Genomic DNA, 57,671 nt, shown 5'->3' with positions numbered 1-57,671 from the left:
ACTCTGGTGGCCCATCCCGACGGCCGCCTGGGCGACTATCTCGACTCGCTGCGCCGGCTCCGGTCCCTCACGGTCGACGACGGTGTCCACACGGTGCTGCCCGGGCACGGGCCCGTCCTGGAGGACGCGCAGGGAGCGGTCGAGTTCTATCTCGCCCACCGCGCCCACCGGCTCGCCCAGGTGGAGACGGCGGTCGAGGACGGCCACCGCTCCCCGGAGGCGGTCGTCGCGCACGTCTACGCGGACGTCGACCGCTCCCTGTGGCCCGCCGCCGAGCTCTCCGTCCGGGCACAGATGGAGTACCTGCGCGAGCACGGGCTCATCTAGAGCCGCGCCGACGCCGACGGGGCCCTGTCTCCGGAAGAGACAGGGCCCCGTCGACGTACGGGCGAAGGTGTCAGCGCGAGCGCTTGGCGAGCCGCTCCACGTCGAGCAGGATCACCGCGCGGGCCTCAAGGCGGAGCCAGCCACGGCCCGCGAAGTCGGCGAGCGCCTTGTTGACGGTCTCTCGGGAGGCGCCGACCAGCTGGGCCAACTCCTCCTGCGTGAGGTCGTGCACCACGTGGATGCCCTCTTCCGACTGCACGCCGAAGCGGCGCGAGAGGTCGAGCAGGGCGCGCGCGACACGGCCGGGCACGTCGGAGAAGACCAGGTCGGACATCTGGTCGTTGGTCTTGCGCAGGCGCCGGGCGACGGCGCGCAGCAGGGCGGCGGCCACCTCGGGGCGTGCGTTGAGCCACGGCTGGAGGTCGCCGTGGCCGAGGCCGAGCAGCTTGACCTCGGTGAGGGCGCTGGCGGTCGCCGTACGCGGGCCCGGGTCGAACAGCGACAGCTCGCCGATCAGCTCACCGGGGCCGAGAACGGCCAGCATGTTCTCGCGTCCGTCGGGGGAGGTGCGGTGCAGCTTCACCTTGCCCTCGGTGACCACGTAGAGGCGGTCTCCGGGGTCCCCTTCATGGAAGAGAGCATCGCCGCGTGCGAGCGTCACCTCACTCATGGAGGCGCGGAGCTCCGCGGCCTGCTCGTCATCGAGCGCCGCGAAGAGCGGGGCGCGCCGCAGAACGTCGTCCACGAGTTCTCTCCTTGTCGACCTGCTCAGGGGATCTTGTTCCCCCTTGGTACCAGGGGACCGTGTTCCCCATCTTGCCGGACGGTCCAAACAGTGTGATCAGTCACAAGTCTGCCGCACTGGCGTCCCAACGAGTGCGGCAGGGGGCCAATTGGGGGCCGATCTTCAGGGTCCGGGGCGGATGTCGGTGCCGGGCTCTAGGCTGGCCGGGTGTCCAAATCGCCGGTGAGAGCACAGGCCAAGGGGGCTGGGCGGATGGTTGTACGTCGCGATTCCGCTGTGGGCGAACAGGTTCCCGACGGAACCAAAGAGCCGACAAAAAAGGCAAAGCAGACACCGGTGAAAGGGGCCGTCAAGAAGGTGACGGGCACTAAGACGGCCTCCAAGGAGACGGCCTCCAAGAAGGGTGCTCCTGTGGAGGATGTCTCCGGGAAGGCCGCTCCCGCGGGGAGTGCTGCCACGAAGAAGGCCGCCTCTTCGGGGACCGCGGCCAAGAAGTCCGCCTCCAAGAAGACGGCGCCCGTCAAGGCCGCAGCCAAGAAGGCTCCACCGGCGAAACCGGCGCCCAGGAAGACGCCCGCGAGCGCCGTCGGGAAGAAGGCCGCGGCTACGAAGGCGGCGGCCGAGAAGACCGCTGCCAAGAAGGCCCCGCCCGGGCAGACCGCCGTCGCCAAGCCGCCGCGCGACGAGTCGCACACCGCTCTCGTCCGCCGGGCCCGCCGGATCAACCGCGAGCTCGGCGAGGTGTATCCGTACGCCCACCCGGAGCTGGACTTCCAGAACCCCTTCCAGCTGATCGTGGCCACGGTGCTGTCCGCGCAGACCACCGACCTCCGGGTGAACCAGACGACGCCGGCGCTCTTCGCCAAGTACCCGACGCCCGAGGACCTCGCCGAGGCCAACCCGGAGGAGGTCGAGGAGATCCTGCGCCCGACCGGGTTCTTCCGGGCCAAGACCAAGTCGGTCATAGGGCTCTCCAAGGCCCTGCGGGACGACTTCGGGGGAGAGGTGCCCGGACGCCTCGAAGACCTCGTCAAGCTGCCCGGAGTGGGCCGCAAGACCGCCTTCGTCGTGCTCGGCAACGCGTTCGGGCGGCCCGGCATCACCGTGGACACCCACTTCCAGCGGCTGGTGCGGCGCTGGCAGTGGACCGACAAGACCGAGCCGGACAAGATCGAGGCGGCCGTCGGCGAGCTCTTCCCGAAGAGCGAGTGGACGATGCTGTCGCACCACGTGATCTTCCACGGCCGCCGCATCTGCCACGCCCGCAAGCCGGCCTGCGGAGCCTGCCCCATCGCCCCGCTCTGCCCGGCGTACGGGGAGGGCGAGACCGATCCGGAGAAGGCCAGGAAGCTCCTGAAGTACGAGAAGGGCGGCTTCCCCGGCCAGCGGCTCAACCCCCCGCAGTCCTATCTGGACGCGGGAGGCATCCCCGCACCTCCACTGGGCGCCGGATGACGGAACGAACACGGCCCCGGCGGGCGTTGGGAACAGCAGAACGGGGGTGGCGATGACGCGCACGGGCAACACACGGGACGCGAGCAACACGCAGGGCGGACAGGTGCAGGTCTCCAAGGACGGGCTGCCCGACTGGCTGGATCCGGTCGCGCACGCCGCGGAGACGGTCGAACCGCTCCAGCTGAGCCGTTTCCTGCCGCCGACGAACGGCACGGGGCGCCAGTCCGCCGTGCTCGTCCTGTTCGGCGAGGGCGCGCGCGGTCCCGAGCTGCTGCTCATGGAGCGCGCCGGGACCCTCCGATCGCACGCCGGGCAGCCGTCGTTCCCCGGCGGCGCCCTCGACCCCGAGGACGGCGACCCGGCGGGCGAGGGACCGCTGCGCGCCGCCCTGCGCGAGGCCGAGGAGGAGACCGGTCTCGACCCGAGCGGCGTCCAGCTCTTCGGCGTCCTGCCCAAGCTCTACATCCCGGTGAGCCACTTCGTGGTGACCCCGGTCCTCGGGTGGTGGCGCCGGCCGACGCCGGTCGGAGTCGTCGACCCGGGTGAGACGGCCCGCGTCTTCACGGTCCCCGTGGCGGATCTCACGGACCCGGCCAACCGTGCGACCACCGTGCACCCCAGCGGACACCGAGGCCCCGCATTTCTGGTCGAATCGGCCCTGGTCTGGGGCTTCACGGCCGGGGTGATCGACAAGATCCTGCATTACGCGGGCTGGGAGCGCCCGTGGGACCGCGAGAAGCAGGTCCCGCTCGACTGGCGCGCATGACAAGGTGACCTCCGTGAATGTGCTGGACATCCTGTTGCTGGTCGCCGCCGTGTGGTTCGCGATCGTGGGCTATCGCCAGGGCTTCGTCGTCGGCATCCTGTCGGTGATCGGCTTCCTGGGCGGCGGCCTCGTCGCCGTCTATCTCCTCCCGGTGATCTGGGGCTGGGCGACCGAGGACAGCAAGGTGAGCACGGGCGCGGCCGTCGTCGCGGTGGTGGTCGTCATCGTCTGCGCCTCCGTCGGCCAGGCGCTCACCACCCACCTCGGCAACAAGCTCCGCCGGTACATCACCTGGTCCCCGGCCCGCGCCCTGGACGCGACGGGCGGCGCCCTCGTGAACGTCCTGGCGATGCTCCTGGTGGCCTGGCTGATCGGTTCGGCCCTCGCGGGCACGACGCTGCCGACGCTCGGCAAGGAGGTCCGCAGCTCCAAGGTGCTCCTCGGCGTGTCCCGGGCGCTGCCCTCGCAGGCCAACACCTGGTTCGCCGACTTCTCCTCGGTCCTCGCGCAGAACGGCTTCCCGCAGGTCTTCAGCCCCTTCGCCAACGAACCCATCACGGAGGTCCGGCCGCCGGACCCGGCGCTCGCCGCCAGCCCCGTCGCCGCCCGTGCGCAGCGCTCCATCGTCAAGGTCATGGGGACCGCCCAGAGCTGCGGCAAGGTCCTCGAAGGCACCGGATTCGTCTTCGGCGACCGCCGGGTGATGACCAACGCCCACGTGGTCGGCGGGGTCGACGAGCCGACGGTCCAGATAGGCGGCGAGGGCCGGAAGTACGACGCCAAGGTCGTCCTGTACGACTGGGAGCGCGACATCGCCGTCCTCGACGTACCGGATCTGAAGGCGCCCGCACTGCGGTTCAGCACCGAGGACGCGAGCAGCGGAGACAGCGCGATCGTGGCGGGCTTCCCGCAGAACGGCTCGTACAACGTGCAGCCGGCGCGCGTGCGGGGCCGGATCACGGCCAACGGGCCGGACATCTACCACCGCAAGACGGTGCGCCGTGACGTGTACTCGCTGTATGCGACGGTCCGTCAGGGCAACTCCGGCGGACCGCTGCTGACACCCGAGGGCAAGGTGTACGGAGTGGTCTTCGCGAAGTCGCTCGACGACGCCGACACCGGCTACGCGCTCACCGCGGACGAGATCCAGAAGGACATCGCCAAGGGGCGGACGGCCAATCAGCAGGTGGACAGCGACAGCTGCGCGCTCTGACCGACGGTCGGGGCGTCAGCCGCGGGGATGGCGGAGCCGTACCGAGACCCAGCGGGCCCGGCGGCGCAGAATGTGCGGAATCCCCACGCGAGGATCGGCACCCGTCAGCTGCGGGGTGCCCCTCTGATGGGAGCTCAGACCCGAGGCCGAGCGGCGATTGCGTGCTGCGTCACTGTAGTCGTGCGTCCAGCCCATACCCCGACGTCTGCCCGGGCCCCAAGGTCCATAACCTCGCGTAGAGCCCCCAATTGGCCTATGCGGCAGGCAATTGGCTGTTCGAAGGACAGGTGTTCACCGTCCGCCGCGGCGGGTGGGACACGGCCCGTGTTCGGGCGGTTTCGCAGGGGTGAATCCGGGGTCACCGATCGGGTTCCGGATCCTTCAGCCAGTTGATCAGTTCGGTGGAGAAGGCGACCGGATCCTCCTCGTGCGGGAAGTGCCCGAGCCCGTCGAACAGCCGCCAGCGGTACGGCGCTTCGACGTACTGCCCCGAGCCGGCCGCGCTGCGCGTCCGCATCACGGGATCGAGCGAGCCGTGCAGATGCAGGGTCGGCACGCGCACCGGCCGCTTCATGCGCCGGTTGAACTGGATGCCGTCCGGGCGGGCCATGGAGCGCACCATCCAGCGGTACGGCTCGACGGAGCAGTGCGCGGTGGACGGGATGCACATGGCCCGGCGGTACGTGTCCACGGCGTCGTCGTCCGGCTGCCGCGGCCCCGACCACTCGCGGACCAGACGGCCCACCAGGGCGCCCTCGTCGGCGACGAGTTGGCGCTCGGGGATCCAGGGACGCTGGAACCCCCAGATGTAGGAGCCCGCCGTGGTCTGCCGGACGTCGGAGAGCATCGCGGACCGCCAGCGCCGCGGATGCGGCATGGACGACACGGCGAGCCGGCGGACCAGCTTGGGCCGCATGACGGCCGCGGTCCACGCCAGGTAGCCACCCAGATCGTGCCCGACCAGCGCCGCGTCCGGCTCGCCCAGGGACCGGATGACCCCGGTGATGTCGAGGGCGAGGTTGGCGGGGTCGTAGCCGCGCGGGGTGCGGTCGCTGCCGCCGACACCCCGCAGGTCCATGGCCACCGCCCGGAACCCGGCGTCGGCGAGCTCTCCCAGCTGGTGCCGCCAGGTCCACCAGAACTGCGGGAAGCCGTGCAGCAGCAGGACGAGCGGTCCGTCGCCGACCTCGGCGATGTGGAAGCGCGCGCCGTTGGCGGCCACGTCCCGATGGGTCACCGCGCGTCCGCCGGGAAGGTCGATCCGAACGGCGGAAGCGGGTTGGGCCGAAGGTGTGGCGGGGTCCGTCATGAGGACGAGCGTGCCACAGCCTTGACGGCGTCCTCGACCGGCGCGGGCCGGGGGTGCGGCTTGGCGTTCGGCAGGACACCCGCCGTCTCCTTCACGGAGGCGGCCACCTTCTGCGGGCCCTGGCTCTTCTTGACCTTCTTCGCGAAGAACAGGCCGATCAGTGCCAGGACGGCCGCGACCAGCACGTTCGCCGCGAACGACAGCAGGAAGCAGATCGCGAGGTTCCAGTCGCTCCAGGTCCGGATGCCGTAGGCGAGGGCGAAGCTGAGCATCGGCAGGGAGAAGATCAGCACGCCGATGGCCGCCGAGAACGCGCCGCCGCTGACCGCGCCCCGCTTGACGTCCTGCTTGAGCTGCGCCTTCGCCAGTGCGATCTCGTCGTGCACCAGTGCGGACATCTCGGTCGTCGCCGAGGCGAACAACTGGCCGATGCTGCGTTCGGCGCCGACCGGGCTGCCGTCGGGTGCACTCATCGCGATCTCCCTCGTCTGCATGTGTTTGTGCCGTCCTGTCAGATCATGCCGGACGGTCGTTCCCCTCGCTTGCCCCACCCGCCACTTCGGCAAGCCTGCGGTGTTCCGCGGCCTTCCGCTCGTAGATCTCGGCCATGCGCAGGTGGTACTCCGGCTTGTCCTGTTCGTAGATGTCGGGGATGCCGTCGAGGTCCTCGTCGCGTTCCTCCGCCTCGCACAGCGCACGGTACTTGGCGTTCCTTATCTTCAGCAGCGCCGTCGCGAGCACGGCCGCGATGAGCGAGCCGATCAGTACGGCGGCCTTCGTCTCGTCGGTGAGGGCCGTGTTGCCGGCGAAGGCGAGTTCGCCGATGAGCAGTGAGACGGTGAAGCCGATGCCGGCGAGGGTGGAGACGGCGGCGACGTCGGCCCATTCGAGTTCGTCGCTGAGCGAGGCCCGGGTGAACCGGGCTGTCAGCCACGTACCGCCGAAGATGCCGATGCTCTTGCCGACGACGAGTCCGAGCACGACGCCGAGGGTCTCCGGTCGGGTGAACACGTCGCCGATTGCCCCGCCGGAGATCGAGACACCCGCGCTGAACAGGGCGAACAGGGGCACGGCCAGACCTGCCGACACCGGGCGCACCAGATGTTCGATGTGCTCGCCGGGGGAGTGCTCCTCGCCTTCGAGCGGGTGGCAGCGCAGCATCAGGCCCATCGCGACACCGGCGATGGTGGCGTGGATGCCGCTGTTGTACATCAGCCCCCAGATGACGAGGGCGAGCGGGACGTAGATGTACCAGCCGCGGACGCCCTTGCGCAGCAGCAGCCAGAAGACGCCGAGGCCGACGACCGCCCCGCCGAGTGCCGCGAGGTTGATGGAGTCGGTGAAGAACACCGCGATGATCAGGATCGCGAAGAGGTCGTCGACGACGGCGAGGGTGAGCAGGAAGGCGCGCAGCGCGGACGGCAACGACGTCCCGATGACGGCGAGTACGGCGAGCGCGAACGCGATGTCGGTGGCGGTGGGGACGGCCCAGCCGTCGAGGGAGCCGCCGCCGACCACGTTGGTCAGGGCGTAGACGACCGCGGGGACGACCATGCCGCAGACCGCGGCCGCCACGGGCAGCAGCGCGGCCTTGGGGTCGCGCAGGTCCCCGGCGACCAGTTCGCGCTTCAGCTCGATTCCGGCGACGAAGAAGAACACGGCGAGCAGGCCGTCGGCCGCCCAGTGCGCCACGGACAGGTCGAGTCCGAGCGCGGCGGGTCCGAAGTGAAAGTGCGAGACGCTCGCATAGCTGTCCTGCAGGGTGTTGGCCCAGATCAGCGCGACGATCGCCGCGATCAGCAGGAGGATGCCGCCGACGGTCTCGGTGCGCAACGCGTCCGCGACGAAGTTGCGTTCGGGCAGGGACATCAGTCCGAAGAACTTGCGGGGGGTGGGGCGGGGCGCGGTCACGGTGAGGACCTCCGGTCGGGCAGGCAGGACTGAGCACTCGCCGACCAGACTTCCCGGCACACCATGATGGATCTTGTCGCGTCTTTGACGTTTTGCTTACGGTACCCAACGTGCGGCCCGGGTCGGCACCGGGTTCCCTCACATTATGGTGAAATCGGACACGGGGTGGCGTCGCGCCGCGCTGGTCGCTCTGATCGCGCTCGGGTGCCCGGGGTCCGGCGCTCCGGGTCGAGTCGGAGGTCTTCGGGGCGGCGTCAGAGGGTGCCGAAAACCGCCGAAGGGGTGGCGGAGCTCCGGAAACCGGATGCTCCGCCACCCCTTCGGGCGGCCGTACGGGAAACGGTCCCGTGTCAGTCCTCGCTGGGCGCTGCCGGCAGCTTGGCCTGGATGAGGTCCATCACCGTGGAGTCGGCGAGGGTGGTGACATCGCCTACGGCCCGGTTTTCGGCGACGTCGCGGAGCAGGCGGCGCATGATCTTGCCGGAGCGGGTCTTGGGGAGTTCGGCGACGGGGAGGACTCGCTTGGGTTTGGCGATGGGGCCGAGGGTGGTGCCGACGTGGTTGCGCAGGTCGGCGACGAGTCCTTCGTCGTCGGCGGAGGCGGTGCCGCGCAGGATGACGAAGGCGACGATGGCCTGTCCGGTGGTCTCGTCGGCGGCGCCGACGACGGCGGCCTCGGCGACGGAGGGGTGGGAGACGAGGGCGGACTCGACTTCGGTGGTGGAGATGTTGTGGCCGGAGACGAGCATGACGTCGTCGACCCGCCCGAGGAGCCAGATGTCGCCGTCGTCGTCCTTCTTGGCGCCGTCGCCGGCGAAGTACTTGCCTTCGAAGCGGGACCAGTAGGTGTCGAGGAAGCGCTGGTCGTCGCCCCAGATGGTGCGCAGCATGGACGGCCAGGGTTCGGTGAGGACGAGGTAGCCGCCGCCGCCGTTGGGTACTTCGTTTGCTTCGTCGTCGACGACGGTGGCCGCGATGCCGGGCAGTGCGCGCTGGGCGGAGCCGGGCTTGGTGTCGGTGACGCCGGGCAGCGGGGAGATCATCATGGCGCCGGTCTCGGTCTGCCACCAGGTGTCGACGATGGGGGTCTTGTCGGCACCGATGTGTTTGCGGTACCACATCCAGGCTTCGGGGTTGATGGGTTCACCGACCGAGCCGAGGACGCGCAGCGAGGACAGGTCGAACTTCGCGGGGATGTCGTCGCCCCACTTCATGAAGGTACGGATCGCGGTGGGCGCGGTGTAGAGGATGGTGACGCCGTACTTCTGGACGATCTCCCAGAACCGGCCCTGGTGCGGGGTGTCCGGGGTGCCTTCGTAGATGACCTGGGTCGCGCCGTTGGAGAGCGGTCCGTAGGTGATGTAGGAGTGTCCGGTGACCCAGCCGATGTCGGCCGTGCACCAGTACACGTCGCTCTCCGGCTTCAGGTCGAACACCGCGTGGTGCGTGTACGACGCCTGGGTGAGGTAGCCGCCGGAGGTGTGCAGGATGCCCTTGGGCTTCCCCGTCGTCCCCGAGGTGTAGAGGATGAACAGGGGGTGCTCGGCGTCGAAGGCTTCCGGCGTGTGCTCGGGTGACTGCTTGGCGACGATGTCGTGCCACCACACGTCGCGGCCCTCGGTCCAGGCGACGTCCTCGCCCGTGCGGCGCACGACCAGCACCTTGTCGACGCCTTCGGCCCGGCTGACGGCGTCGTCGACGGCGGGCTTGAGCGCGGAGGGCTTGCCGCGGCGGTAACCGCCGTCGGAGGTGATGACCAGCTTCGCGTCGGCGTCCTTGATGCGGGTGGCGATCGCGTCGGCGGAGAAGCCGCCGAAGACGACGGAGTGCGCGGCGCCGATCCGGGCGCAGGCGAGCATCGCGACGACGGCCTCGGGGATCATCGGCAGGTAGACGGCGACCCGGTCGCCCTTGCCGACACCGAGTTCGGTCAGCGCGTTCGCGGCGCGGCTGACCTCGTCCTTCAGCTCGGCGTAGGTGATGGCGCGGCTGTCACCGGGCTCGCCCTCGAAGTGGATGGCGACACGGTCGCCGTTGCCGGCCTCGACGTGCCGGTCCACGCAGTTGTACGCGACGTTCAGCTTGCCGTCGGCGAACCACTTCGCGAACGGCGGATTCGACCAGTCCAGCGTCTCGGTCGGCTCGGTGGCCCAGGTCAGCCGGCGGGCCTGCTCGGCCCAGAAGCCGAGCCTGTCAGCCTTGGCCTGCTCATACGCCTCCGCGGTGACATTGGCGTTCGCCGCCAGGTCGGCGGGCGGCGCGAACCTGCGCTCTTCCTTCAGCAGGTTGGCCAGGCTTTCGTTGCTCACGACATCTCCCTTTCCCAGGGTGTCCGTTGTGTCCCAGGCCACAGCTCATCAGACCGGGGGGCTCGGTGACAAGGGTCGACCCCAAATTGGTTTAGACCTATCGTCCGTCGCCGCTCCGGCCCGTCGGCCCTGTGGCGCGTCCTCGCCACGGGTGCGACCCGGCCGGCCCCCACAAGATCACACGAGGACTGACGCCCTGGCGGGCGGGGCCACACTCTGAGGCACGTGCGCCGCGGACACCGGGTTCACGGAACACCTCGCCCGGCACGGTCGTCTCTCTCGGACCGGCCGGGCGTGTCGTCGCGGGACCCCAGGCGAAAAAAAGGGGGAGATCGAGCAAGGGTGGCGGAGAGCGCAGGGGAAGGGGAGCGGCAGGCGTCAGGCACCGGGTGTGGTGTGCGGCCCCGCGGACCGGGGCCGCACACCATCGCCCCTCACGCCGGATGGCGCAGATCGTCCGCAGCGCCCACGTGACCGAAGAGCTCGGCCTCGTCGCCGTCGGCCAGCAGGTAGGCCTGTGCCTCACCGACGTGGAAGTACATCCCGTGCAGTTCGAGAGCGCCGTCGCGCAGCGCCCGCGCGACGGAGTCGTGCGCCCGCAGGTGCTCCAACTGCTGCACCACGTTGGTCAGGCAGAGCTGCTCCACCGTGTCGGCGGGCGCCCGCCCGGTGAGGCGCGGCTTCGGCCGGTGCTCGTCGGCCATCCGCTCCACGCTCGGCCGCCCGTGCCGCAGCCACCGCTTCAACGGCGTGAGGGCCCCTCCGGGCTCCGACGCCAGCAGCGCCTGCATGGCCCCGCATCCGGAGTGCCCGCACACGGTGATGGACCGCACCTTGAGCACGTCCACGGCGTACTCGATGGCGGCGGCCACCGAGTCGTCCCCGCTCTCCTCTCCCGGCAGCGGCACGAGGTTGCCCACGTTCCGCACGACGAAGAGGTCACCCGGACCACTGGAGGTGATCATCGATGTGACGAGCCGGGAGTCGGCACACGTCAGGAACAGCTGTGACGGCCGCTGTCCCTCCCGCGCGAGCCTGGCCAGCTCCTCGCGCACCAGGGGAGCGGTGTTCCGCTGGAACGCGCTGATACCGCGGGCCAGTTGGTGCCCGCTCGGCCGGGGCTCACCGGTCTCCTCGTCGCGCTCGCCGGAACGGGTGTCGGGCGAGGCGGACCCCATGGCGCTGGGATCCTCGCAGTGATGGTTCCGCCACGGCGTCCAGGGGCGGCAGCGGCAGTGCGCGGAGTCGGCCGGCTCGGCGATCCGGGTCCCGGCGCGCCCGGTGATCTCCACCGTGGCGCCTTGGGCGCTGTGCGCGCTCTGCCAGTCCTGCAGCGACTCGTACGCGGCGTGGTCCATGAACGAGCCGTCCAACTCCACGACGGTGTCGGCGCCGCGGGGGATGAGATGGAGGGCGCGGCTGAGTCGCGGCACCGCCAGGAACGTCAACTGGCCTCGTACGCGGACGTGATGGACTCCCCCCTTCTCTTCGTGCGTGATGCGGGTGCGGGTGAGGCGGTGCAGGGCGACACCGACGGCGACGGCGACCCCCAGCGCCACGCCCTCGAGGACCCCGAGGAACACGACGCCGAGCGTGGTGACGGCGTAGACCAGCACTTCGCGGTGGCGGGTGACCGTGCGGATGTGGTGCAGGGACACCATCTGGATGCCGACGGCCATCACCAGGGCGGCGAGCGATGCGAGGGGGATCAGCTCCAGGATCGGGACCATCAGCAGCGCGGCGACTACTACGAAAACGCCGTGCAGCATCGTGGAGTTCCGGCTCACGGCGCCTGCTTGGACATTCGCGGAACTGCGGACGGCCACACCGGCGACCGGCAGTCCACCGAGCGCGCCGGAGACGACGTTGGCGGCGCCCTGGCCGAGCAGTTCCCTGTCGAGGGCGGATCGGCCCACGCGGACCTGGAGTTCCGGGCGTGCGCTCACCAGCTTGTCCACCGCGACGGCACCGAGCAGCGATTGCACGCTGCACACCAGCGTCACGGTGAGGACGGCCGCGGCGACGCCGAGCACCGGGCCCTCGGGGAGTCCGGCCAGCGCGTGGCTGCTCCACGAGGGCAGGTCGACCCTGGGCAGGGTCAGTCCGGCGAGCGAGGCGGTCGCGGTGGCGCCGGCGACGGCGACCAGGGCGGCGGGCACCTTGCGCAGCAGTCGGCCGGTGCGCCCGGGCAGGCGCGGCCAGGCGAACAGGAGCACCAGCGTCAGAACGCTCATGGACACCGCCGCGGGCTGCATGCGCGCCACCTGGTCCGGCAGTCCGACGAGGTTGGCGAGGACGGAACTCTGGGGCACACCCCCGAGCACGATGTGCAGTTGGGCGACGGCGATGGTGACGCCGATGCCGGCGAGCATGCCGTGCACGATCGCGGGGCTGACCGCCAGTGCCGTCCGCGCGACGCGCAGGCAGCCGAGGCCGAGTTGGGTGAGGCCCGCGAGCACGGTGATGCCGCAGGTCGCGCGCCAGCCGTAGTGCTGGATCAGCTCGGCGGTGACGACCGTCAGGCCGGCGGCGGGGCCGCTCACCTGGAGCGCCGAGCCGCCGAGGCGCCCGGCCACGAGTCCGCCGACGGCGGCGGCGACGAGGCCCGCCTGAAGCGGTGCGCCGGTGGCGAGGGCGATGCCGAGGGACAACGGGAGGGCGATCAGGAAGACCGCGATCGAGGCCGACAGGTCCGCGCTCTCGATGCGGAATCGGCGGGGTGGGGTCGGTGGCGGGCTGTGGGGCTGGTGGGTGCGCGCGGGCCGAGTGGGGTCGGCGGCGCGAGTGGGGACGCAGGCAGACATGTTCCCGTCTCCTCCGGGGCAGCGCGGTCGCGGAACAGGTGGTCCCCCGTCCGATTGCGGCGGGGGGCGGGTCGCGGCCGTGGGTCACGGCGTGCAGCGGCGGGACTTTCAACGCTCGGTAAACGGATCGTAATGCAGGGTAAAGGGCTCATGCGGTAAATCGGAGCAAATGGGGCAGTAAATCACTCTCCGGGGTGAAGCAGTCTTTTGATCGGCTTGTCGTACTTATTCCTTCCCGGTCCCGTGAAACCTTGGCGGCGCCGTCGGCACTCAGCTGCACACCACCCCTGACGCCCTGACCAGGGTTGACCGACCGAGGAAAAGGAGGGCGGAGATGGCCGCCACCCAGAGGATCGCCGCGGGTGTAGCACTCGCCGCGGCCTGCGCCACGGCGCTCGCCGGTTGCGCGGGCGGTACCCCCCCTTCCCACGCCACGCACACCGTGAAGAAGGCGGAAGGCGCGCCCGCCCCCAAGACCGCGGTGCGCCTGATCGGTGACGGCTCCACCTCCTACACCGGGGCGCAGCCGCACCTGCCCCGCCCCGAGCGGCTGAAGCCCGGCCAGAAGCCGCCGCAGTTCGTGGTCTTCTCCTGGGACGGCGCAGGCGAGGACAGCCAGAAGCTCTTCTCCCACTTCCGGAAGATCTCCAAGGCCAACAACGCGACGATGACGTACTTCCTGAGCGGCGTGTACATGCTGCCGGAGGACAAGCGCGACCTGTACCGCCCGCCGCAGCACTCGGCCGGCAGCTCGGAGATCGGCTTCAACGACCAGCAGGGCATCGAGGACACCGTGAAGCAGCTGCGCGGCGCGTGGCTGGAGGGCAACGAGATCGGCACGCACTTCAACGGCCACTTCTGCGGCACCGAGGGCGGGGTCGGCCAGTGGTCGGTCGCGGACTGGAAGAGCGAGATCGCCCAGGCGAAGTCGTTCGTGAAGTCCTGGAAGACCAACACGGGCCTGAAGAAGGAATCGGCGCTGCCCTTCGACTACGACAAGGAACTCGTCGGCGCCCGCACCCCGTGTCTGGAGGGCCAGCAGAACTTCATGAAGGCCGCCCATCAACTGGGCTTCCGCTACGACACCAGCGGGGTCAACGACCAGCTCTGGCCGAAGAAGAAGGAGGGCCTGTGGGATCTGTCGATGCAGCTCGTGCCCTTCCCCGGCCACTCCTACGAGCAGCTCACCATGGACTACAATTTCATGGTCAACCAGTCGGGCACCCAGACCCAGGGTGACCCCGACAAGCAGCAGCTCTGGGGCGACCAGATGCGTGACGGCCTGCTCAAGGGCTTCGAGCGCGCCTACGACGGGAACCGCGCACCGTTGGTGATCGGCAACCACTTCGAGTCCTGGAACGGCGGCAACTACATGCGTGCCGTCGACGAGGTCGTCGAGCGCGTCTGCACCAAGGCCGAGGTCCGCTGCGTCTCCTTCCGGCAGCTCGCCGACTGGCTCGACGCCCAGGACCCGGCCACCGTCGCCAAGCTCCGCGGCCTCACGGTCGGTGAGGCTCCGAAGCAGGGCTGGGCGTCCTTCCTCTCCGGAAACCCCGCACCGGCCCCGAAGGGCGTCCCCGGCGCGCCGGCCCTCAAGCAGTAGCGGCGCGCCGGCCCGGACCGGCCCCCTCGCTCGTCCCCGAAGGAGCTGGGGCCGCCCGGCCGCTCAGGCCGTGGCCAGCGGACTCTCTCCGAGCACGAAGCCGGGGTCGATCTGCTCCGTCAGGTCCTCCCCGGTCCTGGTGTTGCCCCAACTCGCCGCGTTCTTCCGGTGGAAGTGCACCATCTGGCGCGTGTACCGGTCCCAGTCACGCAACTCGTACGTGGCGTCGGCGGCCGTCCTCAGGCAGGACAGTGAGTTCCTGTTGTCCTCCTCCAGGAGCTCGAACCGGGGCGGCCGGCCCTTCTCCATGGCGCGCACCCAGTCGGAGTGCCCGACCGTCACCAAGAGGTCGCCGCCGACTTCCGCGCGCAGGAAGTCGACGTCGTCCTGGCCCTGCACCTTGTTGCCGACGACCTTGAGGGTGACGCCGAAGTCCTGGGCGTACTCCTTGTACTGGCGATAGACGGAGACCCCCTTCCGGGTCGGCTCGGCGACGAGGAACGTGATGTCGAAACGGGTGAAGAGGCCGGACGCGAAGGAGTCGGAACCGGCCGTCATGTCCACCACGACGTACTCGCCGGGGCCGTCGACGAGGTGATTCAGGCAGAGCTCCACCGCGCCGGTCTTGGAGTGGTAGCAGGCGACTCCCAGATCGGCCTCGGTGAACGGGCCGGTGACCATCAAACGGATGGTGCCGCCGTCGAGTTCCACCGGCCGCGCGCAGGCGTCGTAGACCGGGTTGGTCTCGTCGACGCGCAGCAGCCGGGAACCCTGGCCGGGCGGAGTCGTCTTGATCATCGTCTCGGCCGAGGCGATGCGAGGATTGGAGCCGCGCAGGTAGTCCTTGATGAGGGGCAGCCGCTCGCCCATCGCGGGGAGGGCCGCGGCCTCCGTCTCCTCGAGGCCGAGTGCGGGTCCCAGGTGCTGGTTGATGTCGGCGTCCACGGCGACGACCGGAGCCCCCGAGGCGGCGAGGTGGCGGACGAAGAGCGACGACAGAGTGGTCTTGCCACTGCCGCCCTTCCCGACGAAAGCAATTTTCATGTTCACCAAGGGTAGTGCGTTGATCGCACTCCGTGTTTGCGCTGCGTGAAGAAGACCACTCCTTCGTGGGGTGTGGCCGCTCAGTGCGTAGGGTCGTACTCATGAGTACGACAGGTGCGACCGCCGATCCGCTCGCGGCTCTGGCCTCGCTTCCCGGGGTGGCCGAATCCGTGGAGTCCGTCCGCAAGGCCGTGGACCGGGTCTACGGGCACCGCATCATGCGGCGCCGCAGCAACGAGATCACGTCGGAGGCGGCGCTGCGCGGCGCGCGCGGTTCGGCGGCGGTGTCCGGCGCCGACTGGGCCCTCGAAGAGGTGCGTCGGCGGACCGACTTCAGTTCCGACGACGAGGCACGCACGGTCGGCGCGGCTCTGCGGCTGACCGCCGAGGCGGGACAACTCCTCTCCATCTGGCGGCAGTCGCCCCTCCGGGTGCTGGCCCGTCTGCATCTGGTGGCAGCGGCGGACCAGGGCGACGACACCGGCCGGCCGCGACAGCGCGGCGAGCGGGTCGATGAGCCCTTGGTGGAACTGCCGCTACCGGACGCGGACGAGGTCGCCGGCCGGCTCGAAGGCCTCTCGCAGCTGATCATTGCCGGTGGTTCGGCGCCCGCGCTGGTCACGGCGGCCGTCGTGCACGGTGAGCTGATCGCCCTGCGCCCCTTCACGTCCCGCAACGGGCTGGTCGCGCGCGCGGCCGAGCGCATCGTGCTGATCGGCAGTGGTCTCGACCCCAAGTCGATCTGTCCGGTGGAGGTCGGCCACGCGGAGCTGGGCCGCGCGGCCTATCTGACGGCGCTGGACGGCTATGTCTCGGGCACGCCGGAGGGCATGGCCGCCTGGATCGCCCACTGCGGCAAGGCTGTCGAGCTGGGCGCGCGGGAGTCCGCGGCGGTCTGTGAGGCGCTTCAGAGGGGCGCGGCCTAGCGAGGAGGCCGGCGCGGCCCGCGGGCCGGGAGACGGAAACACCCTGAACAGGGTTGCGGCGGTACGAGGTCTCGTACCGCCGCTGGCATGTTCACCGGGTTACCAAGCGTCCTCGGATGTTGCCCATCAGGTCGGGAACTTCGGCCCGTCACCTGGTGCGGCTGGCCCGTAATCGACGGGTCGACGTCGCGTGGGTGCTCGATGTTCATGCTCGGTCCGTGGGGCCTTGCTGCGTTCAAAGGTGATCCTCGCGGATGTCCTTGGTCTCGCGGGCCGTTAACCCCTTTGTACTCCTGGTCCCGAGGAAGCGGAACCCCTGGCCGCACTTCTTTACTTTTGGGTTCAAAGGCTGAGAAAAGGGGCGCTCGCGGGCTGCATGCGCACGCGTGGCGCTCACGGAGGGGCTGTCGCGAGACGCTTCAGGCCGCCGCTGGGCCGGGCGTTCACACCACCGAGGCGCGCCGCCGGCTCGCGTACCAGACGAGACCGGCCGTGGCCGCCGCCGCTCCTATCGCCGCCGCCGCGACCAGTGCCGGTCGGGGTGGTACGGACAGGTTGGGCAGCCGCTGCTTGAGGCGGACGGGGCGGTGGAAGTCGAGGATCGGCCAGGAGCGCGCGACCGCCTCGCGGCGCAGGGTGCGGTCGGGGTTCACGGCGTGCGGATGGCCGACCGACTCCAGCATCGGCACGTCGGTCGCCGAGTCGCTGTAGGCGTAGCAGCGGGAGAGGTCGTAGCCCTCGGACGCGGCCAGGTCCTTGATCGCGTCGGCCTTCGTCGGTCCGTACGCGTAGTACTCCACCTCACCCGTGAAACAGCCGTCCTCGCCCACGACCATCCGGGTCGCCACCACGCGGTCCGCGCCGAGCAGTTCACCGATCGGCTCGACCACCTCGGCCCCGGACGTGGACACGATCACGACGTCCCGCCCGGCGGTGTGGTGCTCCTCGATGAGGGAGGCGGCCTCGTCGTAGATGATCGGGTCGATGAGGTCGTGGAGCGTCTCGGCGACGATCTCCTTGACCTGCTGGACGTTCCAGCCGCGGCACATCGACGACAGGTACTTGCGCATCCGCTCCATCTGGTCGTGGTCGGCGCCGCCGGCCAGGAACACGAACTGGATGTACGCGGTGCGCAAGGCCGCCCTGCGGCTGATCAGTCCGCCTTGGTAGAACGACTTGCTGAACGTGAGCGTGCTCGACTTCGCAATGACCGTCTTGTCCAGGTCAAAGAAGGCGGCTGTACGAGGCAAGGAGTGGTTTTCCACAAGGTTGAGCATAGGGCCCACCATTCGGCGTAAGGTGAGGCGCGTGGGTTTGCCTGAGAAGGCTCTCGGGTACACCATGGAAGTCACGGATCGTTCGCGACCGTGCTAACCCGGTCCGGCTCCTCCCCCCCCGAGTCGGCCCGTGGGGACGACCCCCGCTCTCCCCCCCGGCGGGGGTCGTCGCATGTCCGGACGCGTTTTCTTCCCCTTCTGCGCGGCCTCGGAGCCTCTTCGGCACCGTTCAGGCCGCGCTTTTTTCATGACCATGATCCGTCACTGTGTGTAGTCGGCAGACTGCGCTGTGGAAGTCGTTGTGAGCTCATCGGTATGGGTGAAGGTGATATTCACAGCCACTGAGTTGTCCACAGTTTTCGACCAAGATCCACATGATTTCCGGGATCGCTGCACCGTGATTCCCACGCGCTCCGCTCGCCGCCAGTTCATGGCGGGTTCCGTTTGTCGGACGCGTTTGGCCGGTTCGTATCGGCCGTTCATATGGAGGCCGCTCGCCGGTTCTCCATACGGGCGGGAATCACGGGGTCCTGGAGGGCCCCGCGCAAGAAGCAGCGAAGGGGGCTGGAGATCGTGGCGGGAGCCATCACACATGACCGGCCGCCCACCGCCGAGGGGCGGCAGGGCGGACCGTTGATCGTCACCGAGGACGCCGAACTGCTCGACGACCTGTTGCGCCTGTGCGCGGCGGCGGGAGCGCGGCCCGAGGTCCATCACGGGATTCCGGAACGCAGGGACAGCTGGGAGGCGGCACCCCTCGTCCTGGTCGGCGACGACGCGGCTCTGCGGGTGCGCGGGGCCTCCCGGCGAAGGGGAGTGGTGCTGGTCGGCCGGGACCAGGACGATTCCGGAGTCTGGCGACGAGCCGTCGAGATCGGGGCCGACCACGTCCTGATGCTGCCGGACGGCGAGCAATGGCTGGTCGACCGCATCGCCGACGTGGCGGAAGGGATCGGCAGGCCCGCCCTCACCGTCGGCGTCCTCGGCGGGCGCGGGGGTGCCGGCGCGTCCACGCTGGCCTGCGCACTCGCCCTCACGTCGGCGCGCCAGGGCAGGCGCACCCTGCTCGTGGACGCGGATCCCCTGGGCGGCGGACTCGACGTACTCCTGGGGGGTGAGGCGGCCGAGGGACTGCGCTGGCCGGCGTTCGCCGCCTCCCGCGGCAGGGTCGGCGGCGGCGCCCTGGAGGAGTCGCTGCCCGAACTGCACGCACTCCGTGTCCTCAGCTGGGACAGGGGTGACGCGGTCACCATCCCGCCGCGAGCGGTACGAGCGGTCCTGGCCGCCGCCAGGCGACGTGGCGGCGCGGTCGTCGTCGACCTGCCCCGCCGCATCGACGAGGGCGTCGCCGAGGTCCTCTCCCAGCTCGATGTGGGGGTTCTGGTGGTCCCGGGCGATCTGCGCGCCATCGCGGCGGCCGGGCGGATGGCGTCCGCGGCAGGCATGGTCCTGCGCGATCTGCGGGTGGCGGTGCGGGGCCCGTTCGCTCCGGGACTGGACGACCGCGAGGTCGCTCGACTGCTCGACCTGCCCCTGGTGGGCGAAGTACCCGAAGAGCCCTCCCCGTTGGACGGCGGGCCACCGCCCGGGAGCGTGGCCCGGGGGCCGCTGGCCCGGTTCTGCACGGCCTTCTGGGAGCGGATTCCGGTCGAAGGAGGGGGCGTATGAGCTGGGACGCGACCACAGGTATGGGCTGTGGAGTGGGCCTGGATGGGCGAACGGGCGGTGAGCTGCAGGACCCGCGCCAGGGCTTGCCGTACGGGCGTAGGGACGCGCGGGACGGGCCTGAGCACGCTGTGCGACCGGGGACATCGGGCGCGCGGGACGGAGGCGGGAGAGAAACGTACGGGCGTCGAAAGACCGGGGCGACGGATGCGAGGGGCGTACCCGGAGGCTTCCTGACCGGCCGGGCGGAGGCGTGGTCCGGGGCTGCCGGGACGTTCGGCGCACCGGGGGAGACATGGCCGGGGGCCGACGAGCCCGCGGAGTTGCTGGACGGGGTGCGGCAGTGGCTCGCCGAGAGTGGTGCCGAACCCACCCCGGCGAGGGTGGCGCAGGCGCTGCGTGCGCAGGGCCGGGTGCTCGGGGACGCCGAAGTCCTCGGCGCTGCAGAGCGGTTGCGGTCGGAGCTGGTGGGCAGCGGCCCACTCGAACCGCTGCTCGCCGACCCGTCGGTGACCGATGTCCTGGTGTCGGCACCCGACCGGGTGTGGGTGGACCGGGGTGGTGGCCTGGAGCTCACGTCCGTGTCCTTCCCGGACGCGGCGGCCGTACGGCGGCTCGCCCAACGCTTGGCGGCCGTGGCGGGCCGAAGGCTGGACGACGCCCGGCCGTGGGTGGACGCCCGACTGCCCGACGGGACCCGACTGCACGCGGTGCTGCCACCGGTGGCCGTCGGCTCCACCTGTCTCTCCCTGCGCGTCGTGCGGCCGCGTGCGTTCACGCTCGACGAACTGGTCGCGGCGGGGACGGTGCCACCCGGCGGGGACCGAGTGCTCAGAGCGCTGCTGGACGCCCGGTTGTCCTTCCTCATCAGCGGAGGCACCGGGTCGGGGAAGACGACCTTGCTCAGCGCGCTGCTGGGTCTCGTGGGTCCCGGGGAGCGGATCGTGCTTGCCGAGGACTCGGCGGAACTGCGGCCCGAACATCCGCACGTGGTGCGCCTGGAGGGGAGGCCGGCCAATCAGGAGGGCGTCGGGCTCGTCGCGCTCCAGGACCTGGTCCGGCAGGCCCTGCGGATGCGCCCGGACCGGCTGGTCGTCGGTGAGGTGCGTGGTCCGGAGGTCGTCTCACTGCTGGCGGCCCTGAACACGGGCCACGAAGGAGGCTGCGGCACCGTCCACGCGAACGCGGCGGCGCAGGTCCCGGCCCGCCTGGAGGCGCTGGGTACCGCGGCCGGGCTCGACCGGGCGGCTCTGCACAGCCAGTTGGCGGCGGCCCTGTCCGTGGTGCTGCACCTCGTCCGGGACCGGGCGGGCCGGCGCCGGATCGCCGAGGTGCACGTCCTCGAACGCGACCCGTCGGGGCTGGTGGTCACCGTGCCGGCCCTCAGGTGGGGCGAGGACGCCTTCGTGTACGAGCGCGGCTGGGAGCGGCTGCGGGGGCTGCTTCGGGATGGCGGGCAAGGCCGGCATGGACCGATTCGCATCGACGCGCGGGGAGTTGACGGGGTCGAAGGAGCTGCGAGAACAGCGAGGACCCCTGTGGCAGCAGGACGAGAAGCGGGCGCGACCGCGCCCGGAGGCCGGGACACGAACGGGGAGTGGGATGGCGATCGGTGAGACGGCCGATGTGTACGTGAGTGCCGTCATGGTGTGTGCGGGGGTCGCGGCCTGGCTGATGAGCGAGCGGGGCGCGGGAGCACGCAGGGCGCGGCTCTTGCTCGCGGGCGGTGGGGTCGATGGGGCCGGTCCGCCTCATCAGGAGCGGGTCGGCGCCGTGTTGAGGCGACTGCGAGCACGGATGCGGCCGGAAGCCTGGTCGCTGGTGGCCGGGTTGGTGATCGCGATGATCGGCTCCTCGGTGGTGCCTCTCCTCCTGGGGGCGGCCGGAGTCCCCCTGCTGGGACGGGTGAGGCGGGCGTCGGAGGCCCGGCGGGAGCGGGAGCGGCGCGGCGACGCGGTGATCGCCCTGTGCGGTGCTCTCGCCGGTGAGGTGCGGGCCGGCCGGCAGCCGGGCGAGGCGTTGCTGGGAGCGGCGCGCGACTCGGAAGGGCTCGGTGGCGGGCAGCCGGTGGTGTTGGCGGCGGCCCGGTTCGGCGGGGATGTGCCGGGTGCGCTCACCGAGGCGGCGCGTCAGCCTGGCGCCGACGGTCTGGTGGGACTCGCCGCGTGCTGGCGCGTCGCCGTGGACCGGGGTGCGGGACTCGCCGCGGGGCTGGACCGGCTGGAGGGCGCGTTGCGCGCGGACCGCGATCAAAGAGCGGACATGCGAGCGCAGTTGGCGGGTTCGCGTTCGACGGCCTCGATGCTCGCCGGCCTGCCGGTTCTCGGCCTCCTGCTCGGCACGGCGCTCGGCGCCGATCCGCTGCACGTGTTGCTGCACACGGGGCCCGGGCTGGGGTGCCTGCTGGTCGGAGGGGTGCTGGAGGGCGTGGGCCTGTGGTGGGCGCTACGGATCGTTCGAGGAGCGGAGACGGCATGAGCGAGGAAGTTGTCCACAGGTTGGGGGCGGTGGTGTGCGGGGTGCTCCTGCTCGGATCGTTCGCCCGGTGGATCGGGGCGGCGCGGCGCGAGCGAGGGATGCGCGGACGGCTGGCCGTCCTGCTCGCCCTGGAGGCGCCTCCACCACGCCGGCGTTTCGACATCGGCGCATTCGGTCGCAAGTGGTTGCCCGTGCCGGCGGCGGTGTGTGCCGGCTGGATCCTGATCGGCGGTCTCGGCGGGGCTCTGGTGGGCCTGGCGGGCGGCTTCGGGATCCGGTGGTGGCGGGAGCGGAAGTCGCGGAGGGCGGCCACGGATCTCGTCGAGTACGACGAAGCTCTGGCCGCCCGGCAACTCCCGCTTGCCGCCGACCTGGTGGCTGCCTGTATCGCGGCAGGCGCGAGTCCGGTGACGGCGGCGCAGGCGGTGGGTGAGGCCTTGGGTGGACCGGTGGGTGAGCGGCTGGCACGGGGTGCGGCGGAGGTGCGGCTCGGGGGTGAACCGGCCGAGGCGTGGAAGAGGTTGGCGTCGATACCGGGTGCCCAGGGGCTGGCGCGGCTGCTGGAGCGGGCGGGTGACTCGGGTGTGCCCGCGGCCGTACCGGTCGGGAGGCTCGCGGCGGAGGCCCGCGCCGAGTGGGGTCGCACGGCGACGGCACGGGCACGCCGGGCGGCCGTCATGGTCACCGCGCCCGTGGGGTTGTGCTTTCTCCCCGCGTTCCTCGCGATCGGTGTGCTGCCTGTGGTGATCGGGCTGGCCGGCGGGCTGCTGAAAGGGGGCGCCGGCTGACGGGACGGCGGTGACTTACGAAGACAGGTGGGCCGCATCACGGGGGCCACACGGCAGGCAGGGTTCGACCTTACGGGGGTTGGAATGCGCAGGACGGTACGGGTTCTGAGGCGAGGACGTGCGCGGACGCGGGCGTGGATGCTCGCACGGCTGGTGCGCAGGGACGCGGGGATGGTCACGTCCGAGTACGCGGTCGGAGTCATCGCGGCGGTGGCCTTCGCGGCCGTGCTCTACAAGGTGGTGACGAGCGGGCAGGTCAGCGAGGAACTGCAGGGCATCGTGGGGCGGGCACTCAATGGCCAGACGTGAATGGGGCCGGCGCGCCGTCCTGTTGAGGTCGAGCGGTGCCGGTGGGGACGGCGGTTTCGTGACCGCCGAGGCGGCGGTGGTACTGCCCTCGCTGGTACTGGTCGGGATCGCGCTGGTCTGGGCCCTGCTCGCCGCGTCCGCGCAGATCCAGTGCGTGGACGCGGCGAGGGCGGGTGCCCGGGCGGCGGCCCGCCAGGACTCACCGGAAGCGGTCGTGGCGACGGCTCGGCGGGCGGCCCCCGCCGGCGCGAAGGTCACGGTGAGCCGCGAGGCGGACCTGGTCAGGGTGACGGTCGACGCACGGACGCCGGGACCTACAGAGCTGTCGCTGGGGGTCGGCGACGAGGCGGTGGCGCTGGCGGAGGAGACGGTGGGGGTGAGCGGGCGATGAGGAGGCGGAGCGCCTGGTGGGACGGGCGCCGGATGCGAAACGCAACAAGGGGTGACGAGAGCAGGGACAGGGACTGGGAGTGGGACAGAGGTCAGGGCCGGGGTCGGGGTCGGGGTCGGGGAAAGTCGCGGAGAGGAATGTTCTCCGACCGGGGGTCGGCCACCGTGTGGACGGTCGGCGCGATGGCCGCGCTCTGCGCCGTGTTCGCTGTGGTGCTGGCGATGGGACACGCCGCCGTGGCACGGCACCGGGCGGCAGGGGCAGCCGATCTGGCGGCCCTCGCCGCGGCCGACCACTGGAGCGACGGCGGAAAGGCGGCCTGCGCCCGCGCGGACCGGGTGGCTCGGGAGCAGAACGCGCGGCTCGTCCGGTGTGCGGTCGAGGGCGAGATCTCGGACGTGACGGCGGCGTCGGAGGACGGACTGTTCACATCCGAGGCCAGGGCACGGGCGGGACCGCCGGGGACGGAAGCCGCCGGTCCGCCGGATACCGAAGCATCGGTACCGCCGGGGGTGGAGTCCGCCGGAGCGGCGGAGGTCCCTGCGCGGGCAGAGGGGCCGCGACCGTCGAGGGCAGCGGCATCTGGGCAAGCCGATGCGTTCAAGGAGGCGGAGGGACCCGCGGGGTCGGAGGTGCCCACGGAGCCGAGGCGGAGAGCGCCCGCCGGGCCGGAGGGAGTGGCACCCGCAGGGGCCGAGGTTTCTGCGGGGCGGAAGGCATCTACGACGTCGCGGTCGATGGCGGCTGTGCTGCCGGAGGAAGCGGGACCGGTGGGGCTTCCCGCATCGCTGAGGTCGGAGAGACATACGGCGCTCGCGGCGAGACGTACGAGGCCGTGACGAGCCGCGAGCGGTCCCGCGCGGCGGGCGGTGTCACCCTTCCGGCGCAGCCCGCAGGAGTTCTGTCTCGTCCGGCGCGGACCGGAGGAGCTCGGTGAGGAGGCGTACGGCGCCTCGCTTGTGCAGGGGGTCGTTGCCGTTGCCGCACTTGGGGGACTGGATGCAGGAGGGGCAGCCGGCGTCGCACTCGCAGGAGGCGATGGCCTGGCGGGTGGCGGTGAGCCAGGAACGGGCCGTGTGGAAGGCGCGCTCGGCGAACCCGGCGCCGCCCGGGTGGCCGTCGTAGACGAAGACGGTGGGCAGCAGCGTGTCCGGGTGGAGGGGCACCGAGACGCCGCCGATGTCCCAGCGGTCGCAGGTGGCGAAGAGCGGCAGCATGCCGATCGACGCGTGTTCGGCGGCGTGCAGTGCGCCGCCGAGGATCTCCGGGTTGATCCGGGCCGCGTCCAGTTGGTCCTCGGTGACCGTCCACCAGACGGCGCGCGTACGGAGTGTGCGGGGAGGGAGGTCGAGCTTGGTCTCGCCGAGCACTTCGCCGGTGATGAGACGTCGACGGAGGAAGGAGACGACCTGGTTGGTGACTTCGACGGAGCCGTAGCACAACCGTCCCTCGCCCCAGGGGACTTCGACGTCGGTCTCGAGGACGGCGATGGAGGTGGTGTCGCGGGCGACCGTCGAATACGGGGGGCTGGCCTCCTCGACCAGGGCGACGGAGTCCTCCAGGTCCAGTTTGCGCACCAGGTATGTGCGGCCCTGGTGCAGGTGGACGGCGCCCTCGTGGACCGCGGTGTGCGCGGCGCCCGCGTCGACCGTGCCGAGCAGCCGCCCGGTGCCGGACTCGACGACCTGGATCGGGGTGCCGCCCTCGCCGCGGATGTCGGTCAGGTCGGCGGCCCGTTCGCGGCGCGTCCAGTGCCAGGCCGTCGCCCGGCGGCGCAGCAGCTTCGCGGCCTCCAGCTGTGGCAGCAGATCGGCGGTGGCGGGGCCGAAGAGTTCGAGGTCGGCGTCCGTCAGGGGGATCTCGGCCGCCGCGGCGCACAGGTGCGGGGCGAGGACGTACGGGTTGTCGGGGTCGAGGACGGTGGATTCAACCGGTTGGTCGAACAGGGCCTCGGGATGATGGACGAGGAAGGTGTCCAGCGGGTCGTCGCGGGCGACGAGGATGGCCAGCGCGCCCTGCCCGGAGCGGCCGGCGCGGCCCGCCTGCTGCCAGAGCGAGGCGCGGGTGCCGGGGTAGCCGGCGATGACGACGGCGTCGAGGCCGGAGATGTCGACGCCGAGTTCGAGGGCGGTGGTGGCGGCGAGGCCGAGGAGCTCGCCGGAGTGCAGGGCGCGCTCCAGGGCGCGGCGTTCCTCGGGGAGGTAGCCGCCCCGGTAGGCGGCGACGCGCCGGGCGAGGGATCGGTCGACCTCGGCGAGGCGTTCCTGGGCGATGACCGCGATCAGCTCGGCGCCACGCCGGGACCGTACGAAGGCGATCGATCGCATGCCCTGGACGGTGAGGTCGGTGAGGAGATCGGCCGTTTCGGCAGTTGCCGTACGCCGGACGGGTGCACCTTTCTCGCCGTGCAGTTCGGTGAGTGGAGGCTCCCAGAGGGCGAACACCAGTTCCCCGCGAGGGGAGGCGTCGTCGGCGACCTCGACGACGGGGAGGCCGGTCAGGCGGCGGGCCGCGACGGAGGGCTCGGCGGCGGTCGCGGAGGCCAGCAGGAAGACGGGGGAGGCGCCGTAGCGGGCGCACAGGCGGCGCAGTCGGCGCAGCACCTGGGCGACGTGGGAGCCGAAGACACCGCGATAGGTGTGGCACTCGTCGATGACGACGTAGCGCAGGGAGCGCAGGAAGGAGGCCCAGCGGGGGTGGGAGGGCAATATCCCGCGGTGCAGCATGTCGGGGTTGGTCAGGACGTAGTTGGCGTACTGACGAACCCACTCGCGTTCTTCGAACGGCGTGTCGCCGTCGTACACGGCCGGGCGGATCGCATTGCCCAGTGGTTGTGAAAGTTCCTTCACGGAACGGCGCTGATCGGCTGCGAGGGCCTTCGTGGGGGCCAGGTACAGGGCGGTGGCTCCCCGGCCGTTCGGCGCCTCGGAGCCGTCCAGGAGGGCCGTGAGGACCGGGACGAGGTACGCCAGGGACTTGCCGGAGGCGGTCCCCGTCGCGACGATCACCGATTCGCCGTCCAGGGCGTGCTCGGCGACGCGTGCCTGGTGGGCCCACGGGTGTTCGATGCCCGCGGCCTGCACCGCGGCGATGACCTCGGAACGGATCCGGTCCGGCCAGACGGCATGGCGACCCGCTCGCGGGGGCAAGTGCTCCGTATGAGTGATGCGCGAAGCCCGGCTCGGTCCCGAGGCGAGCCGGTCCAGGACGGTGCTCGGCGAGGGGCGGGACGCTGTGTCCGTCGAGGATCGATCGGATCGGTGATTCTTGGCCATCGGCATCGAGTGTGTCACTGGCGTGACGGACAATGGACCCAAGGCGTCGTGCACGCCTGCCGGTAAGTGATTGAATGCCATCGCGGCTGGCGAACCGTCCCGGGGGCTCTGCCGAGGTGTCCCATGGGGCGACCGCTCGATAGCAAGGTGCTGGAGGATCCGTGGACCTGTCCCTGTCGACTCGCAATGTGTCCGGCCCTAATGGCGACCGTACGGTCGTCGAGGTCGGCGGCGAAATCGATGTATATACCGCGCCCAAGCTGCGCGAGCAGCTGGTCGAGCTGGTGAACGACGGCAGCTTCCACCTCGTCGTCGACATGGAGGGCGTGGACTTCCTCGACTCCACCGGTCTCGGCGTGCTGGTCGGCGGCCTGAAGCGCGTCCGTGCCCACGAGGGCTCGCTGCGTCTGGTCTGCAACCAGGAGCGCATTCTGAAGATCTTCCGTATTACCGGTCTCACCAAGGTGTTCCCGATTCACACCTCGGTGGAGGAGGCGGTCAACGCGACCGACTGACCACCGGTCTCCCGGGTTCCGGCCCGGGCTCGAGAAGTGGGAGGCCGGGCCGCGGCCCGGCCTCCTGACAGCACGCCCGTAGTTCAGAGGGGGATGCATGGCCACCGTTGAACTCCGCTTCAGCGCGCTGCCCGAGCACGTCAGGACCGCCCGACTGGTGGCGGCAGCGGTGGCGCGCAGGGCCGGAGTGGACGAGGCCGTACTCGACGAGGTCAGGCTCGCTGTCGGCGAGGCCTGTTCTCGTGCCGTCGGGCTGCACCAGAGCGGTGGCATCTCGGCGCCGGTGCATGTGTCGCTGATCGAGGAGGAGAAGCAGTTCTCCATCGAGGTCGGTGACGAGGCGCCCGGTTCGGTGCCCGGTGGAGCGGCGTCCGGCGCCGCTTCCGGCGGTCCGGACGTGGAGACCGAAGAGGACGAGATGGGCCTCGCGGTCATCAGCGGTCTCGTGGACGACGTGGAAGTCATCGCCGGAGAGCACGGCGGACTGATCAGGATGAGCTGGCCCACCACGCCGCCGGCCGTGGCTCTTACCTGACAACCGCCTCTCTTTTTCCTTGCCCCGAAGGGCCCTACTCGGTGGGGCCCTTCGGCATGTCCGGGGTCCCGCACGGCGCCCCCGCCCCACCCGGTCCGTGGTTCCCCTCGGGACCCTTCTTCCACGTCCGAGGCTCGCGGAGCGTCGGTGCGCGATCAGTACGCGATCCGCGGGGCGACCATATGGGTGATCGATTACGGCGTTTCGTGAATTCATTCACGATCAGCCGCGTGATATCTGGATCACGCGCGAATGGCTCAGGGGCATTACTGCATTCGGGTCCTGTGGCGCCCGACGATCATTTGCTGAAGAGTACGTGAAGATTAATTCCGCTTACCGCACACTGTTTTGATCAGGTTCCGGTACCTACAATCCGTCCACATCTTGAGCTCAGCCCAAGCGTCAAGGAGGACGAATGGCGGGGCTTTCTACCCCTCAGCAGTTTGACCACCCCACAACCCTCGCAGCCGCCGTACTGACGGACGGAAACCGCCTCATCGTGGTGGTCATCGCCGTCGTCGCGCTGGCGGCGCTCGTGGTCGCCGGGATCCTGGTGCGCCAGGTTCTCGCGGCCGGCGAGGGAACCGACAGCATGAAGGAGATCGCGAAGGCGATCCAGGAGGGTGCCAATGCCTACCTGGGACGCCAGATGCGCACGCTCGGCGTATTCGCCGCCGTGGTGTTCTTCCTGCTCATGCTGCTTCCCGCGGACGACTGGAATCAGCGCGCCGGGCGATCGATCTTCTTCCTGATCGGCGCGGCGTTCTCGGCGACCACCGGCTATATCGGTATGTGGCTCGCCGTTCGGAGCAATGTCCGCGTGGCCGCCGCCGCGCGAGAAGCGACCCCGGCAGAGGGTGAGCCCGAAAAGGATCTCACCGCGGTCTCGCACAAAGCCATGAAGATCGCTTTCCGTACCGGTGGCGTCGTCGGCATGTTCACGGTGGGGCTCGGTCTGCTGGGCGCCTCCTGTGTGGTGCTCGTGTACGCGGCCGACGCGCCGAAGGTCCTGGAGGGCTTCGGTCTCGGTGCGGCACTGATCGCCATGTTCATGCGTGTCGGCGGCGGCATCTTCACCAAGGCCGCCGACGTCGGCGCCGACCTGGTCGGCAAGGTCGAGCAGGGCATTCCGGAGGACGACCCCCGTAATGCCGCGACCATCGCGGACAACGTGGGCGACAACGTCGGCGACTGCGCCGGTATGGCCGCCGACCTCTTCGAGTCGTACGCCGTCACGCTCGTCGCCGCGCTGATCCTCGGCAAGGTCGCGTTCGGTGACGCCGGGCTCGCGTTCCCGCTGATCGTGCCCGCGATCGGCGTCCTCACCGCGATGGTCGGCATCTTCGCGGTGGCGCCCCGCCGCTCGGACCGCAGCGGCATGTCCGCGATCAACCGTGGGTTCTTCATCTCCGCGGTGATCTCACTGGTGCTGGTCGCCTTGGCCGTCTACGTCTATCTGCCCGGCTCCTACGGCGAGCTGGACGGGGTCACGGACGCGGCGATCAAGGCCAAGGGCGGTGATCCGCGCGTCCTCGCGGTCATCGCCGTCGCGATCGGCATCGTGCTGGCCGCGCTGATCCAGCAGTTGACCGGCTACTTCACCGAGACCAGCCGCCGTCCCGTCCGGGACATCGGCAAGAGTTCCCTGACCGGCGCGGCCACCGTCGTCCTCGCCGGCATCTCCATCGGTCTCGAATCGGCGGTCTACACCGCCCTGTTGATCGGGCTCGGCGTCTACGGCGCGTTCCTGCTCGGTGGTACGTCGATCATGCTGGCGCTGTTCGCGGTCGCGCTCGCCGGAACCGGTCTGCTGACCACCGTCGGCGTCATCGTCGCGATGGACACCTTCGGGCCGGTCTCCGACAACGCGCAGGGCATCGCCGAGATGTCCGGCGACGTCGAGGGAGCGGGCGCGCAGGTGCTCACCGACCTGGACGCCGTCGGCAACACCACCAAGGCCATCACCAAGGGCATCGCCATCGCCACCGCGGTCCTCGCCGCCTCGGCCCTCTTCGGCTCGTACCGTGACGCGATCACCACGGCGGCGAGCGACGTGGGCGAGAAGGTCTCCGGACCGGGCGCGCCGATGAACCTGATGATGGACATCTCGCAGCCCAACAACCTGGTGGGTCTCATCGCCGGCGCCGCGGTCGTCTTCCTCTTCTCGGGGCTGGCGATCAACGCGGTGTCGCGGTCGGCGGGCGCCGTGGTCTACGAGGTGCGACGGCAGTTCCGCGAGCACCCCGGGATCATGGACTACAGCGAGAAGCCCGAGTACGGGCGCGTCGTCGACATCTGCACCAAGGACGCGCTGCGCGAACTGGCCACCCCAGGTCTGCTCGCGGTACTCACGCCGATCGCCATCGGGTTCACGCTCGGCGTCGGGGCGCTCGGCTCGTTCCTCGCGGGCGCGATCGGCACCGGCACGCTCATGGCCGTCTTCCTCGCCAACTCCGGCGGGGCCTGGGACAACGCCAAGAAGCTCGTCGAGGACGGGCACCACGGCGGCAAGGGCAGCGAGGCCCACGCCGCCACGGTGATCGGCGACACGGTCGGTGACCCCTTCAAGGACACGGCGGGTCCGGCGATCAACCCGTTGCTGAAGGTCATGAACCTGGTGTCGCTGCTGATCGCTCCGGCCATCGTCAAGTTCTCGTACGGCGACGACAAGAGCGTCGGCGTACGGGTGTTCATCGCGATCCTCGCCTTCCTCGTGATCGCGGGCTCCGTCTACATCTCCAAGCGGCGCGGGATCGCCATGGGGGACGAGGAGGACGACACCGACGGGGTCGCCAAGTCGGCGGATCCGGCGGCGGTTTCGTAGCTCACGGACGCGCCCCCGACAGGGCACGGGCTCGAGTGCCTGGTCGGGGCGAGGTCAACGGGCGGGCGTACGGCGTGTGTTGACACGTCGCACGCCCGCCCTGTGTGTGTTCACTTCGCGGCCGTGAGCCTTCTCTCGCTTGGTGCAAATGGCTTCAATAAGTGTCTTAGCGGACATTCGGCGTGCTGGTGTCGCCCACTTGGCGTGTATGTTCCGGGGCCGAGAGCCATGGAAGGGACCAAACCGGTGAACAAGAAGCTCGCGGCCGCACTGTCCGGCGGTGCGGTACTGGTACTCGCGCTGTCCGGATGCAGCAGCGACGACGGCAACGACAAGCTGGACTCCTGGGCCAAGCAGGTCTGTGACGCGGTGAAGCCGCAGGCACAGAAGATCGAGGACGCGAACGCCGCGATCCAGAAGCAGACCTCGGACAACAGCACGCCGGAAGCCGTCCAGAAGACGGACGCAAAGGCCTTCCAGGACATGTCCGACGCCTACGAGGCGATCGGTACCGCGGTCGACAACGCGGGACCGCCGGACGTCGACGACGGCAAGACGAAGCAGACCAACGCGGTCAAGGAACTCAAGGGCATCTCCACGTCGTACGCCGACCTGAAGAAGCAGGTCGACAAGCTCGACACCAAGGACCAGGCCAAGTTCGCCGACGGTCTCAAGGACGTCGCCACCCAGCTCGACAAGCTGAGCCAGAGCGGGAACGACGCGCTGAAGAAGCTGGAGGAGGGCGACGTGGGCAAGGCGATGTCCCAGCAGGAGAGCTGCAAGACCGCCTCGGGAAGCCCGGCGGCCACCAAGGGCTGAGCCGGCCGCGGTCGACCTGATGAGCCTCGGAATCCCGGTGGCCACCAGGGACTGACCTCGCCCGACCCCGTACGGCGGACGCCTTCCGCGCGCCGACACGCCGAGAGCCCGGTGCTCTCGGCGTGCCGCGTTCGGTGGCGCCTTCGGTCCCGCCTTCGGCCGGAGGGCCCGGCCGGGTTGTCCACAGGCGCCGGCAGCGCTCTGTCCACAGGTGTGGGTGCCCGCGGACGACAGCGGACACAATGGAGGCGTGAGTCACAGCAGCCTGTCACCCTTGCCCTCGTCCGACCGCGCCGACGTCGCCGCCCGGCTCCGGAGCGCCCTGCTCGGCGCCGCCTTCACCGCCGACGGACTCCTCGACCTGCTCGGCGCCCCCGCCTACGCGGCGCTGGCGCGCAGCGAGACCGTGCCCGCCCTCCGGGCGACCCGGGGCGACACACCGCTGGAGACACTCGTCCGGCTGTTCCTGCTCCAGCAGCCCGTGCCCCGCGCGCGAGTGGCCGGCGTCCTGCCCGTCGACGACGCCCTGGAGAGCGGCTGGCTGACCCCGGCCGGCGCGGATGAGGTGGCGGCGACCGTCGACATCCGCCCGTACGGCGGACTCGACGGCGAGGACTGGTTCATCGTGTCCGACCTCGGGTGCGCCGTCGGTGGCGCCGGTGGCATCGGCAGCCGGGAGGAAGGTGTCGTCCTCGGTGTGGGCGGCGCCTCCACGACGCTGGCGGGCATCACCGTCCGCACACCCGTCGACTCCGCGCTCGACCTCGGCACCGGCTCCGGGATCCAGGCCCTGCACGTAGCGCAGCACGCCACACGCGTGACGGCGACCGACCTGAACCCCCGTGCCCTGCACATCACCGCGCTGACCCTCGCCCTCTCCGGCGCGCCCGCGGCCGACCTGCGCGAGGGCTCGCTCTTCGAGCCGGTCCACGCCGACGAGACGTACGACCTGATCGTGTCGAACCCGCCCTTCGTCATCTCGCCCGGCGCCCGCCTCACGTACCGCGACGGCGGCATGGCCGGGGACGATCTGTGCCGCACGCTCGTTCAGCAGGCGGGGGACCGGCTGAACGAAGGGGGATACGCCCAGTTCCTGGCCAACTGGCAGCACCTGGAGGGCGAGGACTGGCAGGACCGGCTGCGCTCCTGGGTGCCGCGTGGCTGTGACGCGTGGATCGTGCAGCGGGAGGTCCAGGACGTCACGCAGTACGCGGAGTTGTGGCTGCGCGACGCCGGAGACCATCGTTCCGACCCGGCGGAGTACCAGGCGCTCTACGACGCGTGGCTCGACGAGTTCGAGGCGCGCAAGGTGAAGGCCGTCGGCTTCGGCTGGATCACCCTGCGCAGGGCGTCCGCCGCCGAGCCGTCGATCACCGTCGAGGAATGGCCGCACTCGGTGGAGCAGCCGCTCGGTGAGACCGTGCGCGCGCACTTCGAACGGGTCGACTATCTGCGGGCGCACGACGACGCGGGCCTGCTCGCCGGGCACTTCAGGCTGGTGACGGAGGTCGTGCAGGAGCAGGTCGGGCTGCCCGGCGCCGAAGACCCGGAGCATGTGGTGCTGCGTCAGCACCGCGGGATGCGCAGAGCCACCAAGGTGGACACGGTCGGCGCGGGCTTCGCCGGTGTGTGCGACGGCACGCTGAGCGCCGGTCGGATCCTCGACGCCATCGCTCAACTGGTCGACGAGGATCCGGTGTTGCTGCGCGACCGGACGCCCGCACAGATCCGGCTGCTGGTGGAGCAGGGGTTCCTGGAGCCGGTCGAGTAGCGGGGAAGCGGTACGGGCGAACGTTCCGGACCTGGCGGGGCGGCCGCGCCCGGCCGCCCGGGGCGTGGAACCGGCCAACCTCCGCGGGGTCGGTTGGTGCGGGTGGGCCGAGCCCGCGGGTGCCGAGCGGCGGTCAGCCGGTCGGTCGCCACGCCGGGTACTACGGCCTGCGACGGGCGACGGGCTTACGGGTGGCGGGGCTCACGCCCGGGCGTGGCGAGGCTCGGTCGAGGACCGCACGGGGCGTGGGCGAGGCTCGGTACGGGCGTGGTCGAGCCCGGCACGGGACGGCGGTCGCCCTGCGTTCACCGTGAGTTCGTACCTGCGTCGCCGGGGCGTGTCAGCCTCCCGAGTCCGGGGCTCGGGGCGGAGGGGCAGATCCATGGAAAGCGGACCGACGATCTTCACGGGGGTGGTGTTCGCCCTGTTCGGGGGCGGGCTGCTGGCCTGGACCGGGATCAGGCTGCGGCAGGGCGAGCCGGTGGCCCACGGTGTGAACCGCGTCGCATCGGCGACCCTCGCGGCGCTCGCCGGAGCGGTGGCGCTCGTGGTCGGAATATGGTGCTTCATCCGCCTCTGAGGGAACCCCTCACGCGCGAGGGACAACGCGCGTGAGGATCGCGACTTCGGTAACTGGGAAGTTACGCTCCGGATGGGCCCGAAAGAGCTGGTCGGCACTCCGGGCGGCAGGAATGGCGGTAGTCGGGTTACCGTTCGAGTGGCCGTTGCGGGCTTTTCCCGTTTGACACGGGGGCGGGATGTACCGTCACACTCCGCAGCGTCAGCATGACCCGACCCCCCGGGAGCCGAGCCCCCGGGGAGCACCGCGTCGACCGGAGAGAAGAGCGAAGTTGTCCCCGACCAGCGACACCGCACACGGCGGCCGCCGACTCGTCATCGTCGAGTCGCCTGCCAAGGCGAAGACGATCAAGGGCTATCTCGGCCCCGGCTATGTCGTCGAAGCGAGCGTCGGGCACATCCGCGACCTCCCCAACGGCGCCGCGGAGGTGCCCGAGAAGTACACGGGTGAGGTCCGCCGCCTCGGCGTCGACGTAGAGAACGACTTCCAGCCGATCTACGTGGTCAACGCCGACAAGAAGGCCCAGGTCAAGAAGCTCAAGGACCTGCTGAAGGACTCCGACGAACTCTTCCTCGCCACCGATGAGGACCGCGAGGGCGAAGCCATCGCGTGGCACCTCCTGGAGGTCCTGAAGCCCAAGGTTCCCGTCCACCGGATGGTCTTCCACGAGATCACCAAGGACGCGATCCGCAGCGCCGTCGCCAACCCGCGCGAGCTCAACAAGCGCATGGTCGACGCCCAGGAGACCCGCCGCATCCTCGACCGCCTCTACGGCTACGAGGTCTCGCCGGTCCTGTGGAAGAAGGTCATGCCGCGCCTGTCGGCCGGCCGTGTGCAGTCCGTGGCGACCCGGCTCGTCGTCGAGCGGGAGCGCGAGCGCATCGCCTTCCGTTCCGCCGAGTACTGGGACCTGACCGGCACCTTCGGCACCGGCCGTGCCGGGGACGCGAGCGACCCGTCCAATCTGGTCGCCCGTCTGACCGCGGTCGACGGCAAGCGCGTCGCCCAGGGCCGCGACTTCGACTCGCTCGGCCAGATCAAGGGCGCGAACACGCTCCACCTGGACGAGACGAACGCCCGCGCGCTCGCCGCCGCCCTCCGGGACACGAACTTCGCGGTCCGCTCGGTCGAGTCGAAGCCGTACCGCCGCTCGCCCTACGCGCCGTTCCGTACGACGACGCTGCAGCAGGAGGCCTCGCGCAAGCTGGGCTTCGGTGCGAAGGCGACCATGCAGGTGGCCCAGAAGCTGTACGAGAACGGCTTCATCACCTATATGCGTACGGACTCCACGACCCTGTCCGACACGGCGATCGGCGCCGCCCGCGCCCAGGTCACGCAGCTGTACGGCGCCGACTACCTGCCGGCCCAGCCGCGCACGTACGCCGGGAAGGTCAAGAACGCGCAGGAGGCGCACGAGGCGATCCGTCCCTCGGGTGATCGTTTCCGCACCCCGGCCGAGACGGGTCTGACCGGCGACCAGTTCAAGCTGTACGAGCTGATCTGGAAGCGGACCGTCGCCTCGCAGATGAAGGACGCGGTCGGCAACTCCGTCACCGTGAAGATCGCGGGCGCGTCCTCCGACGGCCGGGACGCCGAGTTCAGCGCGTCCGGCAAGACGATCACCTTCCACGGCTTCCTCAAGGCGTACGTCGAGGGCGCGGACGACCCGAACGCCGAGCTCGACGACCGTGAGCGCCGCCTCCCGCAGGTCGGCGAGGGCGATCCGCTGTCCGCCGAGGAGATCACGGTCGACGGCCACGCCACCAAGCCGCCGGCCCGCTACACCGAGGCCTCGCTGGTCAAGGAGCTCGAAGAGCGCGAGATCGGTCGCCCGTCGACGTACGCGTCGATCATCGGCACGATCCTCGACCGTGGTTACGTCTTCAAGAAGGGCACGGCCCTGGTGCCGTCCTTCCTGTCGTTCGCGGTGGTCAACCTCCTGGAGAAGCACTTCGGGCGGCTCGTCGACTACGACTTCACGGCCAAGATGGAGGACGACCTCGACCGCATCGCGCGGGGCGAGGCGAAGGCCGTGCCGTGGCTGAGGCGGTTCTACTTCGGCGAGGGCGACGCGAGCGGTGCCGCCGAGGCCGGCAACGGCGACGGCGACCACCTGGGCGGCCTCAAGGAGCTCGTCACCGACCTGGGCGCCATCGACGCCCGCGAGGTGTCGTCCTTCCCGGTCGGCAACGACGTGGTGCTCCGCGTCGGCCGCTACGGCCCGTACGTCGAGCGTGGCGAGAAGGACTCTGAGAACCACCAGCGCGCCGACGTGCCGGAGGACCTGGCACCGGACGAGCTGACCATCGAGCTCGCCGAGGAGCTGCTCGCCAAGCCGAGCGGCGACTTCGAGCTGGGCGCCGACCCGCAGTCGGGCCACCAGATCATCGCCAGGGACGGCCGCTACGGCCCGTACGTCACCGAGGTGCTCCCCGAGGGCACCCCGAAGACGGGCAAGAACGCCGTGAAGCCGCGGACGGCCTCGCTGTTCAAGTCGATGGCGCTCGACACCGTGACGCTGGAGGACGCCCTCAAGCTGATGTCCCTGCCGCGCGTCGTCGGCAAGGACGCCGAGGGTGTCGAGATCACCGCGCAGAACGGCCGGTACGGCCCGTACCTGAAGAAGGGCACGGACTCGCGGTCGCTCACGGCCGAGGACCAGCTCTTCACCATCACGCTGGAAGAGGCGCTGGAGATCTACTCCCAGCCCAAGCAGCGGGGCCGCGCGGCCGCCAAGCCGCCGCTCAAGGAGCTGGGCGAGGACCCGGTCAGCCAGAAGCCCGTCGTGGTCAAGGACGGCCGTTTCGGCCCGTACGTGACCGACGGCGAGACGAACGCGACCCTGCGGTCCGACGACAGTGTCGAGGACATCACTCCGGAGCGCGGCTACGAGCTGCTCGCCGAGAAGCGCGCCAAGGGCCCGGCCAAGAAGACCGCGAAGAAGGCGCCTGCCAAGAAGGCGACCGCCAAGAAGGCACCGGCCAAGAAGACGGCCGCGAAGACGACGACGGCCAAGACGGCCGCCAAGAAGGCGCCCGCCAAGAAGACCGCCGCGAAGAAGACGGCGGCCTCCGAAGGCTGAGCCGGCCTCGGTCCGAGGCCGGCCGACTCGGCCGAACTCGCCCGAGACCGGTGAAAACCAGCCGAATCCGGAAACGTCCGGAGGGTGCGGCCGGCTCGGTCGGCCGACCCGGCGGGTCCCGCCGCCGGAGCGACGAAGTTGGGCTCCGGGGCCCGTGAACTTTCCGCGATCCGGTGGTGTTCACAGGCCTCCGGCCCACGTCAGAGCATGTGCGCCCCCGTACTGAAAGGTGCGGGGGCGTCCGTATGTTCGGGCACCCCTTCGGGGAGTCAGTGGGTCCGGATAGGCTGGCGGGATGACGCGAGCCGAGCAGCCAACGGCCCACAATCCGGCCCCCGACGACGCCCTGGTCGCGGATTCACGCGAGCGCGCCGTGCGCGCGCTGTTGCGCCAACCGCAGTTGAAGCGGTTGTGGAGCGCACACCTTGTGGGAGGTGTCGCGGACGCGCTCGCCCTGCTCGTCCTGGTCGTCCTCGCCCTTCAGGCGGCGATCTCCGAGGGCTCCTTCGGCGGTGGCTACCGCGGGGCGGCCCTCGCCGTGGCGGCAGTCTTCGGGGCACGCGTCCTCGCGACGCTGCTCTTCGGAGCCGTACTCCTGGGCCCCCTGACCACTCTGACCTCGCCGGACGGTCTCCTCGACCGGCGCTGGACCATGCTGGGAGCGGACGGTCTGCGGGCCGGGCTCCTCATCGTCGCGCCGATGTGGATCGACTGGACCCCGGACAACGCCCTCGCCGTTCTCCTCGTCATCGCCTTCGTGGCCGGAGTCGCGGAGCGGTTCTGGTCGGTGAGCCGGGAGGGTGCGGCACCCGCGCTGCTGCCCGCGCCGCCGCTGGAGGGCGCCACGGTGCGCCCGCTGCCCGACCACATGGACGCGCTGCGACGGCTCTCGCTGCGTACGGCGTTCGTCTCGGTGCCCGTCGCGGCCGCCGCCCTGGTCGTCGTCTCCCTCGTCAGCAACCTGCTGGGTGCCGGGATCGACTGGTTCGACCAGCACCAGGCCGCCCTCGCCTCGTACGTCGCGGCCGGACTCTTCGCGGCCTGCCTGTCCGTCGTCACCTTCCTCGAACTGCCCGACGCCCGCACCCCCCGCGCGCGCTCGCCGCTCGAAGGACTGCGCCGCCCGAAGACCGGCACCGGCGTCGACAAGGGCCGCACCGGCGCGATCCCGCTCCTGGTGCCGGCCTGCGCGGCGGTCGCCGGAGCCATCTCGGCCGCCGTCGCCGTCGCCGTCCTGGAGGCCAAGGACCTCGGCGGCGGACCGGTCACCTACGGACTGCTGGTGCTCGGCCTGACCGGCGGTGTCGTCGCCGGTATCCGTACGGCGCCCTCGCTGCTCCCGTCGCTGTCGCGGCGCCGGCTGCTCGCCCTCGCGATCGCCTTCACCGGCGTCGCGCTGCTGGCCGCCGGGCTCGTCCCGGACGTCACCACCGTGCTGCTGATCGTCGCCTTCGCGGGCGTCGGCGCGGGTATCGCCGCCAACACCGGGCACGCCCTGCTCGATCAGGAGACCGAGGAGTTCCGGCGCGCCCGGACCACCGAGCACCTGCACGCCGTCGTACGGCTCTTCGTGGGGGCCGGCGCGATCGTCGCGCCCCTGGTGGCCGCCGCCATCGGCCCGCACCGCCTGGAGAACGGCAAGTTCGTCTTCGCGCACGGCGGTGCCGCCTTCACCCTGATGCTGGTCGGCGCGCTGCTGCTGCCCGTCGCCGCCGTGGTGCTCGCGAAGGTCGACGACCGTTCCGGGGTGCCGCTGCGCAAGGACCTGCTGGACGCGCTGCGCGGCGGCGACGATCCGGACCAGGTGCCCACCACCAGCGGCTTCTTCATCGCCCTGGAGGGCGGCGACGGAGCGGGCAAGTCGACGCAGTCGCAGGCCCTCGCCGACTGGATCCGCGGCAAGGGCCACGAGGTCGTGGTGACCCGCGAGCCGGGCGCCACGCCGGTCGGCAAGCGGCTGCGCTCGATCCTTCTCGACGTGTCGTCCGCCGGACTCTCGCACCGCGCGGAGGCGCTGCTGTACGCGGCCGACCGCGCGGAGCACGTCGACACGGTGGTGCGTCCCGCGCTGGAGCGCGGCGCCGTCGTCATCTCCGACCGCTACATCGACTCCTCCGTCGCCTACCAGGGCGCGGGACGCGACCTGTCCCCGACGGAGATCGCCCGGATCAACCGGTGGGCGACCGACGGTCTCGTCCCGCACCTGACGGTGCTGCTGGACGTGTCGCCGGAAGCCGCCCGCGAGCGGTTCACCGAGGCGCCCGACCGTCTGGAGTCGGAGCCGCTGGAGTTCCACACGCGCGTGCGGTCCGGTTTCCTCACGCTCGCCGCCGCCGACCCGGGCCGCTACCTGGTGGTCGACGCCGCCCAGGAGCCGGAGGCCGTCACCACGGTCGTCCGGCACCGGCTCGACATGATGCTGCCGCTCTCCGAGGCCGAGGTGAAGGCACAGGAGGAGGCGCGCAAGGCCGCCGAGGAGGAGGCCCGGCGCAAGGCCGAGGCCGAGGCCGCCCGCAAGGCCGAGGAGGAGCGTCAGGAGCGCGAGCGGCAGGCACAGCTCGCGAAGCTGCGCGCCGACGAGGAGGAGCGCAAGCGGCGCGAGCTGGAGGAGGCGCAGCGCCGCGAGGCCGAGCGACAGGCGGAGGAGGCCCGGCAGCGTGCCGAGGAGTCCCGCCGACGCGCCGAGGAGGAGCGGGTCCGCAAGCTGGCCGAGGAGCAGGCCCGCGCCGCCGAGCAGGAGCGTCTGCGCCGGCAGGCCGAGGAGGAGTCACGCCTGCGCGCCGAGGCCGAGGAGCGTCGCCTGGAGAAGCAGCGCAAGGCCGAAGAGGCCTTGCTGCGGGCCGAGCAGGCGCGGCAGCTCGCCGCGGACGCGGCGGCCGCTTCGGCAGCCGCGGCGGCGTCGGCCGGTTCCGCGGCGTCGAAGACCGGAGCGGGCTTCGGGACCGGTGCGCAGTCCGGTGCCACGACGCGGGCCGGTTCCGGTGCCGACAGCGGCCGGACCGACGAGACCGCGAACGCGTCGGCGTCCGGGCCGACCGCGCCCGCGCCCTCGCGGACCGCACCGGCCCCGGTGCCGGACAACGAGACGACCGTGCCCACGCCCGTCGTACCCGACCCGGCGGCCACGCGTCCGACGGACGAGACGGCCGTGCTGCCCGCGGTACGACCGGACGCGGGTGGCACCGACCGTGGTGACTCCGGGGCGCGCTCGACGTCCCGCAAGGAGCCGCGCCGCGACGTCGAGGAGACGGCCACACTGCCGAAGCCGCCGACGCCGGACCGCGCGGCGGACGAGACCGCGGTGCTCCCGCCCGCCGCCCCGGGTGCGGCCGACGAGACAGCGGTGCTTCCTCCGGTACGGGACCGGGGTGCGGAGGCTTCGGCCGACGCGCCGTCCGGTGCTCCGGCCGACCGGATGCCCCGGGGCTTCTTCCGCGACGAGCGTCCGGCGTCGACGCCGGAGCAGGAGCGCGAGGGTTCCGTCGACCGCACGCGTGAACTGCCCCAGGTGGACGAGACGGGCGCCCCGCGCCGTCGGCCCCGCTCCGACTGGGCCGAGGAGACCCCGCTCGACGACCTTCCGACCCTGGCGGACGAACTGCTCGGCCCGCGCGACGACGAAGACCGCGACGAGGGACGCGGCAGGCGCCGCCGGTAGGCACTCCGCGCTCGGTGGGCAGGTCGGTACCGGGGGCTTCCGGAGCCCGGCGCCGACCTGCCGGCACTTTCGGCACCCGTCGCCCGCACCCTCGCAGCCCGTAGGCACCCGGCACCCGGCACCGGCACTTGCGGGAGCGGGCGGCAGGCTTCGGGCGCCGAGGATGGACCGTCGGGGCCGATTGTCGGTGGGGACCCGCACAATGGACGACGCACGACAAAACGCGACGGAAGGGCGGGCCCCATGCCTGTGTGGGACGACCTGGTGGGCCAGGAGAAGGTGAGCGAGCAGCTCGCCGCCGCTGCCCGGGACGCCGACGCCCTCGTCACGGCCGTCACCGCGAGGACCCCGGTCCCCGAGGCGTCCAAGATGACGCACGCCTGGTTGTTCACCGGCCCGCCCGGTTCGGGCCGTTCCACCGCGGCGCGCGCCTTCGCGGCCGCGTTGCAGTGCGTCAGCCCCGACCGCGCGCTCGGCGGAATCCCCGGCTGCGGATTCTGCGACGGCTGTCACACGAGCCTGGTCGGCACCCACGCCGACGTGCAGATCGTCCGCACCGATCTGCTCTCCATCGGCGTCAAGGAGACCCGCGAGCTGGTCCGGCGCGCGCAGTTGTCCCCGGCCGTCGGGCGCTGGCAGGTCATCGTGCTGGAGGACGCGGACCGTCTCACCGAGGGCGCGGGCAACGTCCTGCTGAAGGCCGTCGAGGAGCCCGCACCCCGTACGGTCTGGCTCCTGTGCGCGCCGTCCATCGAGGACGTGCTGCCCACCATCCGCTCGCGCTGCCGGCTGCTCACGCTGCGCACGCCGCCGGTCGAGGCGGTCGCCGACATCCTCGTACGACGTGACGGCGTCGAGCCCGACGTGGCGGCCGTCGCCGCGCGCGCCACGCAGGGGCACATCGGGCGGGCCCGTCGCCTCGCCACCGACCCGAGCGCCCGCCAGCGCCGGGCCGCGGTCCTCAAGCTCCCGATGCGGATCGACGACGTCGGCGGCTGTCTCAAGGCGGCCCAGGAGCTGATCGACACGGCCTCGGAGGACGCGAAGCAGCTCGCCGAGGAAGTCGACGTCAAGGAGACCGAGGACCTGAAGACGGCGCTCGGCGCGTCACAGGGCGGCCGGATGCCGCGGGGCACGGCGGGCGTCATGAAGGAGCTGGAGGACCGGCAGAAGCGCCGAAGAACGCGTACGCAGCGCGACAGCCTCGACCTGGCGCTCATCGACCTCACCATGTTCTACCGCGACGTACTCGCGCTTCAGCTCGGCTCCCGCCTGGCGATCGCCAACGCGGAGGCGGGGGACACACTGGAGCGGCTGGCCCGCGGGAGTTCGCCGGAGTCGACCCTGCGCCGCATCGACGCGATCGCCGCGTGCCGCGAGGCACTCGACCGCAACGTCGCCCCGCTGCTCGCGGTGGAGGCGATGACCATGGCGCTGCGGGCGGGCTGAGCCGGGTCCCGCGTGCGGCCCGGGTTCCTCTCGTGACGTCCTGCGGGCAGGGCCCAGGCGCCGGGCGAGCAGCCCACGCAGCACGGGCCTCTCCCGCGCGGGCGTCCGTCGTCCGAACCGCCGGTCGGGGGCGCCGCATCGGATGTCAGGTTGACCGAGTCACTCGTACGAGCCGCACAGGCGACTGAAGGTGATCAATTGATCGCGCACGGTTACGCTCGCGAGATGTACCTGAGGCGCACCTTCCGGCCGACCCGACCCCTCCGTGCGAGCGGCGTGCTGCTGGCCGCCGCGGCGCTGCTCATCTCCGCCTGCTCCTCCGGGAGTTCCACGGCGACGGCCGCCAGGACGGACGCGGTGCTGACCGCCCTGCCGCGTGCCACCCCGGCGGCGCTGTCGCCGTACTACGCGCAGAAGCTGAACTGGCGCAGCTGCGGTGTCCCCGGCTTCGAGTGCGCCACGATGAAGGCGCCGCTCGACTATGCGAAGCCGGACGCCGGTGACGTGCGGCTGGCGGTCTCCCGCAAGAAGGCCACGGGGCCGGGCAAGCGCCTCGGTTCGCTCCTGGTCAACCCGGGCGGTCCCGGCGGCTCGGCGATCGGCTACCTCCAGTCGTACGCCGGCATCGGGTATCCGGCGGACGTCCGCGCCCGGTACGACATGGTCGCGGTCGACCCGCGCGGCGTGGCCCGCAGCGAGCCGGTCGAGTGCCTCACCGGCCCCGAGATGGACACGTACACGCAGACCGACAGCACGCCGGACGACCGCCGGGAGACGGACCAACTGGTCGCCGCGTACAAGAAGTTCGCGGAGGGCTGCGGCGAGCGGTCGCCCGACCTGCTGCGGCACGTCTCCACCGTCGAGGCAGCCCGGGACATGGACATCCTGCGGGCGATCCTCGGTGACCGGAAGCTGAACTACGTGGGGGCGTCCTACGGGACGTTCCTGGGGGCGACGTACGCGGGGCTCTACCCGGAGCGGGTGGGCCGGCTGGTGCTGGACGGCGCGCTCGACCCGTCCCTGACCGCGCGCAAGCTCAACGAGGAGCAGACGGCGGGGTTCGAGACGGCGTTCCAGTCCTTCGCGAAGGACTGTGTCCGGCACAGCGACTGCCCGCTGGGCGACGCGGGTACGGGCCCGGACGAGGTGGGCCGGAACCTGAAGGCGTTCTTCCAGCAACTCGACAAGACACCGATCGCGGCGGGCGACGCGGACGGCCGCAAGGTCGGCGAGGCGCTCGCGACGACCGGGGTGATCGCGGCGATGTACGACGAGTCGGCGTGGCCGCAGCTGCGCGAGGCGCTCACCTCGGCGATGAAGGAGAAGGACGGCGCGGGCCTGCTCGCCCTCTCCGACAGCTACTACGAGCGGGACGCCGACGGGAAGTACGCGAACCTGATGTTCGCCAACGCCGCCGTGAACTGTCTCGACCTGCCGGCCGCGTTCTCCACGCCGGACCAGGTGGAGGAGGCGCTGCCGTCGTTCGAGAAGGCGTCCCCCGTCTTCGGCGAGGGGCTGGCCTGGGCCTCCCTGAACTGCGCCTACTGGCCCGTGAAGAACACCGGGGAACCGCACCGCATCGAGGCGAAGGGCGCGGCCCCGATCCTCGTCGTCGGCACCACCCGCGACCCGGCGACCCCGTACCCGTGGGCCCGGTCACTGGCCTCCCAGCTCTCCTCCGCGACCCTCCTCACCTACGTCGGAGACGGGCACACCGCGTACGGCCGCGGCAGCGCCTGCATCGACTCCGCGATCGACCGCTACCTCCTCCAGGGCACCCCTCCGGAGGAGGGAAAGCGCTGCTCATAGCCCTGTTGCACGCGCACTCCCCGAGGGCCTCCGGGGGTGTGCGGAGCACCCCTCGAAACTGTGTAGACTTACCGCGTTGCTGATCGCACCATAGGTGTGGGCAGCGCGCCGCCTTAGCTCAGATGGCCAGAGCAACGCACTCGTAATGCGTAGGTCTCGGGTTCGAATCCCGAAGGCGGCTCGGAATTACCCCAGGACTCACTCGCCGTGACCTGGGGTTTTTTCATGCCCTGGTGGAGTGGGTGTCAGCCGTGGGCCTGTTGGGCGTGGCGGGGGAGCAGGCCCACCAGGAGCAGGGTGAGGAAGTTCAGGGCTGCCGCCGTGGCGAAGACGAGTTCCGCCGCGGAGAGGTACGAGGTCGGGGACGGGTGGCCCACTCGGGCGAAGAAGAGGGTGCCGAGGGCGGCGACGCCCATCGCGCCCGCGAACTGCTGGACCGCGTTGAGCAGGCCCGCGCCTGTGCCGACCTCCTCGGGGGTGGCGTCGCCGATGATGAAGTCGACCAGCGGCACGAAGACCAGGCCCGAGCCGAAGCCGGTGAGCAGGAGCGCGGGGGCCAGGTTCCAGACGGTGATGCCGGCGGCGAAGTGGGCGACGGACCACCACAGGGACAGCAGGCCGACGACCGCGACGGCCAGTCCGAGGTGCAGGGTCGCGCGTCCGAGCTTCTCGGCGAGCACCGCGCCCGCGAGGAGGACGGCGACGGCCGTGCCGAGGGCCCAGGGGATCAGGGTGAGGCCGGTGTGCAGCGGGGTCCAGTGCAGGCCCTGCTGCAGCAGCAGGTTGATGACGAGGACGAAGGCGCTGAGCGAGGCGTAGAACCCGGCGACGATCAGCAGGCCGACGACGAAGCTCCGCTTGCGGAACAGCGACGGTGTGATGACCGGGTGTCGGCTGCGCCGCTGGGAGACGACGAACGCGCCGAGCAGGACGACCGAGGCGGCCATCATGGCGTAGGTCCAGGCGGGCCAGCCGAGTTCGCGTCCCTGGATGAGCGGGACGATCAGCAGGGCCGAGGCCGCGGTGAGCAGGCCGACGCCGGTGAGGTCGAGGCGGGCGGTCGGGTCCTCGCCGCCCCGCCGGGGCAGGACCCGCCACGCGAGGGCGCCGGCCAGGACGCCGAGCGGCACGTTGATGAGGAAGATGGAGCGCCACTGGCTGCCGAACAGGTCCAGGTGGAGCAGCCAGCCGGCCAGGATCGGCCCGCCGACCATGGTCAGGCCCATCAGCGGGCCGACGGGGGTCAGCGCCTTGCGTAGGTGCTGCGCCGGGAACACGACCTTCACGAGGGCCAGACCCTGCGGGATCATCACCGATCCGCACAGGCCCTGCAGGGTGCGGGCGACGATCAGGAAGAGCGGGTCGGGCGCGAGGCCGCAGGCCAGCGAGGTCAGGGTGAAGCCGGTCATGCCGAGCAGGAAGAGGCGGCGGCGGCCGAGCACGTCCCCGAGCCGGCCCGAGGTGACGAGGCCGAGCGCGAAGGCGGCGGTGTAGGCGCTGAGCACCCACTGGACGGTGACCTGCCCGCCGCCGAGGTCGGCGTGGATGGACGGGCCGGCGAGGGTCGCGATGCTGGAGTCGATGAGGTCCATGACGTCGGCCATGACCACGACGATCAGGACGAGCCATGCGGTGCGTGACGGCGGATTGCCGGCGGGAGGTGGGGGAGGTGTGGGAGGCGCTTCGGACGAGCGCTGGTCTATAGACACGAACACTGTTCTACAGAAGAACGACGTTCCTAGCAAGGCGAACACCGTTCCTGGTGCCATGGAACACTGTTCGTCGATTGGTTAGACTGCCCGCATGTCACCGACTCCGGAGCAACGCCGCGCGGCCCGGCACCAGCTCGGCACCGGCGCGAGCGCCCCCACGGGCCGGCGCGGACCGTCCGGCGGGCGCAAGAAGCCGATCACGGTCGAGGCCATCATCGGCACCGCGTTCGGCATCATCGAGGCGGAGGGGTACGACGCCCTCACGATGCGGCGGGTGGCCACCGCGCTGGAGACCGGGCCGTCGTCGCTCTACGCCCATGTGGTCAACAAGGAAGACCTGGACGAACTGCTCATCGGCCGGCTGTGCGCCGAGATCGAGCTGCCGGAGCCGGACCCCGCGCTCTGGCGGCAGCAGCTCATCGGCGTCTGCACCCAACTGCGCGACCAGTACCTGCGGTATCCGGGCATCTCCCGCGCGGCCATCGCCGCCGCCCCGTCGAACCTGGAGACGCTGCGCGTCGGCGAGGGCATGCTCGCCCTCCTGCTCGCCGGGGGCGTCGACCCGCAGATCGCCGCCTGGGCCCTCGACGCGCTGTCGCTGTACGTCAACGCCTACAGCCTCGAGGTCGCCCTGGTGAACAGCCGGCTCGGCCGCGGCGAGGACGACTGGGTCGTGAGCCGCGACGAACTGCTGCGCCGGTTCGCCGCCCTGCCCGACGACACCTTCCCGCACACGAAGCGCTACGCCGCCGAACTCACCGCCGGAACGGTCCACGACCGCTTCGACTTCACGCTCCGCCTGATGATCGACGGGCTCCCGGGGGCGCGGCGGGACGGCTGACCGGACCCCCGCCGGGGCCGCCGGGCCCCGAACCGGCCGCTGCCGCTGCCGCCGCCGAACCGTCCGTGTCGGCCGCCGAGTTCCGCCGCCCGCGTGCCGGTCGTACCGCCTGCCGGAGGAGTAGGCTCGACGTCACCGAGGGTATTTCGCGCACCGGCCTCCATGCTCGTGTCGTTTTCGGCGATCGATGATTCCGGGCGGTGTCGAACCGTCCGGAGCAGGGTTCGCGCCATGGTTGCGACCGATGTGTCCGCGCCGTCACCCGAAGAGCCGGGAGTCGCCCGGACCGCCCTTGTCCCGGTCCCGGCGCGCGTCGGATTCCCTCCTGTTCCCGCTCTCCCGCTCCGCCCGTCGGGTCCCCCTGTCTCCGGGCTTCGCGCCTCCCCTCGGGGAGTGCGGCCGTGGGTGCCTCCCGCGATCCCCGTCCGGTCCTCTCCTGAGCTTCCCCGGCCGGTCCGGTCCGGGGCGTCGTCCTCGTAGGGAACGTGAGAACCATGGGTGTTGTGATCATCGTGCTGGTCGTCTTCGTCGTGGTGGGGCTGGTGCTGCTCGCCATGAGTCTGCGCAACGTCCAGCAGTACGAGAAGGGCGTGGTGTTCCGGTTCGGGAGGCTCCTGCCGGACATCCGCGGACCCGGTCTCCGGGTCATCCGGCCCATCGGGGACCGGATGCAGAAGGTGTCCGTCCAGACCCAGGTGCTCGGCATCCCGCCGCAGGGCTCCATCACGGCCGACAACGTGACGCTCACCGTCGACGCCGTCGTCTACTTCCGGGTCACCGACCCGGTCAAGGCCCTGGTGAACGTACGCGACTACCCCAGCGCCGTCTCCCAGATCGCTCAGACCTCGCTCCGCGCGGTCATCGGCAGGGCCGACCTGGACACGCTCCTCTCGGACCGCGACCACATCAACTCGGAGCTCAAGAAGGTGATGGACGCGCCCACCGAGGAGCCGTGGGGGCTGCGCATCGAGCGGGTGGAGATCAAGGACATCGCCCTTCCGGAGTCGATGATGCGCTCCATGTCCAAGCAGGCCGAGGCCGAGCGTGAGCGTCGCGCGCGGGTCATCGCCGCCGACGGCGAGTTCCAGGCGTCCCAGCGGCTGAGCGACGCCGCGGCGACCATGGCCGACACCCCGGGAGCCCTCCAACTACGCCTGCTGCAGACCGTGGTGGACGTCTCCGCCGAGAAGAACAGCACCCTGGTCATGCCGTTCCCGGTGGAGATGCTCCGCTTCTTCGAGCGCCAAAGCCGCGAGACCGACGACACACCGACCCGCCGGAGCGTCCCGCTGCCCGGACAGGCAGGCCATCCCGGAGACCACGAACTCCCCGAGGTCCCCGCGATCCCCGAACTGGTCGTCCCCGCCGCACCTCCCGTCCCCGCCGCACCTCCGGTCCCGGTCGCGTTCGTCCCGCCCGTCGAGCCCGTCGAGCCTGTCGGACCCGTCGGACCCGTCGGACCGGCCGAACCCGTTGTCCCGGCCCTTCACCTGAGCGGCGAACGGGTCGGCTTCGGCGGCGGTCGGATCGGTGAGCGGATCGACGCGCCGGCCGCAGGACGGGCCGCGGTGGCACGGGAACGGCGCAACAACTGGCCCACGCAGGCGGGTTCGGACCAGGAGCGCGACGCGACCCCCGCCGCCGGCTGATCCCGACTTCGAGGATCACGACCGGCCGGTCACCACCGGAACGGTCAGGACAGACCGGTCCCGCGGAACCGGCGTCACCGGGACGGCCACGATCAGGACGGTCAGTGGCCGTCCCGGTCGTGCGTCGACACCGGGATCGTCTCCTTGCGGAAGAAGGCGGGGCGGAACGCGCCGTACAGGAGCATCAGGACGGCGCCGACGAGCAGGGCGCCGATGCCGGTGACGAAGACGCCGCCGAGCTGCCAGTGCGGCGGGAACGGCAGCGTCCAGGACGTGCTGCCGTAGTCGGCGGCGGCGTACACGATGCAGGCGTTGATGAAGAAGTACAGCAGCATCGCGCCGCCCAGGCCCGGCATGATGCCCCGGGTCCAGAGGTCGCGTGGGCTGCGGGTGAGGACCCTGCGGTAGTACCAGACGCAGGCGAAGCCGGTGAGGCCGTAGTAGAAGGCGATCATCAGGCCGACGGAGCCGATGGAGTCCGCGAGGACGTTCTCGCTGACCTGCGTCAGCATCACGTAGAAGGCGATCGAGGCGATCCCCATGCCGACGGTGGACCAGGTCGGGGTGAGGAAGCGCGGGTGGATGCGCGCGAAGCGCTGCGGGATGGCCTTGAACGCGGCCATGGAGAGGGTCGTGCGGGCCGTGGGCAGGATGGTCGTCTGGGTGGAGGCCGCGGCCGAGGTGAGGACCATGACGATCAGGAGCTTGGTGGCGACCTGGCCCCAGCCCCCGTCACCGAACACCTCGGAGCCGAGGCTGGACAGGACGTCCCCGGAGTTGTCGGGGTTGCCGAGGCCGATGCCCTTGTCGCCGACGCCGGCGAACGACTGCGCGGACGTCGTGACCATGAGGTAGACGAGCAGCAGGATCACGGTGGAGATGACGGCGGCGCGGCCCGGGGTGCGGTCGCGGTCGGCGGTCTCCTCGTTCACGGACACGGCGGTGTCCCAGCCCCAGTAGATGAACACCCCGGCGAGGATGGACTTGGTCAGGTCGTCGAACGAGTTGATCTCGAAGGGGTTGAACCACGACCAGGAGACCTCGGAGGAGACGGCCGGGGCGGTGCCGCCGTAGACCTTGACCAGGGCGGTGACCGCCAGCAGGACCAGCACCACGACCTCGATGGTGAGCAGCGCCTTCTGCAGGTTGGCCGACAGCTCGATGCCGATGTAGCAGATCAGGGTCATCAGGGCGATCCACACGACGCCGACGAAGGTGACCCAGAACGTGTTCTGCGCGAGCCCGTCCGCGCCGATCAGCTGGAAGCCGTACGCGCCCGCGATCTGTGCCAGGTTGGCCATCACGATGATGTCGGCGGCGACGATGCCCCATCCGCCGAGCCAGCCGGTACGCGGCCCGAAGGCCCGGGACGCCCAGGTGAAGGTGGTGCCGCAGTCGGGGTCGGCCCGGTTCAGTTCCTTGTAGCCGTAGGCGATCAGGAACATCGGGACGAAGGCGAGCACGATGATGATCGGCGACTGGAAGCCCACGATGCCCACGATGACGCCGAGGGTCGCGGCGAGGCTGTAGGCGGGGGCGGTGGAGGCCAGCCCGATGACCGTGCTGGAGAACAGGCCCAGGGCGCCGCCCTTGAGGCCCTTGTCCGTGGCTCCCGGTCCCTGCGGGGGGAGCGGCGCGGGCGGCGGGACGGATGGTGAGCTCATGACGCCCTCCGGAACCTCGTGGCGCCCGCTGGTCCTGGACCGGGCGCCCGCTCTCCTCAGCATGGACCCGCGGGGCCGCGGGGGCGATCCGTGCGGCGGACGGTCTCCGGACCGGTGGGGTCAGGCGAGCGCCGCGGTGACGTCCACGGCCCGCAGATGCTGCGGGTTCAGGACCCGCGAGGAGGGGGCGGAGGCCGCCGTCAGCTGTTCGGCCGCCGTGGTGGGGGTGGTGGCGGCCAGCAGCGAGGGGGTCTTCGAGAGGGGGGTGGTCATGTCGTCGTGGTGGTTCGGGATGAGCAGGGGCGGGTTGCCGGTCGCGGACAGGAGGCGTTCGACGTAGCGGTGGAGGGCCGAGTGGGAGGTCATGGCGATCGTCGCGATGTCGGGGCGGATGCCCGCCAGCTCGCGTTCCGCGAAGTTGCTCGCGCCCATGAGGAGGATGCTCGGGCCGCCGTCCACCGTGACCTGGTAGGCCAGGGTGTCGCCCTCGACGAGGTCGCCCAGGGTGCTGGGCCGGCGGGGCGGGGCGGTCCTGGTGCCCGGCGCGAAGTAGCCGTGGTCGGCCTGCTGGCTGTGCAGGCTGCGGAACACCTCGACCGTGTAGCCGTCGAACTGGAGGTACTCGCCGCCCTTGACCGGAATCACATCGTCCATTCGGGCGTGTGGTGTACCCATCGCCGTCAGCAGATGGCCCACGGTCTCGTCGCACACCGCGCGGATGCGGTGCTTCGCCCAGGCGGGGCGGGCCAGCAGCTGCGGCACGTCCGCCACGTGGTCGAAGTGTCCGTGGCTGACGAGGATCAGCTCCGGGGCGCCGTGCAGGTGGTGGGCGGCGAGCTGTTCCACCGCCGTACGGTCGCAGCGGAGCGGGAGGGACGGGTCCAGGTCGCCCTTCCTGCCCGCGTAGGGCATCCGGCTCAGGTACGGGTCGAAGAGGATGCTGCGGCCGCCGTCGATGAGGATCTCCCAGCCGGAGACGCCCAGCCAGCGCATCCGCACGGAGGTCGCGTACGGGGCGCCGCGTCTCGCCGTCGGCGCCGCCGCGACCAGGCCGGTGGCGCCCGCCGCCGTGCCCGACACCGCCAGGACTCCCTTGAGGACCGCACGCCGCCCGGCCATGTTCTGCCCCGCTTCCTCTGACGACTGATGACCGACGAGGGTCATGAGTCCGAGGAACGCTACGACAGGGGGTGGCGTATGGGGGGATTTTCGGTCATTGCGGCGGGGGTGTCGGGAGGGTCCGGCGGGTCTCGGGGACCCGTGATCCGGACGACACCCCCAGGTCCGGCGGGAGTTCGTTCACGCGCACCGGGCGGCCGGGGACGGCCGCCCGCCGGGTGCCCGGTTCACCCCACCCGGTCCCCGGAGAGCGGGATCCCGGTGGCCCGCAGGAGCTGCTCGTCCTGCTGGAGGATCGCCTGCATCAACTCCCGCAGGCGCGAGCCGGGGTTGATGCCGATCTGCTCGCGCAGGATCTCCTTGGCGCGGTGGAAGACGCGGATGGCGTCGGCCTGCCGCCCCTCGCCGTAGTACGCCTTCATCAGCCCCGCGTAGAGGTCCTCGCGCAGCGGGTCGTGGTCGACCAGCTCCGACAGCTGGGAGATCGCCTCGCCGTAGTGGCCGAGCCCGACGTCGATCAGGGCGCGCAGTTCGGCGGCGGCCGTGCGTTCGCGGTCCAGGGCGTCGCCCTTCATGCGCAGCCGGCTCGACGTGACGTCCGTGAGGGCGGCGCCCCGCCACATGCCGAGCGCGCCGTCGAGGGACTCGGAGGCGCCCTTGTACTGGCCGCGGGCGTGGAGTTCACGGACGTGCCGTACGGCGTCGCGGAAGACGAAGACGTCGATACGGTCGGCGGGTACGCGCAGTTCGTAGCCGAGGGTGTGCGAGGCGAGCGCGTCCCGGGTGAGGCCGGCGTCGGCCAGCGCGGTGCGGATCATCCAGGCGGAGGTCTGGAGCTGTCCGGAGACGGTCAGCGGCGGTTCGCCGTCCCAGGAGTCCTCGATGATCGCTTCCTTGGTGGTGACCTGTCCGGGCTTCAGCGCCAAGGAAGCGAGGAACCGTCGCTGCCGCTGACCCCGGATGGGTATGGGTATCCCGTTTCTCACCAGGGTCACGGGGCCGAGGAGCTGGATCGTCAGGCTGGTCCTGCTGTTCATGACGGTTCCCCTTGTTTGTGTGAATCAAGCCGTCGCCCAACAGGGGCTGAGGTGGTGACGGAACGGAGGGGAACCGCCGTGGGGACCTGGAGGGTGGTCCCGTCGGCGTTTCGTGGAGCGTGCTGGTGCGTCCCCCGTACCGTCGGCTCAAGTGCTCCGTGACGTCCGACCGCTGTGCCGGTCCCGGGGTGCCGGTTCCCGCCGCTTCGGTCCCGGGGTGCCGGTCCCGCTGTGCTGGTCACGGATGGGTGGATCTCTCGGTGGCGCGCCCCGACGGAGGTTCCGCCGGCGGCCGTGGGTTCGGTCGGTGTCGTGCCGGGTTCAGCCGAGGTTCTTCAGGAACTTGGCCGCGATGGGGCCGGCGTCCGAGCCGCCGGAACCGCCGTCCTCCAGGAGGACCGACCAGGCGAGTTCCCGGTCGCCCTGGTAGCCGATCATCCAGGCGTGGGTGCGGGGCGGGCTGTCGTTGCCGAACTCGGCGGTGCCCGTCTTGGCGTGCGGTTCGCCGGGGAGGCCCTTGAGGGCCCAGCCGGCGCCGTCGGTGACGGTGGCGCGCATCATCGCGCGCAGGCTGCCGACCACGCCCGGCTCCAGCCGGGCGGGGGCCTCGTAGCGTTTCTTCACGGCGTCCGGCACCAGGACGGGCTGCTTGAAGGAGCCCTCCTTGACCGTGGCCGCGATGGAGGCCATGACGAGCGGCGACGCCTGGGTCCTGGCCTGGCCGATGGTGGAGGCCGCCTTGTCGTTGTCGCCGTTCGCCACCGGGACGCTGCCGTCGTACGTGGCCGTGCCCGCGTCCCAGGAGCCGCCGATCCCGAACGCCTCGGCGGTGTCGTGCAGCGCCGCGTTCGAGAGCTTGCCCCGGGCCCCGACGAAGAAGGTGTTGCAGGAGTGGGCGAACGCGTCCTTGAACGTCGAGCCGGCGGGCAGCACGAACTGGTCCTGGTTCTCGAAGCGCTGGCCGTCGACGTAGGCGAACTTGGGGCAGTCGGCCTTGTCGGTGGGCCGCATCCCCTGTTTCAGGAGGGCGGCGGAGGTGACGACCTTGAAGGTGGAGCCGGGCGGATAGCGGCCCTCCAGGGCGCGGTTCATGCCGGAGGGCCTGTTGGCCGCGGCGAGGATGTCTCCGGTGCTCGGGTCGACGGCGACGAGGGCGGCGTTCTTCTTGACGCCGTCGAGTGCCGCCGCCGCGGCCTCCTGCACCTTCGGGTCGATGGTCGTGCGCACCGCCTTGCCCGCGTCCTTGCCGGAGCCGGTGAGCCGCTTCACGACGCGGCCGCTCTCCCGTTCCACGACCACGACGGACCGGGCCGCGCCACCGCCCCCGGTGAGCTGCTTGTCGTAGCGGGCCTGGAGTCCGGAGACGCCTTTTCCGGTCTTCGGGTCGACGGCGCCGGCGAGGGAGGCCGACTGCAGTTCGTCGCCGTTGCGGTCGAGGATCTCCGCGCGTTCCCGGGACTTCAGTGCGAGCGTCTGACCCGGAACCATATCCGGGTGAATGAGGGGCGTGTGGAATTCGACCGTCCAGTCGCCGTTCTTCCGGATGAGGTGGGCCTTCGCGTGCCACTGGTAATCCCCGGCCCCCGAAAGAGCCATCTTCACGGTGAACGGAATCTCAACTTCCCCTTCCGCTTCCCGTTTTCCGGTGCCCGCCGTGATCTCCGTCCTCGACGGATCCAGGTTCGTCATGACGGATTTGATCAACGACGTGGCGTTCTCGGGGGTGTCCGTCAGCCGGCCCGCCCGCTGGGCGTCTCCCGACGCCCACGCGGTCAGGAACGTGTCGAGCCGCTCGGTGGCGGCGGCTACCTGGGGATCGTCCCCGTCGTCCTCGACCAGGGCGTTGTAGGCCCAGTAGCCGATTCCGGCGGTCGCCGCAAGTGCCACAAACGTTGATACGACGGCGCGACGGCGCGACCTGCGCCTGTCGTACCGCGGGTGGTCAACATAGCCATCCGGACGAATCATGTGGCGCAGATTAATCGCCCGCCTCTCTCCGGTCTCTCCCCGGACGCACGGTTCAAGACAAGGTAAAGAAGAAAGAAATCATGGACGGTTGATGGCGGGTATCCGACGCCTCCGCTTGGTCGTCGTGGGGGCCCGGCCGAATACACCCGGGTGGTCTGGCCGGGAACGAGCGGTCATTCGCCTTTAATGGTCTAGACCTCAGAAGAAAAGGCTGCCGGTCAGATCCGTGGCAGGGGCAACAGTGGCCGGAACTCATCCGGCGCGGCGTTCACTCGGCAGCGATATCGGACGAACTCTGTCCGATTTGAAGAGAGTCGAATCGGAAGCCATCGTTCCACCCGGTCTTCGGATTCTCTCCGCGCACTCCCCGACAGGCTCCCCGATATGCCAGGGAGAGGCCGCGAAGAGCGGCCCTGGTCAGGGTGGCCGCGACGTGTTCACCGCTGACCGAGTCTGGAGACCATCCATGTCCCGTGTATCGACCGGCCCCAGCAGCAAGCCGACCGCAGCGCACGCGCTCCTCGCGCGACTGCGTGACCACGGCGTGGAGAAGGTGTTCGGCGTGGTCGGCCGCGAGGCCGCCTCGATCCTCTTCGACGAGGTCGAGGGGATCGACTTCGTCCTCACCCGGCACGAGTTCACCGCCGGCGTCGCCGCCGACGTGCTCGCCCGCATCACCGGCCGCCCGCAGGCCTGCTGGGCCACGCTCGGCCCCGGCATGACCAACCTCTCCACCGGCATCGCCACCTCGGTCCTCGACCGGTCGCCGGTCATCGCGCTGGCCGCCCAGTCGGAGTCGCACGACATCTTCCCCAACGACACGCACCAGTGCCTGGACTCCGTGTCGATCATCGCGCCGATGTCCAAGTACGCGGTGGAGCTGGAACGTCCGCACGAGATCACCGACCTCGTCGACTCCGCGGTGACCGCCGCCATGACCGAACCGGTCGGGCCCAGCTTCATCTCCCTGCCGGTCGACCTGCTCGGCTCCTCCGAGGGCATCGACGCCGACACGGAGCGGCCGCCGGCGCGGACCCCGGGCAAGCCGATCGGTGCCGTGCAGGACGGCTGGGAGCAGGCCGCCGACGAGGCCGCCGAGCTGCTGGAGACCGCCCGGCACCCCGTCCTGGTCGTCGGCGCCGCCGCGATCCGCTCCGGCGCGGTGCCCGCCATCCGCGCGCTGGCCGAACGGCTGAACGTGCCGGTCATCACGACGTACATCGCCAAGGGTGTCCTGCCGCACGGACACGAGCTGAACTACGGCGCGGTCACCGGCTACATGGACGGCATCCTGGACTTCCCGGCGCTGGAGACCCTGTTCGGCCCCGCCGACCTCATCCTCACCGTCGGCTACGACTACGCCGAGGACCTGCGGCCCTCGATGTGGCAGAAGGGCGACGAGAAGAAGACCGTCCGCGTCTCGCCGACCGCCAACCCGATCCCGCGCGTCTACCGGCCCACCGTCGACGTCGTCACCGACGTCCTCGCCTTCGTCGAGCACCTCGACGCCGCCACCGTCTCCCTCAAGGCCAAGGAGCGGCACGACATCGAGCCGCTGCGCGCCCGCGTCGCCGAGTTCCTCGCGGACCCGACGGCCTACGAGGACGGCATGCGCGTCCACCAGGTCATCGACTCCATGAACACCGTCATGGAGGAGGTCGCCGAGTCCGGCGAGGGCACGATCGTCTCGGACATCGGCTTCTTCCGGCACTACGGCGTGCTGTTCGCCCGCGCCGACCAGCCCTTCGGCTTCCTCACCTCGGCCGGCTGCTCCAGCTTCGGCTACGGCATCCCAGCCGCCATGGGCGCCCAGCTCGCGCGCCCCGGCCAGCCCACGTTCCTCATCGCGGGCGACGGCGGCTTCCACTCCAACAGCGCCGACCTGGAGACCATCGCCCGCCTCAACCTCCCGGTCGTGACCGTCGTCGTCAACAACGACACCAACGGGCTGATCGAGCTGTACCAGAACCTCGGACACCGCCGCAGCCACGACCCGGCGGTCAAGTTCACCGGCGTCGACTTCGTCGCGCTCGCCGAGGCCAACGGCGTCGAGGCGACCAAGGCGACCGACCGGCAGGAGCTGCTCGCCGCGCTGCGCAAGGGCGCCGAGCTGGGCCGCCCGTTCCTGATCGAGGTTCCGATCAACTACGACTTCCAGCCCGGTGGCTTCGGGGCGCTGAGCATCTGATCATGGCCTCCCAGGACCTTCCCGCGGCCTTCGGGTTCCTGGCCTCCGCTCGCCCGAGCGGGGGCCGGGCCCCCCGAGCCGCCTTCGCCACCCGGGGCACCCACACCGGCGTCGAGCTGAGACTGCGTTCGCAGACCCTCGGCACGACCCTGGTGCACACCCCCGGGACCCCGCCCGACGCCGCCCTCGCGCACGACGCCGACACCGCCGTCGTGCTCGCCGGGGAGATCTACAACCGCGGCGACCTCTCCTCCGTCCTCGGATCCGGCGCCGGCCCGGCGGGCGACGCCCAGCTGCTGCTGGACCTGCTGCGACGCTACGGCCTGCACGCCTTCCGCCTGGTCAACGGCCGCTTCGCGGCGGTCGTCTGCTCCGGCGGGCGGGTGCTGCTGGCCACCGACCACGCCGGGTCCGTCCCGCTGTACGTGTGCGCGGGCCCCGGCGAGGTCACGGCCTCCACCGAGGCCAAGACCCTGTCCGGACACGGCGGTCCGCGCGGCTTCCCGTTCGCGGACGCCCGCCGGGTGCGCGGCCTTCCCGGCGTCTACCAGGTGCCCGCCGGCACCGTCATGGACATCGACCTCGGCACCGGCACGGCTGCCGCGCACCGCACCTGGGCACCGCCGCTGGCCCGTCGCGTCATGGACGAGGGCGAGGCCGTGGACGCCGTGCACGCGGCGCTCGACCGGGCGGTGAGCGCCCGCGTCACCCCCGGCGCCACCCCGCTGGTCGTGCTCTCCGGCGGCATCGACTCCTCCGGGGTGGCCGCGCTCGCCCACCGGGCCGCCGGGCGGATCGACTCCCTGTCCATGGGAACGGACGTCTCCGACGAGTTCGCGCAGGCCCGCACGGTCGCCGACCACCTCGGCAGCCGGCACCGGGAGATCACCGTGCCGACGGCGGACCTGCTCGGCCAACTCCCCTACGCGGTCTGGGCGTCGGAGTCCGAGGACCCGAACATCATCGAGTACCTGCTGCCCCTCGTCGCGCTCTACCGCGCGCTCGACGGGCCACCCCGCCGCGTGCTCACCGGGTACGGCGCCGACATCCCTCTCGCGGGCATGCACCGGGAGGACCGCCTGCCCGACCTCGACACGGCGGTGGCGTACGACATGGCGACGTACGACGGGCTCAACGAGATGTCGCCGGTGCTGTCCGCGGTGTGCGGCCACTGGTCGACGCACCCGTACTGGGACCGTGACGTGCTCGACCTGCTCGTGTCGCTGGAGGCGGGGCTCAAGCGCCGCTACGGGCGCGACAAGTGGGTGCTGCGGGCCTCGATGGCGGAGCTGCTGCCCGAACAGACCGTGAAACGGCCGAAGCTGGGCGTCCACGAGGGCTCCGGAACCACCTCGTCCTTCTCGCTGCTGCTGCTGGAGGAGGGCATCGCCGAGCGCTCCGTCGACGCGGCCAAACAGCAGGTGGTGCGGTTGCTGTTCGACCGCACCGTGGTGGCGGGCGAGGACCCCGGCCAGGTGAGCACCACCGAGGTGGTCCGCTCGGTCGCCGAGCGGCTGCGACGGGGTGCGGCATGAGCGCGCCCACGGTCCGCAGTGGACCCAACTCCCGTACAGCCGACCGAAGATCGCCCTGCACGGTCCCGGCCGGGACCCCGCGCACCGACGACCTCCCGGAGGGGAACTGAGCCGTGGAACGCATCGACTCGCACGTCTCGCCCCGCTACGCGCAGATCCCCACCTTCATGCGCCTGCCGCACGACCAGGACCCGCGCGGCTACGACGTCGTCGTCATCGGCGCCCCCTACGACGGCGGCACCAGCTACCGGCCCGGCGCCCGCTTCGGACCCCGCGCGATCCGCAACGAGTCCGGGTTGATCCACGGCGTCGGCATCGACC

The 57,671-nt window shown here is 71.0% G+C and carries 42 protein-coding genes, 1 tRNA gene and 1 pseudogene (2 of these 44 cut by a window edge); 29 read left to right on the top strand and 15 right to left on the bottom strand.

All coding sequences use genetic code 11. The features are described 5' to 3' along the window. Positions 1 to 327, top strand: partial view of an MBL fold metallo-hydrolase gene (locus AB0C62_RS00440; RefSeq protein ID WP_362968855.1) — the 3' end only. The gene continues 504 nt to the left of window position 1, outside the view; 327 of the gene's 831 nt are visible here — the last part of the coding sequence; its start codon lies beyond the left edge, outside the window; it ends in the stop codon at positions 325 to 327. A 70-nt stretch (positions 328 to 397) separates the two neighbouring features. Here AB0C62_RS00440 and AB0C62_RS00435 read toward each other — a convergent pair whose 3' ends face one another. Continuing rightward, positions 398 to 1,072, bottom strand: coding sequence for a Crp/Fnr family transcriptional regulator (locus AB0C62_RS00435; RefSeq protein WP_016642758.1), 675 nt, complete (start codon positions 1,070 to 1,072; stop codon positions 398 to 400). A 357-nt stretch (positions 1,073 to 1,429) separates the two neighbouring features. Between AB0C62_RS00435 and nth the strand changes: the two genes are divergently transcribed. Genes nth through AB0C62_RS00420 form a run of 3 tightly spaced genes read left to right on the top strand, consistent with a single transcriptional unit; the run spans position 1,430 to position 4,506 of the window. Then, positions 1,430 to 2,527 carry an endonuclease III gene (nth, locus tag AB0C62_RS00430; RefSeq protein WP_362968853.1) on the top strand — a complete coding sequence of 366 codons (1,098 nt, stop codon included), beginning with the start codon at positions 1,430 to 1,432 and terminating at the stop codon, positions 2,525 to 2,527. A gap of 52 nt (positions 2,528 to 2,579) precedes the next feature. Next, positions 2,580 to 3,293 carry a CoA pyrophosphatase gene (locus tag AB0C62_RS00425; protein WP_362968851.1) on the top strand — a complete coding sequence of 238 codons (714 nt, stop codon included), beginning with the start codon at positions 2,580 to 2,582 and terminating at the stop codon, positions 3,291 to 3,293. Between the two features lie 13 nt (positions 3,294 to 3,306). After that, a complete protein-coding gene (locus tag AB0C62_RS00420; RefSeq protein WP_362968849.1) occupies positions 3,307 to 4,506 on the top strand; it encodes a MarP family serine protease in 1,200 nt (399 codons plus the stop codon). Between the two features lie 15 nt (positions 4,507 to 4,521). Here AB0C62_RS00420 and AB0C62_RS00415 read toward each other — a convergent pair whose 3' ends face one another. The 6 genes from AB0C62_RS00415 to AB0C62_RS00390 all read right to left on the bottom strand — a co-directional run bounded on the left by AB0C62_RS00415 (position 4,522) and on the right by AB0C62_RS00390 (position 12,839). Beyond that, the gene (locus tag AB0C62_RS00415; RefSeq protein ID WP_081218523.1) at positions 4,522 to 4,701 is read right to left on the bottom strand and encodes a hypothetical protein; all 180 of its coding nucleotides are present in this window, start codon (positions 4,699 to 4,701) and stop codon (positions 4,522 to 4,524) included. Positions 4,702 to 4,864: 163 nt separating this feature from the next. Then, positions 4,865 to 5,815, bottom strand: a complete 951-nt coding sequence (locus AB0C62_RS00410; protein ID WP_362968847.1) for an alpha/beta hydrolase — start codon at positions 5,813 to 5,815, stop codon at positions 4,865 to 4,867. Next, complete coding sequence (locus tag AB0C62_RS00405) at positions 5,812 to 6,288, bottom strand: phage holin family protein (protein ID WP_164372865.1); 477 nt, start codon at positions 6,286 to 6,288, stop codon at positions 5,812 to 5,814. Before AB0C62_RS00405 ends, AB0C62_RS00410 begins: the two co-directional genes overlap by 4 nt. 43 nt (positions 6,289 to 6,331) lie before the next feature. Then, complete coding sequence (gene nhaA / locus AB0C62_RS00400; protein ID WP_362968845.1) at positions 6,332 to 7,726, bottom strand: Na+/H+ antiporter NhaA; 1,395 nt, start codon at positions 7,724 to 7,726, stop codon at positions 6,332 to 6,334. Between the two features lie 350 nt (positions 7,727 to 8,076). After that, positions 8,077 to 10,077 carry an acetate--CoA ligase gene (gene acs, locus AB0C62_RS00395; protein WP_362968843.1) on the bottom strand — a complete coding sequence of 667 codons (2,001 nt, stop codon included), beginning with the start codon at positions 10,075 to 10,077 and terminating at the stop codon, positions 8,077 to 8,079. 392 nt (positions 10,078 to 10,469) lie between these two features. Next, entirely contained in the window at positions 10,470 to 12,839 is a 2,370-nt protein-coding gene (locus AB0C62_RS00390) for a SulP family inorganic anion transporter (RefSeq protein WP_362968841.1), read from the bottom strand. Between the two features lie 334 nt (positions 12,840 to 13,173). On the opposite strand from AB0C62_RS00390, the gene AB0C62_RS00385 reads away from it, so the two are divergent. Next, a complete protein-coding gene (locus tag AB0C62_RS00385; RefSeq protein ID WP_362968840.1) occupies positions 13,174 to 14,442 on the top strand; it encodes a hypothetical protein in 1,269 nt (422 codons plus the stop codon). Between the two features lie 63 nt (positions 14,443 to 14,505). Here the strand turns inward: AB0C62_RS00385 and AB0C62_RS00380 are convergent, their stop codons facing one another. Beyond that, the gene (locus tag AB0C62_RS00380) at positions 14,506 to 15,486 is read right to left on the bottom strand and encodes an ATP-binding protein (RefSeq protein ID WP_362968838.1); all 981 of its coding nucleotides are present in this window, start codon (positions 15,484 to 15,486) and stop codon (positions 14,506 to 14,508) included. A 101-nt stretch (positions 15,487 to 15,587) separates the two neighbouring features. On the opposite strand from AB0C62_RS00380, the gene AB0C62_RS00375 reads away from it, so the two are divergent. Further along, positions 15,588 to 16,412: an oxidoreductase gene (locus tag AB0C62_RS00375; RefSeq protein ID WP_362968836.1), complete on the top strand. Its 825-nt coding sequence runs from the start codon at positions 15,588 to 15,590 to the stop codon at positions 16,410 to 16,412. 443 nt (positions 16,413 to 16,855) lie between these two features. On the opposite strand, the gene AB0C62_RS00370 is transcribed toward AB0C62_RS00375, so the two are convergent. Next, positions 16,856 to 17,689: an HAD family hydrolase gene (locus AB0C62_RS00370; RefSeq protein WP_362968834.1), complete on the bottom strand. Its 834-nt coding sequence runs from the start codon at positions 17,687 to 17,689 to the stop codon at positions 16,856 to 16,858. A gap of 573 nt (positions 17,690 to 18,262) precedes the next feature. Here AB0C62_RS00370 and ssd point away from each other — a divergent pair. The 7 genes and pseudogenes from ssd to AB0C62_RS00335 form a co-directional block, all read left to right on the top strand. After that, complete coding sequence (gene ssd, locus AB0C62_RS00365) at positions 18,263 to 19,357, top strand: septum site-determining protein Ssd (RefSeq protein ID WP_362968832.1); 1,095 nt, start codon at positions 18,263 to 18,265, stop codon at positions 19,355 to 19,357. A gap of 320 nt (positions 19,358 to 19,677) precedes the next feature. Then, the gene (locus AB0C62_RS00360) at positions 19,678 to 20,970 is read left to right on the top strand and encodes a TadA family conjugal transfer-associated ATPase (protein ID WP_362968830.1); all 1,293 of its coding nucleotides are present in this window, start codon (positions 19,678 to 19,680) and stop codon (positions 20,968 to 20,970) included. After that, positions 20,957 to 21,832 (top strand): hypothetical protein, encoded by an 876-nt coding sequence (locus tag AB0C62_RS00355; protein WP_362968828.1) that lies wholly within the window; start codon positions 20,957 to 20,959, stop codon positions 21,830 to 21,832. The genes AB0C62_RS00360 and AB0C62_RS00355 overlap by 14 nt, the downstream gene beginning before the upstream one ends. Continuing rightward, entirely contained in the window at positions 21,829 to 22,620 is a 792-nt protein-coding gene (locus AB0C62_RS00350) for a type II secretion system F family protein (RefSeq protein WP_362968826.1), read from the top strand. The genes AB0C62_RS00355 and AB0C62_RS00350 overlap by 4 nt, the downstream gene beginning before the upstream one ends. A 138-nt stretch (positions 22,621 to 22,758) precedes the next feature. Next, a complete protein-coding gene (locus tag AB0C62_RS00345) occupies positions 22,759 to 22,929 on the top strand; it encodes a DUF4244 domain-containing protein (RefSeq protein ID WP_355882228.1) in 171 nt (56 codons plus the stop codon). Continuing rightward, positions 22,916 to 23,320, top strand: coding sequence for a TadE family type IV pilus minor pilin (locus AB0C62_RS00340; RefSeq protein ID WP_362968824.1), 405 nt, complete (start codon positions 22,916 to 22,918; stop codon positions 23,318 to 23,320). Before AB0C62_RS00345 ends, AB0C62_RS00340 begins: the two co-directional genes overlap by 14 nt. Before the next feature lie 137 nt (positions 23,321 to 23,457). Beyond that, positions 23,458 to 23,781, top strand: a pseudogene (locus tag AB0C62_RS00335) (Rv3654c family TadE-like protein); the annotation flags it as partial. 411 nt (positions 23,782 to 24,192) lie between these two features. Here the strand turns inward: AB0C62_RS00335 and AB0C62_RS00330 are convergent. Then, a complete protein-coding gene (locus AB0C62_RS00330) occupies positions 24,193 to 26,676 on the bottom strand; it encodes a DEAD/DEAH box helicase (RefSeq protein ID WP_362968822.1) in 2,484 nt (827 codons plus the stop codon). Between the two features lie 80 nt (positions 26,677 to 26,756). Here AB0C62_RS00330 and bldG point away from each other — a divergent pair, with 80 nt between their 5' ends. The 11 genes from bldG (at position 26,757) to AB0C62_RS00275 (ending at position 43,818) form a co-directional block, all read left to right on the top strand. Beyond that, on the top strand, positions 26,757 to 27,110 hold the full coding sequence (gene bldG, locus AB0C62_RS00325) for an anti-sigma factor antagonist BldG (RefSeq protein WP_028799135.1): 354 nt from the start codon (positions 26,757 to 26,759) through the stop codon (positions 27,108 to 27,110). 97 nt (positions 27,111 to 27,207) lie between these two features. Further along, positions 27,208 to 27,645, top strand: coding sequence for an ATP-binding protein (locus AB0C62_RS00320; RefSeq protein ID WP_081218540.1), 438 nt, complete (start codon positions 27,208 to 27,210; stop codon positions 27,643 to 27,645). Between the two features lie 415 nt (positions 27,646 to 28,060). Next, a complete protein-coding gene (locus AB0C62_RS00315; protein WP_362968820.1) occupies positions 28,061 to 30,469 on the top strand; it encodes a sodium-translocating pyrophosphatase in 2,409 nt (802 codons plus the stop codon). Positions 30,470 to 30,697: 228 nt separating this feature from the next. Continuing rightward, on the top strand, positions 30,698 to 31,288 hold the full coding sequence (locus AB0C62_RS00310) for a small secreted protein (protein WP_362968818.1): 591 nt from the start codon (positions 30,698 to 30,700) through the stop codon (positions 31,286 to 31,288). Positions 31,289 to 31,538: 250 nt separating this feature from the next. Continuing rightward, positions 31,539 to 33,059: a class I SAM-dependent methyltransferase gene (locus AB0C62_RS00305; RefSeq protein WP_362968816.1), complete on the top strand. Its 1,521-nt coding sequence runs from the start codon at positions 31,539 to 31,541 to the stop codon at positions 33,057 to 33,059. Between the two features lie 382 nt (positions 33,060 to 33,441). Further along, a complete protein-coding gene (locus tag AB0C62_RS00300) occupies positions 33,442 to 33,639 on the top strand; it encodes a hypothetical protein (RefSeq protein WP_362968814.1) in 198 nt (65 codons plus the stop codon). Positions 33,640 to 33,910: 271 nt separating this feature from the next. After that, positions 33,911 to 36,721, top strand: a complete 2,811-nt coding sequence (gene topA / locus AB0C62_RS00295; protein ID WP_362968812.1) for a type I DNA topoisomerase — start codon at positions 33,911 to 33,913, stop codon at positions 36,719 to 36,721. A gap of 295 nt (positions 36,722 to 37,016) precedes the next feature. Then, positions 37,017 to 40,379, top strand: a complete 3,363-nt coding sequence (tmk, locus tag AB0C62_RS00290; protein WP_362968810.1) for a dTMP kinase — start codon at positions 37,017 to 37,019, stop codon at positions 40,377 to 40,379. 243 nt (positions 40,380 to 40,622) lie between these two features. Then, on the top strand, positions 40,623 to 41,828 hold the full coding sequence (locus AB0C62_RS00285; protein WP_362968808.1) for a DNA polymerase III subunit delta': 1,206 nt from the start codon (positions 40,623 to 40,625) through the stop codon (positions 41,826 to 41,828). 225 nt (positions 41,829 to 42,053) lie between these two features. Further along, entirely contained in the window at positions 42,054 to 43,637 is a 1,584-nt protein-coding gene (locus AB0C62_RS00280) for an alpha/beta hydrolase (protein ID WP_362968806.1), read from the top strand. A 107-nt stretch (positions 43,638 to 43,744) separates the two neighbouring features. Further along, positions 43,745 to 43,818 (top strand) — tRNA-Thr (locus AB0C62_RS00275). A 64-nt stretch (positions 43,819 to 43,882) separates the two neighbouring features. On the opposite strand, the gene AB0C62_RS00270 is transcribed toward AB0C62_RS00275, so the two are convergent. Further along, positions 43,883 to 45,406: a DHA2 family efflux MFS transporter permease subunit gene (locus tag AB0C62_RS00270; RefSeq protein WP_362968804.1), complete on the bottom strand. Its 1,524-nt coding sequence runs from the start codon at positions 45,404 to 45,406 to the stop codon at positions 43,883 to 43,885. A 34-nt stretch (positions 45,407 to 45,440) separates the two neighbouring features. On the opposite strand from AB0C62_RS00270, the gene AB0C62_RS00265 reads away from it, so the two are divergent. Both AB0C62_RS00265 and AB0C62_RS00260 read left to right on the top strand, forming a co-directional pair. Beyond that, entirely contained in the window at positions 45,441 to 46,190 is a 750-nt protein-coding gene (locus tag AB0C62_RS00265; protein WP_362968802.1) for a TetR/AcrR family transcriptional regulator, read from the top strand. 494 nt (positions 46,191 to 46,684) lie between these two features. Beyond that, complete coding sequence (locus tag AB0C62_RS00260; protein ID WP_362968800.1) at positions 46,685 to 47,839, top strand: slipin family protein; 1,155 nt, start codon at positions 46,685 to 46,687, stop codon at positions 47,837 to 47,839. Positions 47,840 to 47,940: 101 nt separating this feature from the next. Here AB0C62_RS00260 and AB0C62_RS00255 read toward each other — a convergent pair whose 3' ends face one another. The 4 genes from AB0C62_RS00255 to AB0C62_RS00240 form a co-directional block, all read right to left on the bottom strand. Beyond that, a complete protein-coding gene (locus tag AB0C62_RS00255; protein ID WP_362968798.1) occupies positions 47,941 to 49,503 on the bottom strand; it encodes an APC family permease in 1,563 nt (520 codons plus the stop codon). Positions 49,504 to 49,623: 120 nt separating this feature from the next. Next, a complete protein-coding gene (locus AB0C62_RS00250; protein ID WP_362968796.1) occupies positions 49,624 to 50,622 on the bottom strand; it encodes an MBL fold metallo-hydrolase in 999 nt (332 codons plus the stop codon). A 227-nt stretch (positions 50,623 to 50,849) separates the two neighbouring features. Next, the gene (locus tag AB0C62_RS00245; RefSeq protein ID WP_362968793.1) at positions 50,850 to 51,659 is read right to left on the bottom strand and encodes a BTAD domain-containing putative transcriptional regulator; all 810 of its coding nucleotides are present in this window, start codon (positions 51,657 to 51,659) and stop codon (positions 50,850 to 50,852) included. Between the two features lie 321 nt (positions 51,660 to 51,980). Further along, entirely contained in the window at positions 51,981 to 53,627 is a 1,647-nt protein-coding gene (locus AB0C62_RS00240) for a penicillin-binding transpeptidase domain-containing protein (RefSeq protein WP_362968791.1), read from the bottom strand. 466 nt (positions 53,628 to 54,093) lie between these two features. On the opposite strand from AB0C62_RS00240, the gene AB0C62_RS00235 reads away from it, so the two are divergent. The 3 genes from AB0C62_RS00235 to speB form a co-directional block, all read left to right on the top strand. Further along, on the top strand, positions 54,094 to 55,815 hold the full coding sequence (locus AB0C62_RS00235; protein ID WP_362968789.1) for a thiamine pyrophosphate-binding protein: 1,722 nt from the start codon (positions 54,094 to 54,096) through the stop codon (positions 55,813 to 55,815). 2 nt (positions 55,816 to 55,817) lie between these two features. Continuing rightward, positions 55,818 to 57,350: an asparagine synthase-related protein gene (locus tag AB0C62_RS00230; protein WP_362968787.1), complete on the top strand. Its 1,533-nt coding sequence runs from the start codon at positions 55,818 to 55,820 to the stop codon at positions 57,348 to 57,350. Positions 57,351 to 57,463: 113 nt separating this feature from the next. Next, positions 57,464 to 57,671, top strand: the 5' portion of a protein-coding gene (gene speB / locus AB0C62_RS00225; protein WP_362968785.1) for an agmatinase. It continues 734 nt past the right edge of the window; only the first 208 of its 942 coding nucleotides appear in the window; it begins with the start codon at positions 57,464 to 57,466; its stop codon lies beyond the right edge, outside the window.

The organism is Streptomyces sp. NPDC048643 (assembly GCF_040650615.1).
Taxonomy (GTDB): domain Bacteria; phylum Actinomycetota; class Actinomycetes; order Streptomycetales; family Streptomycetaceae; genus Streptomyces.
The sequence above is the reverse complement of the archived record's forward strand: the minus strand, read 5'-3'. Positions and strand labels throughout refer to the sequence as shown.

Bases quoted from the DNA above. Each gene is read 5' to 3' on its own strand.
- AB0C62_RS00425 (WP_362968851.1), top strand. From the start codon at position 2,580: ATGACGCGCACGGGCAACACACGGGACGCGAGCAACACGCAGGGCGGA.
- AB0C62_RS00415 (WP_081218523.1), bottom strand. From the start codon at position 4,701: ATGGGCTGGACGCACGACTACAGTGACGCAGCACGCAATCGCCGCTCG.
- AB0C62_RS00410 (WP_362968847.1), bottom strand. From the start codon at position 5,815: ATGACGGACCCCGCCACACCTTCGGCCCAACCCGCTTCCGCCGTTCGG.
- AB0C62_RS00405 (WP_164372865.1), bottom strand. From the start codon at position 6,288: ATGAGTGCACCCGACGGCAGCCCGGTCGGCGCCGAACGCAGCATCGGC.
- AB0C62_RS00390 (WP_362968841.1), bottom strand. From the start codon at position 12,839: ATGTCTGCCTGCGTCCCCACTCGCGCCGCCGACCCCACTCGGCCCGCG.
- AB0C62_RS00385 (WP_362968840.1), top strand. From the start codon at position 13,174: ATGGCCGCCACCCAGAGGATCGCCGCGGGTGTAGCACTCGCCGCGGCC.
- AB0C62_RS00380 (WP_362968838.1), bottom strand. From the start codon at position 15,486: ATGAAAATTGCTTTCGTCGGGAAGGGCGGCAGTGGCAAGACCACTCTG.
- AB0C62_RS00375 (WP_362968836.1), top strand. From the start codon at position 15,588: ATGAGTACGACAGGTGCGACCGCCGATCCGCTCGCGGCTCTGGCCTCG.
- AB0C62_RS00370 (WP_362968834.1), bottom strand. From the start codon at position 17,689: ATGCTCAACCTTGTGGAAAACCACTCCTTGCCTCGTACAGCCGCCTTC.
- AB0C62_RS00355 (WP_362968828.1), top strand. From the start codon at position 20,957: ATGGCGATCGGTGAGACGGCCGATGTGTACGTGAGTGCCGTCATGGTG.
- AB0C62_RS00350 (WP_362968826.1), top strand. From the start codon at position 21,829: ATGAGCGAGGAAGTTGTCCACAGGTTGGGGGCGGTGGTGTGCGGGGTG.
- AB0C62_RS00345 (WP_355882228.1), top strand. From the start codon at position 22,759: ATGCTCGCACGGCTGGTGCGCAGGGACGCGGGGATGGTCACGTCCGAG.
- AB0C62_RS00340 (WP_362968824.1), top strand. From the start codon at position 22,916: ATGGCCAGACGTGAATGGGGCCGGCGCGCCGTCCTGTTGAGGTCGAGC.
- AB0C62_RS00330 (WP_362968822.1), bottom strand. From the start codon at position 26,676: ATGGCATTCAATCACTTACCGGCAGGCGTGCACGACGCCTTGGGTCCA.
- AB0C62_RS00320 (WP_081218540.1), top strand. From the start codon at position 27,208: ATGGCCACCGTTGAACTCCGCTTCAGCGCGCTGCCCGAGCACGTCAGG.
- AB0C62_RS00315 (WP_362968820.1), top strand. From the start codon at position 28,061: ATGGCGGGGCTTTCTACCCCTCAGCAGTTTGACCACCCCACAACCCTC.
- AB0C62_RS00310 (WP_362968818.1), top strand. From the start codon at position 30,698: ATGGAAGGGACCAAACCGGTGAACAAGAAGCTCGCGGCCGCACTGTCC.
- AB0C62_RS00300 (WP_362968814.1), top strand. From the start codon at position 33,442: ATGGAAAGCGGACCGACGATCTTCACGGGGGTGGTGTTCGCCCTGTTC.
- tmk (WP_362968810.1), top strand. From the start codon at position 37,017: ATGACGCGAGCCGAGCAGCCAACGGCCCACAATCCGGCCCCCGACGAC.
- AB0C62_RS00285 (WP_362968808.1), top strand. From the start codon at position 40,623: ATGCCTGTGTGGGACGACCTGGTGGGCCAGGAGAAGGTGAGCGAGCAG.
- AB0C62_RS00280 (WP_362968806.1), top strand. From the start codon at position 42,054: ATGTACCTGAGGCGCACCTTCCGGCCGACCCGACCCCTCCGTGCGAGC.
- AB0C62_RS00270 (WP_362968804.1), bottom strand. From the start codon at position 45,406: ATGGCACCAGGAACGGTGTTCGCCTTGCTAGGAACGTCGTTCTTCTGT.
- AB0C62_RS00265 (WP_362968802.1), top strand. From the start codon at position 45,441: ATGTCACCGACTCCGGAGCAACGCCGCGCGGCCCGGCACCAGCTCGGC.
- AB0C62_RS00260 (WP_362968800.1), top strand. From the start codon at position 46,685: ATGGGTGTTGTGATCATCGTGCTGGTCGTCTTCGTCGTGGTGGGGCTG.
- AB0C62_RS00255 (WP_362968798.1), bottom strand. From the start codon at position 49,503: ATGAGCTCACCATCCGTCCCGCCGCCCGCGCCGCTCCCCCCGCAGGGA.
- AB0C62_RS00250 (WP_362968796.1), bottom strand. From the start codon at position 50,622: ATGGCCGGGCGGCGTGCGGTCCTCAAGGGAGTCCTGGCGGTGTCGGGC.
- AB0C62_RS00245 (WP_362968793.1), bottom strand. From the start codon at position 51,659: ATGAACAGCAGGACCAGCCTGACGATCCAGCTCCTCGGCCCCGTGACC.
- AB0C62_RS00240 (WP_362968791.1), bottom strand. From the start codon at position 53,627: ATGATTCGTCCGGATGGCTATGTTGACCACCCGCGGTACGACAGGCGC.
- AB0C62_RS00235 (WP_362968789.1), top strand. From the start codon at position 54,094: ATGTCCCGTGTATCGACCGGCCCCAGCAGCAAGCCGACCGCAGCGCAC.
- AB0C62_RS00230 (WP_362968787.1), top strand. From the start codon at position 55,818: ATGGCCTCCCAGGACCTTCCCGCGGCCTTCGGGTTCCTGGCCTCCGCT.